This is a genomic window from Subtercola lobariae, assembly GCF_014640255.1.
GTDB lineage: Bacteria > Actinomycetota > Actinomycetes > Actinomycetales > Microbacteriaceae > Subtercola > Subtercola lobariae.
The window spans coordinates 115,344-172,375 of the sequence record NZ_BMGP01000003.1 but is presented as its reverse complement, the minus strand read 5'-3'; the positions used below and the strand labels follow the sequence as shown (position 1 = coordinate 172,375).

General features: G+C 64.4%; 52 protein-coding genes, 3 tRNA genes, 1 other RNA gene and 2 pseudogenes (2 of these 58 cut by a window edge). 24 read left to right on the top strand and 34 right to left on the bottom strand.

The window, feature by feature from the left end; genetic code table 11:
- From dnaG to IEX24_RS08815, 5 genes are all read left to right on the top strand, one after another.
- A protein-coding gene (gene dnaG / locus IEX24_RS08835; protein ID WP_188677019.1) for a DNA primase crosses the window boundary here: on the top strand, positions 1-154 show its end. It extends 1,799 nt beyond the left edge of the window; 154 of the gene's 1,953 nt are visible here — the last part of the coding sequence; the start codon falls outside the window, past its left edge; the stop codon is at positions 152-154.
- 60 nt (positions 155-214) lie between these two features.
- Positions 215-1,024 carry an ATP-binding cassette domain-containing protein gene (locus IEX24_RS08830; RefSeq protein ID WP_188677016.1) on the top strand — a complete coding sequence of 270 codons (810 nt, stop codon included), beginning with the start codon at positions 215-217 and terminating at the stop codon, positions 1,022-1,024.
- On the top strand, positions 1,021-1,248 hold the full coding sequence (locus tag IEX24_RS08825; protein WP_188677013.1) for a hypothetical protein: 228 nt from the start codon (positions 1,021-1,023) through the stop codon (positions 1,246-1,248). Before IEX24_RS08830 ends, IEX24_RS08825 begins: the two co-directional genes overlap by 4 nt.
- A complete protein-coding gene (locus IEX24_RS08820) occupies positions 1,245-2,282 on the top strand; it encodes a D-isomer specific 2-hydroxyacid dehydrogenase family protein (RefSeq protein WP_229715190.1) in 1,038 nt (345 codons plus the stop codon). The genes IEX24_RS08825 and IEX24_RS08820 overlap by 4 nt, the downstream gene beginning before the upstream one ends.
- A gap of 61 nt (positions 2,283-2,343) precedes the next feature.
- Positions 2,344-2,416, top strand: a tRNA-Asn gene (locus IEX24_RS08815).
- Between the two features lie 170 nt (positions 2,417-2,586).
- On the opposite strand, the gene def is transcribed toward IEX24_RS08815, so the two are convergent.
- Positions 2,587-3,159 (bottom strand): peptide deformylase, encoded by a 573-nt coding sequence (gene def, locus IEX24_RS08810; protein ID WP_188677007.1) that lies wholly within the window; start codon positions 3,157-3,159, stop codon positions 2,587-2,589.
- A 60-nt stretch (positions 3,160-3,219) separates the two neighbouring features.
- Between def and IEX24_RS08805 the strand changes: the two genes are divergently transcribed.
- Together IEX24_RS08805 and IEX24_RS08800 are read left to right on the top strand one after the other, a co-directional pair.
- Entirely contained in the window at positions 3,220-4,137 is a 918-nt protein-coding gene (locus IEX24_RS08805) for a DMT family transporter (RefSeq protein ID WP_229715189.1), read from the top strand.
- Positions 4,138-4,147: 10 nt separating this feature from the next.
- A pseudogene (locus IEX24_RS08800) lies at positions 4,148-5,347 on the top strand (glycosyltransferase); the annotation flags it as partial.
- A 124-nt stretch (positions 5,348-5,471) separates the two neighbouring features.
- Here IEX24_RS08800 and IEX24_RS08795 read toward each other — a convergent pair.
- Positions 5,472-5,545 (bottom strand) — tRNA-Ile (locus tag IEX24_RS08795).
- Positions 5,546-5,802: 257 nt separating this feature from the next.
- On the opposite strand from IEX24_RS08795, the gene IEX24_RS08790 reads away from it, so the two are divergent.
- Positions 5,803-6,783 (top strand): alpha/beta fold hydrolase, encoded by a 981-nt coding sequence (locus IEX24_RS08790; RefSeq protein ID WP_188677004.1) that lies wholly within the window; start codon positions 5,803-5,805, stop codon positions 6,781-6,783.
- A 29-nt stretch (positions 6,784-6,812) separates the two neighbouring features.
- Here the strand turns inward: IEX24_RS08790 and IEX24_RS08785 are convergent, their stop codons facing one another.
- The gene (locus IEX24_RS08785) at positions 6,813-7,376 is read right to left on the bottom strand and encodes a septum formation family protein (RefSeq protein ID WP_188677001.1); all 564 of its coding nucleotides are present in this window, start codon (positions 7,374-7,376) and stop codon (positions 6,813-6,815) included.
- A gap of 61 nt (positions 7,377-7,437) precedes the next feature.
- Positions 7,438-7,992, bottom strand: coding sequence for a PadR family transcriptional regulator (locus IEX24_RS08780; RefSeq protein ID WP_188676999.1), 555 nt, complete (start codon positions 7,990-7,992; stop codon positions 7,438-7,440).
- Positions 7,993-8,179: 187 nt separating this feature from the next.
- On the opposite strand from IEX24_RS08780, the gene IEX24_RS08775 reads away from it, so the two are divergent.
- Positions 8,180-8,683, top strand: a complete 504-nt coding sequence (locus tag IEX24_RS08775; RefSeq protein ID WP_188676997.1) for a DUF3145 domain-containing protein — start codon at positions 8,180-8,182, stop codon at positions 8,681-8,683.
- Between the two features lie 222 nt (positions 8,684-8,905).
- Here the strand turns inward: IEX24_RS08775 and IEX24_RS08770 are convergent, their stop codons facing one another.
- From IEX24_RS08770 to aceE, 6 genes are all read right to left on the bottom strand, one after another.
- The gene (locus IEX24_RS08770; protein WP_188676994.1) at positions 8,906-10,141 is read right to left on the bottom strand and encodes a beta-ketoacyl-[acyl-carrier-protein] synthase family protein; all 1,236 of its coding nucleotides are present in this window, start codon (positions 10,139-10,141) and stop codon (positions 8,906-8,908) included.
- Between the two features lie 142 nt (positions 10,142-10,283).
- On the bottom strand, positions 10,284-10,532 hold the full coding sequence (locus IEX24_RS08765; protein ID WP_188676991.1) for an acyl carrier protein: 249 nt from the start codon (positions 10,530-10,532) through the stop codon (positions 10,284-10,286).
- Positions 10,533-10,618: 86 nt separating this feature from the next.
- Positions 10,619-11,620, bottom strand: a complete 1,002-nt coding sequence (locus tag IEX24_RS08760) for a beta-ketoacyl-ACP synthase III (protein ID WP_188676988.1) — start codon at positions 11,618-11,620, stop codon at positions 10,619-10,621.
- A gap of 86 nt (positions 11,621-11,706) precedes the next feature.
- On the bottom strand, positions 11,707-12,630 hold the full coding sequence (locus IEX24_RS08755) for an ACP S-malonyltransferase (protein ID WP_188676985.1): 924 nt from the start codon (positions 12,628-12,630) through the stop codon (positions 11,707-11,709).
- Between the two features lie 108 nt (positions 12,631-12,738).
- Positions 12,739-13,944 carry a PucR family transcriptional regulator gene (locus tag IEX24_RS08750; protein ID WP_188676982.1) on the bottom strand — a complete coding sequence of 402 codons (1,206 nt, stop codon included), beginning with the start codon at positions 13,942-13,944 and terminating at the stop codon, positions 12,739-12,741.
- Between the two features lie 14 nt (positions 13,945-13,958).
- On the bottom strand, positions 13,959-16,688 hold the full coding sequence (aceE, locus tag IEX24_RS08745) for a pyruvate dehydrogenase (acetyl-transferring), homodimeric type (protein WP_188678117.1): 2,730 nt from the start codon (positions 16,686-16,688) through the stop codon (positions 13,959-13,961).
- Positions 16,689-16,897: 209 nt separating this feature from the next.
- Here aceE and IEX24_RS08740 point away from each other — a divergent pair, with 209 nt between their 5' ends.
- A complete protein-coding gene (locus IEX24_RS08740) occupies positions 16,898-17,371 on the top strand; it encodes a peroxiredoxin (RefSeq protein WP_188676979.1) in 474 nt (157 codons plus the stop codon).
- Here IEX24_RS08740 and IEX24_RS08735 read toward each other — a convergent pair.
- Positions 17,329-17,856 carry a helix-turn-helix domain-containing protein gene (locus tag IEX24_RS08735; RefSeq protein ID WP_188676976.1) on the bottom strand — a complete coding sequence of 176 codons (528 nt, stop codon included), beginning with the start codon at positions 17,854-17,856 and terminating at the stop codon, positions 17,329-17,331. The two genes, IEX24_RS08740 and IEX24_RS08735, sit on opposite strands and share 43 nt — an antisense overlap.
- 140 nt (positions 17,857-17,996) lie before the next feature.
- Between IEX24_RS08735 and IEX24_RS08730 the strand changes: the two genes are divergently transcribed.
- Positions 17,997-19,169 carry a hypothetical protein gene (locus IEX24_RS08730; protein WP_188676973.1) on the top strand — a complete coding sequence of 391 codons (1,173 nt, stop codon included), beginning with the start codon at positions 17,997-17,999 and terminating at the stop codon, positions 19,167-19,169.
- 147 nt (positions 19,170-19,316) lie between these two features.
- Here IEX24_RS08730 and IEX24_RS08725 read toward each other — a convergent pair.
- The 4 genes and pseudogenes from IEX24_RS08725 to IEX24_RS08710 form a co-directional block, all read right to left on the bottom strand.
- Positions 19,317-19,389 (bottom strand) — tRNA-Val (locus IEX24_RS08725).
- A 212-nt stretch (positions 19,390-19,601) separates the two neighbouring features.
- On the bottom strand, positions 19,602-21,710 hold the full coding sequence (locus tag IEX24_RS08720; RefSeq protein ID WP_188676970.1) for a KAP family P-loop NTPase fold protein: 2,109 nt from the start codon (positions 21,708-21,710) through the stop codon (positions 19,602-19,604).
- Between the two features lie 139 nt (positions 21,711-21,849).
- A pseudogene (locus tag IEX24_RS08715) lies at positions 21,850-23,095 on the bottom strand (IS256 family transposase).
- Positions 23,096-23,266: 171 nt separating this feature from the next.
- Positions 23,267-23,683 carry a hypothetical protein gene (locus tag IEX24_RS08710; protein ID WP_188676967.1) on the bottom strand — a complete coding sequence of 139 codons (417 nt, stop codon included), beginning with the start codon at positions 23,681-23,683 and terminating at the stop codon, positions 23,267-23,269.
- A 120-nt stretch (positions 23,684-23,803) separates the two neighbouring features.
- Here IEX24_RS08710 and IEX24_RS08705 point away from each other — a divergent pair, with 120 nt between their 5' ends.
- Both IEX24_RS08705 and IEX24_RS08700 read left to right on the top strand, forming a co-directional pair.
- Complete coding sequence (locus IEX24_RS08705) at positions 23,804-24,541, top strand: hypothetical protein (protein ID WP_188676964.1); 738 nt, start codon at positions 23,804-23,806, stop codon at positions 24,539-24,541.
- A gap of 3 nt (positions 24,542-24,544) precedes the next feature.
- Complete coding sequence (locus IEX24_RS08700; RefSeq protein ID WP_203585908.1) at positions 24,545-25,402, top strand: Fic family protein; 858 nt, start codon at positions 24,545-24,547, stop codon at positions 25,400-25,402.
- A 4-nt stretch (positions 25,403-25,406) separates the two neighbouring features.
- Here IEX24_RS08700 and IEX24_RS08695 read toward each other — a convergent pair whose 3' ends face one another.
- From IEX24_RS08695 to IEX24_RS08675, 5 genes are all read right to left on the bottom strand, one after another.
- Positions 25,407-26,228 carry a serine hydrolase domain-containing protein gene (locus IEX24_RS08695; protein WP_188676961.1) on the bottom strand — a complete coding sequence of 274 codons (822 nt, stop codon included), beginning with the start codon at positions 26,226-26,228 and terminating at the stop codon, positions 25,407-25,409.
- A 2-nt stretch (positions 26,229-26,230) separates the two neighbouring features.
- A complete protein-coding gene (locus tag IEX24_RS08690) occupies positions 26,231-26,548 on the bottom strand; it encodes a hypothetical protein (RefSeq protein ID WP_188676958.1) in 318 nt (105 codons plus the stop codon).
- Positions 26,549-26,609: 61 nt separating this feature from the next.
- Positions 26,610-28,001 (bottom strand): MFS transporter, encoded by a 1,392-nt coding sequence (locus tag IEX24_RS08685; protein ID WP_188676955.1) that lies wholly within the window; start codon positions 27,999-28,001, stop codon positions 26,610-26,612.
- Between the two features lie 26 nt (positions 28,002-28,027).
- Positions 28,028-30,994 (bottom strand): alpha-mannosidase, encoded by a 2,967-nt coding sequence (locus IEX24_RS08680; protein WP_188676953.1) that lies wholly within the window; start codon positions 30,992-30,994, stop codon positions 28,028-28,030.
- A gap of 122 nt (positions 30,995-31,116) precedes the next feature.
- Complete coding sequence (locus IEX24_RS08675; RefSeq protein ID WP_229715188.1) at positions 31,117-31,788, bottom strand: class I SAM-dependent methyltransferase; 672 nt, start codon at positions 31,786-31,788, stop codon at positions 31,117-31,119.
- Positions 31,789-31,871: 83 nt separating this feature from the next.
- On the opposite strand from IEX24_RS08675, the gene IEX24_RS08670 reads away from it, so the two are divergent.
- The 4 genes from IEX24_RS08670 to IEX24_RS08655 are packed head-to-tail and all read left to right on the top strand — an operon-like array spanning position 31,872 to position 34,911.
- Positions 31,872-32,051, top strand: coding sequence for an HIG1 domain-containing protein (locus IEX24_RS08670; protein WP_188676950.1), 180 nt, complete (start codon positions 31,872-31,874; stop codon positions 32,049-32,051).
- On the top strand, positions 32,044-33,267 hold the full coding sequence (locus IEX24_RS08665) for a class I SAM-dependent methyltransferase (RefSeq protein ID WP_188676948.1): 1,224 nt from the start codon (positions 32,044-32,046) through the stop codon (positions 33,265-33,267). Before IEX24_RS08670 ends, IEX24_RS08665 begins: the two co-directional genes overlap by 8 nt.
- A gap of 36 nt (positions 33,268-33,303) precedes the next feature.
- Positions 33,304-34,122 carry a Nif3-like dinuclear metal center hexameric protein gene (locus IEX24_RS08660; protein ID WP_188676943.1) on the top strand — a complete coding sequence of 273 codons (819 nt, stop codon included), beginning with the start codon at positions 33,304-33,306 and terminating at the stop codon, positions 34,120-34,122.
- A 54-nt stretch (positions 34,123-34,176) separates the two neighbouring features.
- The gene (locus IEX24_RS08655) at positions 34,177-34,911 is read left to right on the top strand and encodes a zinc ribbon domain-containing protein (RefSeq protein WP_188676926.1); all 735 of its coding nucleotides are present in this window, start codon (positions 34,177-34,179) and stop codon (positions 34,909-34,911) included.
- A gap of 148 nt (positions 34,912-35,059) precedes the next feature.
- Here IEX24_RS08655 and IEX24_RS08650 read toward each other — a convergent pair whose 3' ends face one another.
- The 8 genes from IEX24_RS08650 to IEX24_RS08615 are packed head-to-tail and all read right to left on the bottom strand — an operon-like array spanning position 35,060 to position 43,361.
- Entirely contained in the window at positions 35,060-35,743 is a 684-nt protein-coding gene (locus tag IEX24_RS08650; protein WP_188676922.1) for a response regulator, read from the bottom strand.
- Positions 35,743-38,481, bottom strand: a complete 2,739-nt coding sequence (locus tag IEX24_RS08645) for a DUF4118 domain-containing protein (protein WP_188676919.1) — start codon at positions 38,479-38,481, stop codon at positions 35,743-35,745. Before IEX24_RS08645 ends, IEX24_RS08650 begins: the two co-directional genes overlap by 1 nt.
- On the bottom strand, positions 38,478-38,669 hold the full coding sequence (locus IEX24_RS08640; protein WP_188676916.1) for a hypothetical protein: 192 nt from the start codon (positions 38,667-38,669) through the stop codon (positions 38,478-38,480). The genes IEX24_RS08645 and IEX24_RS08640 overlap by 4 nt, the downstream gene beginning before the upstream one ends.
- Before the next feature lie 5 nt (positions 38,670-38,674).
- Positions 38,675-39,289: a potassium-transporting ATPase subunit KdpC gene (gene kdpC / locus IEX24_RS08635; protein ID WP_188676914.1), complete on the bottom strand. Its 615-nt coding sequence runs from the start codon at positions 39,287-39,289 to the stop codon at positions 38,675-38,677.
- Between the two features lie 46 nt (positions 39,290-39,335).
- Positions 39,336-41,456: a potassium-transporting ATPase subunit KdpB gene (gene kdpB, locus IEX24_RS08630; protein ID WP_188676911.1), complete on the bottom strand. Its 2,121-nt coding sequence runs from the start codon at positions 41,454-41,456 to the stop codon at positions 39,336-39,338.
- On the bottom strand, positions 41,453-43,129 hold the full coding sequence (kdpA, locus tag IEX24_RS08625) for a potassium-transporting ATPase subunit KdpA (protein ID WP_188676908.1): 1,677 nt from the start codon (positions 43,127-43,129) through the stop codon (positions 41,453-41,455). Before kdpA ends, kdpB begins: the two co-directional genes overlap by 4 nt.
- Positions 43,129-43,218, bottom strand: a complete 90-nt coding sequence (gene kdpF / locus IEX24_RS08620; RefSeq protein WP_188676905.1) for a K(+)-transporting ATPase subunit F — start codon at positions 43,216-43,218, stop codon at positions 43,129-43,131. The genes kdpA and kdpF overlap by 1 nt, the downstream gene beginning before the upstream one ends.
- Positions 43,215-43,361, bottom strand: coding sequence for a hypothetical protein (locus tag IEX24_RS08615; protein ID WP_188676902.1), 147 nt, complete (start codon positions 43,359-43,361; stop codon positions 43,215-43,217). Before IEX24_RS08615 ends, kdpF begins: the two co-directional genes overlap by 4 nt.
- Positions 43,362-43,562: 201 nt before the next feature.
- Between IEX24_RS08615 and rnpB the strand changes: the two genes are divergently transcribed.
- Positions 43,563-43,964, top strand: an RNA gene (rnpB, locus tag IEX24_RS08610) — RNase P RNA component class A.
- 185 nt (positions 43,965-44,149) lie between these two features.
- Here the strand turns inward: rnpB and IEX24_RS08605 are convergent.
- From IEX24_RS08605 to map, 3 genes are all read right to left on the bottom strand, one after another.
- Positions 44,150-44,734 carry a YdeI/OmpD-associated family protein gene (locus IEX24_RS08605; protein ID WP_203585909.1) on the bottom strand — a complete coding sequence of 195 codons (585 nt, stop codon included), beginning with the start codon at positions 44,732-44,734 and terminating at the stop codon, positions 44,150-44,152.
- A gap of 8 nt (positions 44,735-44,742) precedes the next feature.
- Positions 44,743-45,549 (bottom strand): polyphosphate--glucose phosphotransferase, encoded by an 807-nt coding sequence (ppgK, locus tag IEX24_RS08600; RefSeq protein ID WP_188676899.1) that lies wholly within the window; start codon positions 45,547-45,549, stop codon positions 44,743-44,745.
- An 82-nt stretch (positions 45,550-45,631) separates the two neighbouring features.
- Positions 45,632-46,498 carry a type I methionyl aminopeptidase gene (gene map, locus IEX24_RS08595; protein WP_188676894.1) on the bottom strand — a complete coding sequence of 289 codons (867 nt, stop codon included), beginning with the start codon at positions 46,496-46,498 and terminating at the stop codon, positions 45,632-45,634.
- 68 nt (positions 46,499-46,566) lie between these two features.
- Here map and IEX24_RS08590 point away from each other — a divergent pair, with 68 nt between their 5' ends.
- Complete coding sequence (locus IEX24_RS08590) at positions 46,567-46,752, top strand: SPOR domain-containing protein (RefSeq protein WP_188676891.1); 186 nt, start codon at positions 46,567-46,569, stop codon at positions 46,750-46,752.
- Positions 46,753-46,945: 193 nt separating this feature from the next.
- Here IEX24_RS08590 and IEX24_RS08585 read toward each other — a convergent pair whose 3' ends face one another.
- From IEX24_RS08585 to IEX24_RS08575, 3 genes are all read right to left on the bottom strand, one after another.
- Positions 46,946-47,794 (bottom strand): SDR family NAD(P)-dependent oxidoreductase, encoded by an 849-nt coding sequence (locus tag IEX24_RS08585; RefSeq protein WP_188676889.1) that lies wholly within the window; start codon positions 47,792-47,794, stop codon positions 46,946-46,948.
- 8 nt (positions 47,795-47,802) lie between these two features.
- A complete protein-coding gene (gene panB, locus IEX24_RS08580) occupies positions 47,803-48,621 on the bottom strand; it encodes a 3-methyl-2-oxobutanoate hydroxymethyltransferase (protein WP_188676886.1) in 819 nt (272 codons plus the stop codon).
- A gap of 105 nt (positions 48,622-48,726) precedes the next feature.
- Entirely contained in the window at positions 48,727-50,610 is a 1,884-nt protein-coding gene (locus IEX24_RS08575; RefSeq protein ID WP_188676884.1) for an NAD+ synthase, read from the bottom strand.
- A gap of 55 nt (positions 50,611-50,665) precedes the next feature.
- On the opposite strand from IEX24_RS08575, the gene IEX24_RS08570 reads away from it, so the two are divergent.
- From IEX24_RS08570 to IEX24_RS08550, 5 genes are all read left to right on the top strand, one after another.
- Positions 50,666-52,003: a glutamine synthetase family protein gene (locus IEX24_RS08570; RefSeq protein WP_188676882.1), complete on the top strand. Its 1,338-nt coding sequence runs from the start codon at positions 50,666-50,668 to the stop codon at positions 52,001-52,003.
- Between the two features lie 91 nt (positions 52,004-52,094).
- Complete coding sequence (locus tag IEX24_RS08565) at positions 52,095-55,148, top strand: bifunctional [glutamine synthetase] adenylyltransferase/[glutamine synthetase]-adenylyl-L-tyrosine phosphorylase (protein WP_188676880.1); 3,054 nt, start codon at positions 52,095-52,097, stop codon at positions 55,146-55,148.
- A gap of 38 nt (positions 55,149-55,186) precedes the next feature.
- Positions 55,187-56,353, top strand: a complete 1,167-nt coding sequence (locus tag IEX24_RS08560; RefSeq protein ID WP_188676877.1) for a heavy metal-binding domain-containing protein — start codon at positions 55,187-55,189, stop codon at positions 56,351-56,353.
- A 221-nt stretch (positions 56,354-56,574) separates the two neighbouring features.
- Entirely contained in the window at positions 56,575-56,796 is a 222-nt protein-coding gene (locus tag IEX24_RS08555) for a hypothetical protein (RefSeq protein ID WP_188676874.1), read from the top strand.
- Positions 56,793-57,032: the 5' portion of a hypothetical protein gene (locus IEX24_RS08550; protein WP_188676871.1), read on the top strand. 135 nt of this gene lie beyond the right edge of the window; only the first 240 of its 375 coding nucleotides appear in the window; the start codon lies at positions 56,793-56,795; its stop codon lies off the right edge, out of view. Before IEX24_RS08555 ends, IEX24_RS08550 begins: the two co-directional genes overlap by 4 nt.

The window sequence follows — 57,032 nt, the reverse complement described above, 5'->3', positions numbered from 1 at the left end:
ATCGCTCATCGAGCGTCACCTCGTGCGCCGCAAAGAAGAAGTGCTCGGTCAGCTGCAACGCGCCGATCATGCCGCAGACCCCGATGCCTACCGAGCGTTGCAGCGTGAACTCATGCAGCTCGAGGCAGACCGCCGCGCCATTCATGTCGACTGACGTGCTGACACGATCGACGCATGGCCGGCGAAGCGAACGCTGCTTGTTAGGCTCGAAAGCATGAGTGACCCCGTGCTGTTGGCGTCAGACGTCACCATCGAATACCCAGCCCACAGCGTCAGCCCGGCGTACACCGCCGTTCGTGGTGTGAGCTTGCGAATCGAGCCGGGCGAAATTGTGGGGCTGGTCGGTTCGAGTGGCTCAGGCAAGTCGACGTTCGCCCGCGTGGCTGCGGCCCAGGCCAGCAGCGGGCCCCGTGAATCCACTGCCCGAATCGTGGGTGGTGGGCTGAGCGTACTCGGCTACGACCTGCGCAAGGGCGTGCGCGGCCGCAAACTCAATCGGCTGACCTTCGGGGTAGGTTACCTGCCGCAAGACAGCTCGAGTGCGCTCACTTCGAACATGACCATCGCTGAATCGGTAGCCGAGCCGCTGTTCTCGCGCGATAAGCGGTTCAGCGAGAAAGACGCCAGCCTGCGCGTCGCGACTTTGCTCGACGCGTTGCTGCTGGCCAACGGAACGGCAATGAAACTGCCCCACGAACTCTCGAGCGGCCAGCGGCAGCGCGTTGCCATCGCTCGGGCGCTGATTCTCGACCCCGTTTTTCTGGTGGCCGACGAGCCCACCGCGGGAGTCGACGTTTCGGTGCGCGGGCCAGTGATCGACGTCATTGCGAAGCTGCAGCGCGAGCGCGGCGCGACGGCCCTCATCGTCAGCCACGATCTCGACGTGCTGCGCCGCTCGGTCGACCGAATTGTCGTCTTGCACGAAGGGGTGGTCGTGGGGCTCGGCACCATCGATGAGGTGCTCGGCGACCCGCGGCACCCGTACGTGGCCGGGCTCGCGAAGGCCTACGGCAAGCGGGCGTGAGCGCCGCCGGTGAGTGGATGATCGTGGGTGGCTCGAGCGACACCAGCGGCACCATCGGAACGAGCAGCGCGAGCGACACCAGCGGCGCGTGCGGCACCAGCAGCGGCACCATCGGAACGAGTAGCAGCATCAGAGGCGCGACCAGCGCCACCAGAACCAGAAGCAGCGCGAGCAGCGCCAGCGACCGCACGCCATGGCCACCGACCGTCAGGGGCGCAGCGTGAGCACCTCTGACTACGATCGCCCGGTGAGCGCTGCCGCCTCTCAGCCCGCCCAGCACGAGGCCGTGCTGGCGAGCCCGGCCACACCACTCGCCGAGGCCGTGCGCCCCACACCCGGGCCCATCGCGGTGCTGCCCGTCGCGGGCGCCCTGTTCGTCGACGCCATCGAAGCAGCTGGTGGGCAGGTCGCTCCACTTTCTGACGCGACGCGCGGCCTGGTCTGGCTCGACTCGGGTTCGGCCGACGAACTCGGTCGTGTGCTCGAGAGCCACCCGGGCATCCAGTGGCTGCAACTGCCCTGGGCCGGGGTCGACTCGTTCTCCGAACTGCTCGCAACCCACAGCCGCCCGGGCCTGCTCGTCACCAGCGCGAAAGGCGCCTACGCGCAACCCGTGGCCGAACACGCCCTGACGCTGACCCTTGCCGTAATGCGGCACCTTGCCGAGCGCGCACGAGCCACCAGCTGGGCGACCACGTCGACTGGCGAGTCGCTCTACGGCCGCCACGTGGTGATTGTGGGCGCAGGAGGCATCGCCGTCGAACTTCTGCGCCTGCTCGCTCCGTTCGGCGTTCAGACGACCGTCGTGCGACGCCAGGCCACCCCCCTTGCGGGCGCGACACGCACGGTTACGACGGATGCTCTGCGAGCCGTACTGCCCACCGCCGACGTTATCGTGCTCGCCGCCGCCCTGACCTCGGGCACCGAAAATCTCTTCGGCGCCGCTGAATTCGCGCTACTGAAGCCCACCGCCTACCTCGTGAACATCGCCCGCGGTGGCCTCGTCGACACGGATGCGCTGGTCACGGCCCTGAACTCGGGAGCACTCGCGGGGGCGGGGCTCGACGTCACTGATCCGGAGCCACTGCCGGCCGGGCATCCGCTCTGGAGGGCGCAAAACGTCATCATCACGTCGCACTCCGCCGACACGCCCGAGATGACTGCGCCCCTGCTCGCGAAGCGGCTCCACGACAATGTGGCAGCATTGCTGGGAGACGGCGCATTCGTCGGCATCGTCGACCCGAAGGCCGGGTATTGACGGCCGCTCGATTTAGTCGCTTGGCATTTCGTGATAATGTAGCGAAGCTGTTTCAGCGTATTCCTCGATAGCTCAATTGGCAGAGCAGCCGGCTGTTAACCGGCAGGTTCTTGGTTCGAGTCCAAGTCGGGGAGCGAAAAGGTCGTCAGGGCTCCACCCCGGCGGCCTTTTTTGTATCTGCAGCGCCCGCGGCGCACGTCGCGCCTGTGGCACGCGCGGTGCCCGTGAGGCCGTTACGCCGATTCGAGCCCGGTACAACGGCCTCAAATTGGGCTAGTGGGCTCACCCGGGGGCATGAACGGGGCTACGCGCCGCCGTCGAAGGTGTCGACCCCGGGCATCCAACTCTTGCCTGGGCTGCCCCAGCTACGTTTGCGAGCGATTTTCGCGGCGGCCTTGGCGTACGGAAACTCGAGGCGGTCGATGTACAGGTACCCGTCGAGGTGGTCGTACTCGTGCTGAAAGATGCGCGCGAGCCAGCCGGTGGCTTCGATCTCGAACGGTTTGTTGTCGAGATCGACCGCCCGCAGCAACGCCGTACTCGAGCGAATCACCGGAAAGCGCTCCCCGGGAAACGACAGGCAGCCCTCGGCGTCAGACGTCTCGTCGGCGTCGGCGACCGGCGGCGGGCTGATCAGCAGCACCGGATTGATGGCGGTGCCGCTGTGCTTCACCTCGTCAGCGTCGGTGAACTCGAAGACGAAGATGCGTTTCGGCACGCCGACTTGTGGAGCGGCGAGGCCCACCCCTGGCGCCTCGTGCATGGTGTCGATCATGTCGGCGACGAGCGTTCGCAGCTCGGCGTCGAACTCAGACACAGGCAGAGCGGGGGAGTGAAGTACAGGATCGCCTGAAATGCGAATGGGAAGAACGGCCATTCGACAAGCCTATGGTGTGGCTCCCACCTGACTGCGAGCAAACCACGATACTGTCAACGGGTGTCCGCCGAACTCCAGATGCTCAGCGCAGAGTTGAGCCTGAATCCCGCGCAGTTTCTCGGCATTCCTGTTGCACTTCTCGGTGCGGTGTTTCTCTCCTTCGGGGCGCAACTCCAGCACAGCGGCGTCAAGAAGGTCGAGGCCCGCAGCACGCGCAAGGTGAGCGGCGGGCTCGACCTCGGTCAGTTCGGCGCGTTGTTCAGCCGGCCCTCGTGGGTGTTCGGCACGCTCATGCTCGGCGCGGCCATCGTGCTTCAGCTCGTAGCGCTCAGCCTGTCGCCGCTGATCGTGGTTCAACCCCTGGGCGCTGTCGCGCTGGTCATCACGGCGGTTCTCAATTCGAGGGTGTCGCACTCGAAGCTCAACCGGGCATCCGTGATCGCCATCATCATGTGCGTCGGCGGAGTGGGGCTCTTCGTCATCATCGCGGCCTTCAGCGCCGTCGATACGCCGGTGAGCGACCAGCAGCTCGAAACGATCGCCAGCATCATGGGCATCGTGTTAGTCGTGTTCGTCATTGCGTTCGTGCTCTTTCGAAAGCGCATGAAGGCGGTCGCTTACATCGTGGGCGCAGGCGTGCTCTACGGCTTCGTGGCGACCCTTGCGAAGGTGGTCATCAGCAGGCTTCAGCAGGGCGACATCGAGTGGCTCACCGTGGTCTGTCTGCTCGGGATGATCGCGGGCTCAGCCGCGGGCGCGTACCTCATTCAGGCGGCCTACACCCTGGGCCCACCCGATCTGGTGATCGCCGGCCTGACCGTCATCGACCCGATCGTGGCCGTCGGAATCGGCATCGTCGTGCTCGGTGAAGCTTCGCAAGCTCCGCCACTTGCGCTTGTCGGCTTTGTATTGACGGGAATCTTGGCGATACTTGGTGTGTTCGGTCTGGCCAAATACCATCCTCAGAGCGAGCACTAGGAGCCCACACTTGTCAGATACTTCCGGTAAATCGCCTGCGAGCACGTCGGCAGGCCCCGCGAAGCCCCTGAAGATCGTCATCGGTGCCGACACCTTCTCGCCCAACGTCAATGGCAGCGCGCGCTTTTCGCAGCGGCTCGCCTCTGGCATGGCTGCCCGGGGCCACGATGTGCATGTCGTCGCGCCCGCGGCGTCTCGCAAGCACGGCACGTGGGTCGAAGAGTACGACGGCCAAGACATCACGGTGCATCGCCTGCGCAGTTTTCGCTGGTACCCGCACGACTGGTTGCGCTGGTCAGAGCCGTGGTTCATCAACAAGAACAGCGACCGCATTCTCGCTGAGGTCGACCCCGACGTGGTGCACTTTCAGTCGCACATCATCGTGGGCCGGGGCCTCTCTATCGCCGCCCGCAAACGTGGCGGAGTGCGCATCATCGGCACGAACCACTTCATGCCTGAAAACCTGCTCGAATTCACCCTGCTGCCCAAGTCGTGGCAAGAGAAGGCCGTCGGCATGGCCTGGCGCGCAGCCAAGCGCACGTTCGGGCGAGCGGATGTTGTGACCACACCGACTCAGAGCGCCGCCGAATTTCTCGAGAAGTACACCGGCCTCGACGGTGTTCTGGCCATCTCGTGCGGTATCGACGCCTTGAACTACACTCCCGACTTCACGCCGCGCACCGAGAACCGCATTCTCTTCGTGGGCCGGGTCACCGGTGAAAAGCAGATCGATGTGCTGATCAAGGCCATCAGCCTGATGCCTGCCGACCTCGACGTGAAGCTCGACATCGTGGGCGGGGGAGACCTGCTGCAGAAGTTGGAGCACCAGGCGAAGGCCATCGGCGTCTCCGACCGCGTTCACTTCACCGGTTACGTGACAGAAGAAGAACTGCGTGCCTCCTACACCCGGGCCACTGTCTTCGCGATGCCGTCGATCGCTGAGCTTCAGAGCATCGCCACCATGGAGGCGATGGCCTCGGGCCTTCCGGTGGTCGCGGCGAACGCAATGGCGCTGCCGCACCTGGTCAAAGACGGCCAGAACGGGTTTCTCTTCGAGCCCGGCGATGCTCAGCAGCTCGCCGACAAGCTCGAATACCTGCTACGGCTGCCGCAAGACGAGCTCGACGCGTTCAAGCGCGCGTCGCTGAAATACATCGAAGCGCACGACCTGCAGCGCACCATCCGCACGTTCGAGCAGCTGTACCGTGGTGCTTCAGAGGTCGACGTTGCGGCGATCGACGCCGAACTCGCTGCCGAGGCGCTCGAGGCGCACGACGCTGCGGCCGTTTCTGGAGCGGTTGACGCCGACGGCGTGACACTTCTCGAACCTGAGGTGGGGCGTGCGGGACTTGAACCCGCGACCGACGGATTATGAGTCCGCTGCTCTAACCAGCTGAGCTAACGCCCCTGAGCGGCTCCGAGGGTGCTGTCACCGCACGTCAACGATACAGGCTCGGCTGCTTCAGTCGTGCATCGGCGAGTCGCAGCACTTCTCTTCAGATAATTTGTCGACGAAACATCATTAAGGAGTTGACTGGTTGCTTCACGGCAACTAACGTATCGGTGGCTGGTCTTCATAGATCGGTCGTGGGGATGGTTTGATCACTCGCTTTGGCGCGCCGAAAATCACGCGCCACGGCGGCCGTCTTCTACAAAAGGTGCCCAATGACGTATTCGACCCATGACATTCCCGTTTCCGGCGGCCTGCTGCGTGTTGGGGAGTGGCGGCCTGATGCCACTCGCGCTCACTCATCTGCCCTGCCGAACGATGAAGCGCCCATTGTCATCGCCCTGCACGGAATGACCGGGTCGCACCTCTCCTGGCAGTTTCTCGCTGCCGCCCTGCCCGAGGCGCGCATCATCGCACCCGACCTGCGTGGCAGGGGCCGCAGCGCGGAGTTGCCGGCGCCCTACGGAATCTCGCAGCACGTCGACGACCTCACGGCCGTGATGAGCGCCATGCAACTGCTGAAGCCTCTGGAGGGCCGTTCTCTCACGGTGATTGGCCACTCGTTGGGCGCCTTCGTCGGAGTCGAAGCGATACGCCAGTTGCCCGGTGTCTTCGGGCGCGCCCTTCTGGCCGATGGGGGATTACCGCTCACCGTGCCCCTGAACATCGATGACGATGACTTGGTCGAGGCCGTGCTCGGAGTCGCGGTTGCTCGCCGAACCGAGCTCACCTTCACCAGTCTCGCGATCTACCGCAAATTCTGGCGCCTGCACCCCGGTTTCGCGTCGGGCTGGAGCGACGAACTCGGGCTTGTCGCCGACTACGACCTGGCCGAGGTGGTTGCTGACGACGGCAGCGTGCACTATCGCCCGGTTTCGTCACGCGAGGCGATCGAGGTGGATGCGCGAGAACTCTACGGCAGCCACGCCATTCGGGGCGCGCTCTGCGACCTGCGTGACAAGCTCGCGCACGAGAACACCCTGGTGCCCGCCATCACGGTGCTCACCGCTCCGCGCGGCTTGCTCAACGAATCGCCGGGCGTGTACAGCGAGCGAGAACTCGCCGGGTGGAAGGCTGAGCTGCCGTTTCTGACGTTCACCGAGGTGCCCAATGTGAACCACTATTCGATGGTGCTGAGTGCGCGCGGCGCTACGGCGATCGCTAAGGAGTTTCGCACGTCGCTGGTGTGCGCCTGACCGAGGCGTCGAATCAGCAGACCACGGGCTCAGCGAGCAGCGCCAGCCAGCGTTCCCGTTGTCTTTCCGTTGGGCTCGCCCACGACGCAGCTCACCGTGCGGTCACCGCCCTGCCAGGAGTCGGCCGTGGGGGTGTATTCGGTGTAGTCGAGCGCGGAGCTGTCGTAGGCGATACCCACGAAACTCTGAAACTGTGCGCCACAGCCCGATTTGGCCTGATCGCTGACGGCTGAGTCGCCCGGGTAGGCGTCACCAGTGAGGTCGAAGTCATAGAACACTTCGAGGTCGTGCGGTGCCGCGCAATCGACGGTGGGAACGTCTGTGACGGTGCCCGCAGAGGTTCCGTTCACACAGTCGCCCACCGAGAGCGAGAAGACGTCTTGGCTGTGCTCGCTCGGGTCGACCGACGGGGTGGGGGAGCCGGTGGCTGACGAACTCGACCCGGCCGCGGTAGAGACCGAGTGCGGCCCGGGCCCCTGGCTCGCGCTCGGAAGAGCCGAGCATCCGGTGAGCGCTTCAGCACTCAACACCGCGAGGCCGAGCAGAGCCGCCACAAGAATCGGGCGAGCGATCAATCGAGTGAGCTCGGTCATATGAAAATCCATTCGACAAAAGATGATGGACTTTCATACTAGCTATAATGAGCTTAAATCACTAGTTGAGCACCAGGGTGGAAGCTGGTCGTCTGCCGCGGCGCGGTCTCGCCATCGTGTAGTCGAGCGGGGCAACCTCACGAGTCTCGAAGTGAGCGAGCCAGGCGAGCGCCGCCTCAGCCACCGCGCGGTTGGCGGCAGCACGCAGCTCTTCGGCTTGAGCTGCGCGGGTCACCCGGGCAGCGGCGGCATCGAGCCACAAGGCACGGTAACCCGAGACAAGGGCCGAAAGCTCGGCCGACGGCAGGCTAGAGGCGAGAAGCAGATGGTTCACCATGTCGCTCCACGCCGGGCCGGTTGTGGGGTCGACCGAGGTCAGCCAGTGTTCGGCTTCGGCACGGCCATCCGGTGTCAACTCGTACAGTGGAAGCCCATCAGAAGTCGCCGAACGAACCTGCACCAGCCCGGCCGTCTTCAGTCTGGCGAGAGTCGAATAAATCTGGCCCACGTTGATCTCGCCGGCCCGAGCGGTTCGGTTTTCGATCTCAGCATGCACCTGCAAACCGTAGCCAGAACCGAGCGTCAGAATCGCCAGAATGCTCGCACGCACAGACACAGTCGGGCCCTTCTCTCAAAGCACTACCGAGTATACAAAGCGAAGAGTTACAGCCTTGTGATTTAGCCGCCGCGCCGTCATACTTGAGAGGCCGGCGTGAGCCGCCAGATAACCGAATACAGCGCCGTGTGCGCGCATCCATTTTCAGGTCGTTGGGGAAGACGTACCTCACGAATGGAGAAAGCACATGGTCGCATCAGTCGCACGCGGAGTGGTTTACATCCACTCCGCCCCCCGCGCGCTCTGCCCCCACGTCGAGTGGGCCGCAGGTCGCGCTATTGGTCGTGCCGTGAACTTCGCCTGGATCGAGCAGCCCGTGCTGCGCGGCTCACAGCGCGCCGAGTTCTACTGGGAGGGCGCGGCAGGCACGGGGGCGGCCATCGCGTCTGCTCTGCGCGGCTGGGAGCACTTGCGCTACGAGGTGACCGAAGACCCTGCGCCCGGTCGTGACGGCGGGCGATGGATGCACACCCCAGACCTCGGCGTCTTCTTCGCTCAGACCGACAGCGCCGGCAACACCGTGATTCCCGAAGACCGCATTCGCGCGGCCATGGAAGAGGCGGGCACGAACGCCCTCGAACTGCACCGCGAACTTCGGCTCGCCCTCGGTCAGGCGTGGGACGACGAGCTCGAGCCCTTCCGCTACGCGAGCGACTTCGCCCCCGTGGTCTGGCTGCACTCCGTCGGCTGACCTCTCCTATTCCCCCGAAGTGAGTCCGCTGCGCCCATTTGAGGCCGGTAGAGCGGGCTCAAACGGTCGTACCGGGCTCACCAGACGCGCGCGTGGCCGATCCGGCACCGCACGGTACCGCGAAAGCGCGCGTGCGAGGCTCACGATGAGCCCGCTGCGCCCATTTGAGGCCGGTAGAGCGGGCTCAAACGGGCGTACCGGGCTCACGAGAGGCGCGCGTGGCTAGAGCGTCTTGAAGGCCGCTACCGCGTTGTGACCGCCGAAGCCGAAGGAGTTGCTGATGGCGAGCAAGTCGCCGTCGGGCAGGGTGCGCGGCGAGGTCACCACATCGAGGTGGATCTCGGGGTCTTGCGAGGTGAGGTTGATGGTGGGCGGCGCGAGCCGCTCGTGCAGCGCCTTGATGACGAAGACCGCCTCGATGGCTCCGGCACCACCCAAGAGGTGACCGGTGGAGGCCTTCGTGGCCGACACGGGAATGCCTTCGACGGCGTCGCCGAACACCCGCCGCAGCGCGTTGTACTCGGCGATGTCTCCTACGGGCGTCGAGGTGGCGTGCGCGTTGATGTGCGCCACGTCGCCAGGCGTGAACCCGGCGTTCGTGATGGCCGTGAGCATCGCCCGCGCTGCTGCCGAACCTTCGGGGTCTGGCGCAGTGATGTGGTAAGCGTCGCTCGTCACCGAACCACCGAGCAGCTCGGCGTAGATGCGAGCACCACGGGCAACGGCGTGCTCGTAGGTCTCGAGCACGACGGCGGCCGCACCCTCACCGAGCACAAAACCGTCTCGGGTGACGTCGTACGGGCGCGACGCGGTGGCGGGATCGTCGTTGCGCTTCGACAGCGCCTGCATGGCGGCGAACGAAGCGATGGGCAGCGGGTGGATGCACGCTTCAGACCCGCCGGCGATGATCACGTCAGCGAGCCCAGCCTGCAAGTGGTCGAACGCATTGGCGATCGATTCGGTGCTCGACGCGCACGCCGACACGTCGGTGCGGCTGAACGCACGAGCACCGATGTCCATGCTGATGGCGGCAGCTCCTCCGTTCGGCATGAGCATCGGAACGGTCATCGGCAGAACCCGACGCGGGCCGCGTTCTCGAAGCGTGTCCCACGCGTCGAGCAGAGTCCAGAGCCCACCGATACCGGTGGCCCAGTCCACTCCGAGGCGCTCGGGTTCGACACCCGGCGACCCTGCGTCGGCCCAGGCCTCTCGCGCAGCGATGAGCGCGAACTGGCTATTGGGGTCGAGACGCTTCGTCTCTTGCCGGGTCAGTATGTCGGCGGCGGGCACAACGGCCTGCCCCGCGAAAGTAATAGGTATCTGCCACTTCTCAACCCACTCGGCTTCGATCGACCGTGCGCCTGACGCGCCGGCGAGCAGCGCCTGCCAGCTCTCTTCGGCGGTACCCCCGATGGGCGAGGTAGCACCGATTCCGGTGACGACGATTCGTTTGGTCATGAGAAGTGCTTTCTGTGGATCAAATGAACTGCGCGCGCCGGATGCGAGGGCACCGTGAGGAGACCGGAGCAGACGGAGAACCGTGCCCCGGTCATCCGCACTGTTACTTGCGGCTGAGCAGTGTGTGGCTGAGCGGTAAGACTCAGGCCTGCGCGTTTGCGATGAAGGTGACTGCGTCGCCGACCGTCTTGAGGTTCTTGACCTCTTCGTCAGGAATCTTGACGTCGAACTTCTCTTCTGCGTTGACGACGATGGTCATCATCGAGATGGAGTCGATGTCGAGGTCGTCGGTGAACGACTTGTCTAGCTCGACCGTGTCGGCTGCAATACCTGTCTCGTCGTTGATGAGCTCGGCGAGGCCGGCAAGAACTTCTTCGGTAGACAATGCCATTGTTTTTTTCTCCTTGGGTGTCATTTGAGGCGACATTCAGTTTAGGTCAGGGTTTACGGGGTGTTGTGCACCCGCGCGGGTGTGAGCTAGGGCAGCACAATCACTTGGGCGCCGAAAACGAGGCCCGCGCCGAAGCCGATCTGCAGCGAGAACCCGCCCGAGGCTTCAGGATGCTCTTCGAGAAGTCGGTGCGTAGCGAGCGGTATCGACGCCGCAGACGTGTTGCCCGTGGTGGCGATATCGCGGCCGATCAGCACGCTCTCTGGCAGTTTCAGCACCTTCGCGAACTCGTCGACGATGCGCATGTTCGCCTGGTGCGGAATGAACGCGGTCAGATCTGCGGCGGTGATGCCGGCTTCGTCGAGCGCCTGCTGGGCGACCTTCGCCATCTCCCACACCGCCCAGCGGTACACCGTCTGGCCCTCTTGCGACAGGGTCGGCCATGCGTTCTCGCCGTCGCGCATGCCCACGGCGGTGCCGCTCATCTTGATGGTGCCCCACTTGGAGCCGTCTGAGCCGAGAATCGACTTCGAAATGCCGGCAAAGTCGCTGGGGCCGACGACCGCTGCACCAGCGCCGTCGCCGAGCAAGAACGAAATCGAGCGGTCGGTCGGGTCGACGAAGTCAGAGAGCTTTTCGGCACCGATCACGAGAACGTACTCGGCGACACCGGTGCGAATGAGCGAGTCTGCCTGTGCGATGCCGTAGGCATACCCGGCACAGGCCGCTTCGATGTCGTAGGCAGCCGCGGTGCCGGCGCCGAGGTTCTCGGCGACCAACGTCGAGATCGACGGGGTGACCACCGGGTTGCTGATGGTCGCGACGATGACCGCGCCGATCTGATCGGGGCTGATGCCGGCCTTGGTGATGGCTTCGGCGCCGGCGATGGTGGCGAGGTCGACCGCGGTGACCTCTTTCGGTGCCCTGCGACGTTCGATGATGCCGGTACGTTTGCGAATCCACTCGTCTGACGAGTCGATGGCCTCGATCAGCTCGTCGTTGCCCACCACGAGTTCACCGCGTGCCGCGCCGAGCGCGTAGATGCGGGTGAATTGCGGTCCGTGTGACTGCTGCAGAGTGGGGCTCATCGGGTTCCTAGCTGCGATCTGGGTGAAGTGCGTTGCGGGCGCGTGGCGGGGTGTTCGGGGTGCGGCGGGTCGAGGTGCGCGGGGGGTCAGGCTGCCGAGGTGGTCAAGAGTTCGATGGCGTTCGGCAGATCATCCGGAGTCTTCACTGCAACCGACGGAACGCCTTTCAGGCCGCGCTTCGCGAGACCCACCAATGCGCCTGCGGGAGCGACTTCGATGATACCCGTGACTCCGGCAGCCTGAAACGACTCCATGCAGCGATCCCAGCGCACGGGCGACGAAACTTGGCCGACCAGCAGCTGCACGAACTCGGCGCCGGTCGAAACGACGCCGCCGTCGCGGTTGGTCCAGATCGGCAGCGCCGGGTCACGCGGGGTGAGCGTTGCGGCGACCGAGGTGAGGTGTTCGACCGCAGGCTGCATGTATTTCGTGTGAAAAGCGCCCGCGACCTGCAGCGGAATCACTCGGGCGCCCCGAGGTGCGGCCTCTTTCAGCGCCTCGAGCGCCGGCAGTTCGCCGGCCACCACGATTTGGCCGCCACCGTTGAAGTTGGCGGGGTAGAGCCCCAGCGAGTCGAGCACGGCGAGCAGCTCGGCTTCGTCGCCGCCGACGGCCGCGCTCATGCCCGTGGGGGTGAGGGCAGCGGCTTCGGCCATTGCTGCGCCGCGCTCGGTGACGAACCTGATGGCGTCTGATTCGCTGAGAATAGTGGATGCCGCGGCGGCAGTGATCTCGCCCACCGAGTGCCCCGCAACCCCGCCCACCAGAGCATCTCGGCCGTCGGCGAGCAGCGCGCGCAGTGTCAGCAGCCCCGCAGCCACGATGAGCGGCTGGGCGATCTTCGTGTCGCGGATTGTCTCGGCGTCACTCGTCGTGCCGTGCGTCAGCAGATCGATACCCGAAGCGTCAGAAAGCGCAGCCAAGTGCTCGCGAAATTGCGGTTCGGCAACCCAAGGGTCGAGAAAGCCGGGGGTCTGTGAGCCCTGGCCCGGGCAAACGATCACGATCATTGGTTCAGTCTTTCAAGAGATGAGAAGAAATCGGTGTGGTTTTCTAACGAAGGTTCGCCCACATCGTTGTACGTGTCGCACACCGAATGCAGAATGGCAGGCTCCGCATCAGCGGCGCTTCGCACCCGGCTCCGGCTCGTTCATCGAGCCGAGAATCAGGGCTGATTGCAATATGAGCGCTTCACGCGCGCCCGTCGCATCCCAGCCGATGACCTGCGAAACACGCTTCAGGCGATACCTGACGGTGTTCGGGTGCACGAACAGCTCGCGCGCGGTGCCTTCGAGCGACCGGCCGTTGTCGAGATAGCACCACAGAGTGGTCATCAGCTCGGGGCTCTGGTCTTGCAGCGGGCGGTAGACCCGGTTGACGAGGGTCGAGCGGGCGAGCGGGTCGCCGGCGAGAGCGCGTTCGGGCAGCAGATCGTCGGCGTAGACGGGCCGAGGGGCGTTGCGCCACGACTTCGCGACGGCGAAACCTGCCAGCGCAGCCTTCGCGCTGCGTGATGCCTCGACGAGGCTCGGCACCTCGTGGCCCAGCACGAGGTGGCCCGGCCCGAAGCCCGGCTCGAGAGCTTTTGCGATCTCCATGAACGAGAGGGTCGGGGCGGCGGGAGTGGTCGGGGTGGGCTCTTCGGGCGATCCGACGGCAGGCTGCGACCGGCCGATGACGAGCACCAGCCTGCCACCCTGAACGCCGATCAGAACGTCGGCCTGCAAATGGCGGGCCGTGCGCCGAAGCTGGTCGACGTCGAGCATCCGGGGCGTCGTGCCGACGAGCACGCTGACCTCGCCGTGGCCGTGCCAGCCGAGGGCCGCGATGCGGCTCGGCAGCTCGTCGTCGTACTCTCCCGAGAGAATGGAGTCGACGACGAGAGCCTCGAGCCGGGCATCCCACAGCCCGCGTGCTTCTGCGGCACGGGCGTAGACGTCTGCCGAGGCGAACGCGATTTCACGCGAGTACAGCAGGATGGCCTCGCGCAGGTCTTGGTCGCCGTTCGCCACCCGCTGCTCGACCACCTCGACCACCACGCGGATGAGTTGCAGCGTCTGCTGAAGGCTCACCGAACGCAGCAGTTCGCGGGGAGCCGAGCCGAACACGTCAGAAGCGATCCAGGTGGTCGTGGTCGGGTCGTCGTACCAGGTGATGAACGACTTGATGCCGGCTTGGGCGACCAGACCCACGGCCGAGCGCCTCCCCGGCGGCATATCGCCGTACCAGGGAAGCGTCTCGTCGAGTCGCTTGATGGTCGCTGTCGAGAGTTCACCCGACACCGTTCGCAACCATGCGAGGGTCTGTTCTTTGGTTCTAGCCATGAGTGGGGAGGGGGTCAGCTCTCTCCGCCGGCCGAACCCGAGGTGCCGGAGGCGACATCGTGCAGGCGGTACTTGTCGATCGCCCAGGCGGGTGCGTTCTGGTCGACTTCACCGCGTGCGGCGAGCTGTTCGAGAACACGCACGACCACCGACGGGCCGTCGATCTTGAAGAACCGACGGGCGGCCGCACGGGTGTCGCTGAAGCCGAAGTCGTCAGCGCCGAGCGTGGCATAGTCGCCGGGCACGAACTGGCGAATCTGGTCGGCGACCGCGTGCATGTAGTCGCTGACACCGATGAAGGGGCCGCTCGAACCCGAGAGCTTGTTCGTCAGGTACGGAACCTGACGCTCTGCGTTCGGGTTCAAGAAGTTGTGCTCTTCGGCCTTCAGGCCGTCGCGGCGCAACTCTGTCCAACTCGTGACCGACCAGACATCGGCCGAGACACCCCAGTCGTTCGCCAGCAGCTCCTGAGCCTCGAGCGCCCACGGCACACCGACTCCAGAGGCGAGAATGTTCGCCTTGGGGCCGTCGGCCTGACCACCCTTGAGGTAGTGGATGCCCTTGATGATGCCCTCGGAATCGACGTTCTCCGGCTCGGCCGGCATGACCATCGGCTCGTTGTAGAGCGTGAGGTAGTACATGACGTTCGGTTCGGGGTGGGTGCCGCCGTACATCCGCTCGAGCCCGGAGCGCACGATGTGGCCGATTTCATAGCCGTAAGCAGGGTCGTACGACACCACAGCCGGGTTGCTGGAGGCCAGCAGGTGGGAGTGGCCATCCGCGTGCTGGAGGCCCTCGCCGGTGAGCGTGGTGCGGCCGGCTGTGGCGCCCATGATGAACCCTCGGGTCATCTGGTCGCCCGCTGCCCAGAGCGCGTCGCCGGTGCGCTGGAAGCCGAACATCGAGTAGAAGACGTAGACCGGAATGAGCGGCTCGCCCTGCGTCGAGTACGAGGTGCCCGCCGCGGTGAACGCTGCGACCGCGCCGGCTTCGTTGATGCCGACGTGGATGATCTGGCCCTGCGGGCTCTCTTTGTACGCCAACAGCAGGTCGCGGTCGACGCTGGTGTAGTGCTGACCGTTCGGGTTGTAGATCTTCGCGCTGGGGAAGAAGGCATCCATACCGAAGGTGCGCGCTTCGTCGGGGATGACCGGAACGACGCGGTTACCGAAGTCTTTCGACCGGGTCATCTCTTTCAAAAGGCGCACGAACGCCATGGTGCTGGCGATCTCCTGCGTGCCGGAGCCCTTCTTCATGATGGCGTAGGCCGAGTCGTCGGGCAGCGTGATGGCCGTGTGCTTCGTGCGGCGCTGCGGCACGTACCCACCGAGCGCGCGGCGGCGCTCGTGCATGTACTCGATGGCCTCGTCGCCCTCACCCGGGTGGTAATACGGGGGAGTCCAGTGATCGTTCGCCTCGAGCTGCGCGTCGGTGATGGGAATACGCATCTCGTCGCGGAACGTCTTGAGGTCGGGCAGCGACATCTTCTTCATCTGATGCGTGGCGTTGCGGCCGGCGAAGCCCTTGCCGAGGCCGTAGCCCTTGATGGTGTGCGCGAGGATGACCGTGGGCTGACCTTTGTGCTCACTCGCGGCCTTGAACGCGGCATACACCTTGCGGTAATCGTGGCCGCCGCGTTTCAGGCCCCAGATCTCGTCGTCGGTGTAGTGATCGACGAGCTTCAGCGCACGGGGGTCGCGGCCGAAGAAGTTCTCGCGAACGTAGGCGCCGTCTTCGGTCTTGTAGGTCTGAAAGTCACCGTCGGGGGTGGCGTTCATGAGGTTGAGCAGAGCGCCGTCTGTGTCGTTCTGCAGCAGGGCATCCCATTCGCGGCCCCAGATGACCTTGATGACATTCCAGCCCGCGCCACGGAAGAAGCTCTCGAGCTCTTGGATGATCTTGCCGTTGCCGCGCACCGGGCCGTCGAGGCGCTGCAGGTTGCAGTTGATGACGAAGTTGAGGTTGTCGAGGCCTTCGTTCGCGGCGACCTGGAGTTGACCGCGGCTTTCGACCTCATCCATCTCGCCGTCGCCGAGAAAAGCCCAGACCTGCTGGTCTGAGGCGTCTTTGATTCCGCGGTTGGTGAGGTACTTGTTGGCCTGCGCCTGGTAGATGGCGTTGATGGGGCCGATGCCCATGGAAACGGTGGGAAACTGCCAGAACTCGGGCATCAGACGGGGGTGCGGGTACGAGCTCAGGCCGCCGCCCGGGTGCGACTTCTCTTGCCGAAAACCGTCGAGCTGGTCGGCGCTCAGCCGGCCCTCGAGAAAGGCGCGGGCGTAGGTGCCGGGGGAGGCGTGGCCCTGAACAAAGATCTGGTCGCCACCGCCGGAGTGGTCTTGGCCGCGAAAGAAGTGGTTGAAGCCCACTTCGTAGAGGCTGGCGCTCGAGGCGTAGGTGGAGATGTGACCACCGACGGCGATGCCGGGGCGCTGCGCGCGGTGCACGAGCATGGCCGCGTTCCAGCGGATCCAGGCGCGGTAACGGCGCTCGATGTCTTCGTTGCCGGGAAACTCGGGCTCGTTCTCGGGGGCGATGGTGTTGATGTAGTCGGTGGTGGGAACCATTGGAACGCCCAAGTGCAGTTCTTTGCTGCGCTTGAGCAGGCTCAACATGATTTCTCGCGCACGCCCGTGGCCGCGTTCGGCCACCAGTGCGTCGAGAGACTCTGACCATTCGGCGGTTTCATCGGGGTCTGAATCGATGTTCGTGACCGAATACGGGTCTTGGTCGTTGACAGTCAACGTCAACCTCTCTCTTTTGGGTTGTAGAGATCATTCAACACAGGTGGCTCCGGGTAGCGGATTGCACACCAACTTCCAGCCTAGTGAATGTAAATCACCACTTATGACTTTCTGGTGCTGCGTGCGGGGGAGTTCTGCTCGTTCGGAGGAATAGACTGGTTGTTTGGGTCTGGCGGGCAAGGTACCTGCAGACCGAAAGGATCGCCACTATGGCACTCGAGAACGACACCTGGGCACCCGACTTCGAACTGTCGAACCAATACGGCGAGAAGATTCGCCTCAGTCAGTTTCGCGGCATCAAGCCCGTTGTACTCGTGTTCTACCCCCTCGCTTTCTCCGGGGTCTGCACCGGCGAACTCTGCACCCTCGAAGACAACATCGCCCTCTTCCGCGACAAGAGCGTCGAGCTCATCGGCATCTCGGTCGACTCGAAGTCGACACTGCGCGCCTGGAGCGAACTCAAGGGCTTCGACTTCAACCTGCTGGCCGACTTCTGGCCGCACGGCGACGTCGCCAAAGACTACGGCGTCTTTCTCGAGAACAAGGGCTTCTCGAACCGCGCCACGTTCGTGATCGACACAAAGGGCATCATCCGCGCTTCGTTCATCACCGCTCCCGGCGAGGCCCGCTCCATCGAGGCCTACCGCGCCGCGCTCGAAGAACTCGAGCCGCTCGCCGTCTGATCGCGAGCATCCATCTGCTCTCGAGCATCCGGCGGCATCGCTCGACTCGGCAGCTCTAAGCGTCGCGGGCGTCGGGCTAACGCATCTATCTTCAGCATCATGGTGGCCGACGGCGTGACAGTGCCGTTTTCGTACGTCGACAGGCGCGAACGTGACGTGCCGAGGTGCCGTGCGAATTCGACACGAGTCAAACCCGACTCGCGGATGCGCCGCTGAATGACCGTGGCCACCTGCTCGGCCAGCGTCTGCCGAGAGAGTCGCAGGTGGCTTCGCAGCACGGCCTTCGCGCCCTCGTCTTCAGCAAGCGGCAGGGCTTCTTCGAGTTCAGACGCGACCTTGCCGAACGGTTCGCGGTCGAGAGCAGAACGAATGCGCGCCCAGTCTCGAATGTTGCCCCGATCGATCGCGCTGAGTATGCCCTCTTCGCCCCACAACTCCACAGCATCGTCAGGAGTCACAGTGAGGTTGCGAAACTTCAGTTTCATTGCTCTTCTCCAGCACTCGTGTTAAATATCAACCTGAACTATCATCATCTCCGTTCACCGAGTTGGCCACAATTCGGGTTGCCCCTTGCGCTCGCTATGCTCAGTGCAACTCGTGAGCGCGCGGGAGGCGAGGGAGCGACATGTCGGTAGTTGTGTGGGTGTGTTTCGCCGCCGGAACGTTGTGCCTGCTCGCCACCTGGGCGAGCGTCATCGGATCGCTCATTGTGCCTCGAGCGCTGCACAGCACCCTCTCCGGCATCACCGCCGGGGCGACCTCCCTCTTGTTCGGCCTCGCGACCAAAGGCAAGCTGTCTTATGAGCGCCGTGATCGCATTCTCGCCTGGCAATCGCCCATGTCGTTGCTGGTGCGGCTGATCGTCTGGGTCGCTCTCTTCGACCTCGCGTTCACGCTCATGCTGATGCCGTTCGTCGACGGCGACATCTGGCGGGCGGCCAGCGAGGCCGGGTCGGCGATGTTCACCCTCGGCTACGCCGCCCCCACGAACCTCGGCAACACCATCCTCGTCTACGCCGCCGCCTACACCGGGCTTGTGGTCGTGGCGCTGCAGATCGGATACCTGCCAACGCTCTACGCCGCGTTCAACAAACGCGAAGAAGACGTGACGCTGCTGGTGTCGCGAGCGGGTTCGCCGTCGTGGGGCCCCGAGATTCTCGTTCGAACCAGGTTCGGCAGGGCCTCGCAAGACAGCACGAACGAACTCGCCGAGCTCTACCAGCACTGGGAGCGGTGGGCCGCCGCAGTCGCAGAATCGCACAGCGCCTACTTGACGCTCGTCTGGTTTCGCTCTCCCGCGCCCTACTCGAACTGGCTGATCTCCCTGCTGAGCGTGATGGATGCCGCTGCTCTACAACTTTCGCTCAGCCCCAGCACCGCGCCGAACACCAGAGCCCGTCTCGTTTTGCGCATGGGGTTCACCTGCCTCAACCAGGTGGCCCGCGCCGTGCGAATTCCGGTGGAAGAAGACGTCGACCCCGACGCCCCGCTCGAGATCACATTCGATGACTTTGAGGCCGCTGTCGAGCTTTTGAAGACTGTCGACTACCCCGTCGAGGTCACAGCCGAGCAGGCCTGGCCGCACTTTCGCGGCTGGCGCGCCAACTACGAGAAGGTCGCCTACGCGCTGGCCTACTCGATAGACGCGCCACCGGCGAAATGGAGCGGAACGCGCCGCTTCGAGTTCGAACCCATCGTGCCGTTTCGCCCGAAGAACCGCACCGCGTCAGGAGTGCGCCCCGACGACCCGCAGATGCTCGGTCGTCGAAGCCGTACCCCCGGCAACGCTGACCGTTGACACCGAGGCGCATTGGGTAGGAACAGAATCAGAATCAGCGCGACTAGCGAAGATGAACTCCATCATTGGGAACAAACACCGGTCAGATGTCGAGCGGGACATTGGCGGAGCATCTACCAGCGCCGTGCAATAAAGAGATCTAATCGGTGGGCCCTACCGGGATCGAACCGATGACATCCACGGTGTAAACGTGGCGCTCTACCAGCTGAGCTAAAGGCCCTTCACGCCCTGAGGCGCGTCACCACGATAGCAGGCGAATGGATGCTCGGCCGCCGTTATTGTCGTAGGGCATCCACTACTGAGGGGTTAGCCAAAATCGCTTAGGCGTTCCAACTGCTCAGTGTTCGTGGCTGTACACATTGCACGTGTCTTGAAAGAGCATCGTTCAAATTGCGCATTGCGTAATTTTGCTCACAGGTGGCGCATTCCAATTCACGCTGAATCCAGGCCAGGTACATGATCAGCGAGGATCTTCCTCACCGCCGCGTGCACTATTAGTCGACGATTTTCAACGGTGGGAGGAAGTCCGTCGAGGGTCCAGTTTTCAGGAAGTGATCCAGTCCATTCAGCTTCCTCGGAGCGCAATGTTTGGTCACGATCCTTCAAGAACTCCACGCCGAACACGGCTTGAATGTCCTCCGTGCTTAGGCTGTCAATCCGTTGCCCACCGCTACCTGTCCATACAGCGAGAGCAAGGCCGAGAGTATCGTCTGCTCGCCACTTCCCATCGTCTACCTGTCGTCTAGCTATTTCGATGAATTGATCGTGTCGGGAGTATCGAAAGAAATGGAAGCCGATTGCCTGAGCTTGAGATAACTCACCAGGCGTTGGAAATTCACCTAGCTGGTCACCTATTAGGTCGAGGATGTGGTTCTTGACGTCAAGAAGTGCGTTGTCCACCACGTCGTTGACACCGTCTCGGTGTCTCCGCACGATTTCGAACCACAAGCTGTTCTTGGCCAAAGGTAGTGACAGCGCCTCAGCTCGAATAAGGGCCACGTCGTCCTCTGAAGCCGACGATTCCAGCATCGAAATTATTCTGTAGATCGCAGTCGAAAGACCTGAACCCGCATAGATCGAAGCAAGGTCGTTAAACGGAGCATGGACCGATACGTACCGAATGATCGATGGAAGGCTTATGCCCGGCGAGGGAACAAGGAACCGAATTCGGTCGATCACGTCAAGAGGGGCCGATTCGAGCAGCTTTCCGAATGTTTGGAAATTCGTCTCGGTCGGGTCTAGCTGGCTAATTCCTCGGAGAGCAGCCGTAATCGCACCATCAGAAATGTCGCCGGGAGGCAAGGATAGCCAAAGGTATCGCTCAAAGAACCGCGAGTCGCCAATGCGCCGGTTTGCTGCCAGTGATTCTCGTGAGGGCCCGCCGGTCGGAACGCGACGGTATTTGAGCCCGGACTGCGGAAACAGAGCCGCGAGGAGGTCAATTACGCTTTGCAACTGCGTACGGTTTACGACAAGTTTTTCGACTGCGGTCTCAAACGCGCTCACTGCCCCCTCATCGGCGTCGGCGTAAGGTTCGGAGTTGCCTGTGAGCGCGTTCCGATATTCGAGAATGAGTTTCCAGACATCAGGGAAGGAGATACGGAGGAACGTTGATCCGCACCAATCACTGAAGTCGATCTCCTGAAACAATTCCGCGGGGAGGGCAAAAACTTCACCAAAATATTGGTCGAGCGCCCGCGGTGTCGACAGCAATGTGCGCATGATTTGGTCGAAGTTCCATTCAAATCGCGAGATCGACTCAACAGGCAACGGAACGCCCAGTGCTCTTGCTTCCTCGAGAATTCGCTCAAGTCCGAGAGCGTTTATCTGGCTCGGGAGCATCGGTGGAATGCTGAACTTTTTGCTTACTATTTTTTCAAGATAGCTGCGAGCGCGGCCCGCGTTCGCCGCGGCAATAGGCGTTGATGCCAACAAGTGCAAAATAGTGTCCTCGTCGTACACCAGAAGGTAGTGAATTCCTCCGATGTCGCCCAGAAGACGAACGAGCTTGAATGTCATAAGTAGTTCGTCAGGTGTGAGCCGGTCTAGATCGTCCAGAACGACGAGAATTCTTTTCTCAGATCGTCGCAGAGCCTTACGAATACTGCTCTGAATCGATTGCGGATCCAAAGCATAAGTCAAAGCACCGGCAAGGCTCGAAGTCGCATCGGAAAGATCGATTGCGCCGAATTTTAGAGACGGGCCAATGATTTCTAAACCTTTAGCGACTCTGTTTCGAACCTTTCGCCGAGCGATTTCACCTAGGAGCAGTTGTGCAAATCCTGCAAATAATGAGTCTTCATCTGAATAAAGCCAAGGATTGAAGCTTCGAACACTGATCTGATTGTCGGCCACTTTCGTATTACTCTGAATAATCCGAGCTTTGATCTCCTGAAGCAGCCAGCTCTTTCCGGAGCCCCATGAGCCAACAAGTGCGCTCACCGTCGATTCGCTCCCATGGCGAACTCGTGATTCGAGAGCATCCGAGATGATTCTTGCTAATTCTGCTCTTTCGAGACGGTCTGCCGGGGTGGGTGACATGGTCAAAACCTACTGACCGACGCTAGAGGGAGCGCGGCCCCGCCCTACTGACCGACGGCCAGGCCGGTGGCCCATGCGTCGGTGACGTCCTCTTGAGTGGTGTGCTTTCGCTTTGCCGGTCGAGGTCAGTGATTGAAGTTTAGGCGGCGATGAGTTCGGGCAGGATGTTCACCTCCTCGGTGGGCTCGATTTGGTCGTTCATGGTCGTTAGCTCGAGCATCGACGATTCGGAGAAGTAGCGGCGGTCGCCGGCTTCCCATTCGTCGTGTTGCTCGATCGAGACTGCGCCGGCGAGCCTGAGGAGTGCGGCGGGGTTGGGGAAGACACCGACGACGTCGGTGCGGCGTTTGATTTCCTTGTTGACCCGTTCCAGCGGATTCGTCGACCAGATCTGCCGCCAGTGTCGTTGCGGGAAACCGGCAAACGCAAGCAGGTCGGGCCTCGCGTCGTCGAGCATCGATGCGACCTTCGGGTGGGATCTTGCCAGCATGGTGGTGACCTCGGTGAACTGCTTCTCGATATGAGCCCGGTCAGGTTGAGCGAAGACGGTGCGGATGATCGAGGCGACCATGTCCTGGGAACCTTTGGGCACGACGGATAGGACATTGCGCATGAAGTGGACCCGGCACCGCTGCCAGCTCGCGCCTTGGAACACGGTCCCGATAGCTTTCTTCAGACCCGAGTGCGCATCGGACATGACCAGCTTCACTCCGTCAAGCCCGCGCACTTTCAGTGAGCGGAGGAATGCGGTCCAGAACCCTTCGTTCTCGGTGTCTCCAACATCGAAGCCGAGCACTTCACGGCGCCCATCGGCGGCGACCCCGACCGCGACGACGATGGCTTGGGAGACGATCCGATGGTTGACGCGGGCTTTGCAGTAGGTCGCGTCGAGGAACACGTACGGGTAGTCGAGGGTCGACAAAGCCCGATCACGGAACTGCGCCACTTCGGCGTCTAGGCCTGCACAGATCCGCGATACCTCCGATTTCGAGATCCCGGTATCGGCACCGAGCGCTTTGACGAGGTCGTCGACTTTCCGGGTCGAGACGCCGTGCAAATACGCTTCCATCACCACGGCGAACAATGCCTGGTCGATCCGGCGGCGGCGTTTCCAACAGAGCAGGGAAGAACGTCCCGGCCCGCAGCTTCGGGATCCGCAGGTCGAGCTCCCCGGCCGTTGTAGTCAGAGTCCTTTGCCTAGTGCCGTTGCGATGAGTGACGCGCTCATCGGTGCGCGCAAACGGTGCGGCGCCGATGAATGCCGTAGCTTCCGCGTCGATCAGCTCCTGGTACAGGGTCTCGGTCGCGACCCGGATCCGATCGGTGACGTCGGTGAGTTTGAGTTGAGCAAGAAGATCGAGCAGGGCAGACTGGTCCATGGCCATCGTGTGTTTGTGTCTTTCTGTGAGTGACTTTGATCGGTACTCACTGACCATCACACGGTGGCTCTTCACGTCGCGGGCGCAACGCTCAAGAACCCGAAACCACACCACTCACGGGGACGTCACCCATGCGTCAACTCAACGTCTGAGTCACCCCCAGAGCGTGGGTGCTGTTCAGGCGGGCGGCAGCTGCGCTTGCCGGTACCGTGCTTGGCCGACGAGCCCCTGCAGGTACGCGACGCGCTGAAGCACGTCTGCACGCTGCTGCGCGTTGTAGACGGGAACCTGTTCGGTGAACGACTGGTTTCCGGCCTGAATGAACACGGCGACGTAGCCGGTGACCCTGGTTTCTTTCGCGAGAAGAAAGAGCAGGCTGAGCAGGGCAACCCAGATGAAAAGGATGGTCATGACGATCGCCCACGCGGGGGTGTGTGTTGTGGTGGCCGTCTGGTCGTGTGAGGTGACGTTGATGTCTGCTAGCGGCCAGGTGCCCACCGGGGTGACCACCCAATAGTCGGTGGCGTTGACGTTTCCGAACCCGATGAGAAATTCTGGCTGAGCGGGAATCGGTGAGATCGGCTGAATCGTCATGCTCGGAGGATATCTCATCAGATGAATTCGAGCGCAGCGCAGTGACGCGGCGGAACGTCTCTGTCCGTCTGTCCGTTTTATCGGACTTGTTGCTATACTGTTCGTTTGAAAGGACGGGCTATGGATATTAGTAGCGTCAGAGCACTTCTGCAGAATCCCGGTGTGCCCGCGGCGGATCTCGCGCGCCGTGCCAATGTCTCCCGCAACACCGAATGGACCCTGCGAAAAGACCCATCTCGCGCGAATCTCGCAACGCTGCGGGAACTCGCTCTCGCTTGTGGTCAAGACCTCGTCATTCAGACGACGCCTGCGAGCGACCCACTCGCCGCCGCGGCCGCACGGTCGATTTTGGGTGATCTCGACGAAAGTGAAGACGATCTCGCTCCATGGGTCGATAGGCTCATTCGCTATGCGCAGGGGAGCGATCCGCTCACCATTGCGATGGAGGCAGGCCGTGTTTCGACTCCGCACGCGCGTCGCGGAGCGCTGCTCTTCGACGGTCGGAATGATGCTGAGCGGCTCACCTCCGCGGGAGTCGCGTCGGAGTCTGAGTGGGCACTCTCTGGCTCGGCAGCTCTGGAATCACTGAGTCTCGAACCTATCGACCCCGATCTGCCGGCGATTATCTGGACCTCAGATCCGGAGCGCATCGGCCACCTCCTCGGAGAAACCCATCGTGCCGTTCGGGTGACCTCCGCGGCGAAGGTCATCGTCGCACCTCTTCACCCAACAGTGCTCGTCGGGGTGACAATGGTCGACGGCACCCCACTGGTGACCCCCGTTCAAGCGGTGATCGACAGCTTCGGTACCGGCGGCCCACTCGCCGACGCCGCCCTCAGCATCACGAAAGGCTGGTGAACGATGAGCGAAAAACCTATCTGGGGCATCGGATCTGATCAGTACCGAAAACCACCCGAACGGCCGATCACCACTCGTCGCTCGCAATCCGAAAGCCAGGCCGGATCCCCGACGGCGAACGACCAGGCCCGGTTCACCGGAATCACCTGGGATCTGACCGGAATCGATCTCGACGTCATCGGCGGTACGGGCGACAGCGAACGCGCGAGGCATCGGTTTCGTTCTCGACTCCCCGACATGATCTGGGATGCGGCGCGCCTCGAGGGCAACACTTTCACCCTCCCCGAGGTACGCACCCTTCTCGAAGGCGTCACCGTCGCAGGGAAGCGCCTTGATGAAGAACGCCAGATTCTCGCGCTGAACGAAGGATTCAACGACGTTGACGCGCTTGTTGGCGCCGGTCAATTCTCCCTGAACAAGGCTGTCTCAGACCGCATCCACGCCCACGTCGCCGCGTTCGAAGCCATCGAGGCCGGTCACTTCCGGGGTGAAGGCCAGGTGCAAGGCGGAGGATCCGTTCGGCTTTCAACCGGGGGCGTCGTCGACGGCCGAGAGCATGGCAGCGACGGCTCCGTGCTGAAGGCGTATTACGACGATCTCCTCGACTTCACCCACGGCATTTCTGACGCTCGTCTGCGTGCGTTGGTATACGCGGCATCGGCGATCAGGCACCAGTTCTACTTCGACGGCAACAAGCGAACCGCCAAACTGATGGCGTCTGGTGAGCTGATGGCAAACGGGTTCGACGCGATCTCGATTCCCTACACCCGCTTATATGAACAGAATCGAGCGTTAGATCATCTGTTCAGCACCGACGACGCAACGCCGTTGATGAGGTTGATGGCCGACTGCGCCCGCTGACGCGCTATTTCGTGGGGGGCGCGTCAGCGCCCGCGAGCTGCGCGCCGATCTGCCGGAAGAGGGTGTCGGCCGAGTTCGGGTAGGAGCCATCGGCCTTGAAGGCGCCCGGCGCGTGGGTGACCGCCACCGCGATGGCGAGTTGCTGGGAGGGCAAGTAGGCCGCAGTTGCGCTGTAACCGCTGAGTTGCGGGTTCTGCAGAATCCACTGGCCCGAACGCACCGCGCCGAGACCGTAGTTGTAGGCGTTCGACTGAGTGAAGCACGTGCCCGCACAGACCGGTAGCTTCTGGCCGAAGCCGAGCAGGTTGGGGTCGGTCATCGCGTGAAAGCTCGAAGCGCTCAGTAGACTGCCGGTGCCGACGGCCACGGCGGTGGTTGTCATGTCGTGGGTGTTCGTGGTCTGCGCTGCCCCCATGGGCGTACCCCAGGCGGGGTTCCAGTACGTGCTCTCTTCGTAGAACGGGCTACTGGCGGGCACGCCCAGGGCCGCGCGGCGCTCTGAGCTGAAGGCGTGCAGCACCGGCTCCGGAATGTACGCCGAGTCGTAGCCGGCCGTCTGGGTCAGACCCATCGGCGTGAGCACCTTGTCTTGCAGCAGGGTCTCGAGGGGCTGGCCACCGATCTTCGCCAGAATGTCGCCCAGAATCATGAAGTTCGTGTGCGAGTAGCTCCAGTTGGTGCCGGGCGCGAACTCCATCGGCCGCTCGAATGCGTAGCCGATGCGTTCGGCGTAGGTGAATTCGTGAAACGGGTTGGCGTTGTAGGCCGCATTCCAGTTGACGTCGGTTTCGTAGTCGGGGTACCCGCTGGTCTGGTTGGCCAGCATTTTCAGGGTGACCTGGTCACCCCGGTCATCGAATCGCCGAACGCCTGCTCGGTGACGACGTCGTTGCCTCGGGTCACCCGAACGATCACTGACGCGAGGTTCTGGCTGGTCATGGCGCTCTGCACCACGCTTGCCACCGCGCTCGCCTGGGCCGAATAGTCGGGCGGGGCTGCGGCGACCGGCCGATCGCTGTTCACCGCCCAACCGACGACAGCAGACACCACCAGCACGAGGGCGATCGCCGCAGCGATCACGATGGTGATTCGAGAGTCAGACCGTGCCGATCTGATGCGAGCGTTCATCGGGTTGATCGCTTTCACGTTCGTCGGCGCACCTCACTGCGCGCCGTAACGCGATTGTAGCCGCGCCGAGCATGGCGATCTATTGCAGTTCTGCATCGGCGAGTGGATGCCCGGCGCCACTCAACCGGTAGAACAAGAACGGCACGGCTGACACCAGGCAGCTGATCGCGGGCACGATGGTGATTGACAGAAAAATCGTGTTCTGGATCGCCGGAGTCACGGTCACACCGTCTTGATAGCCGGCGATCACCACGAACAGGCCGAACACGAGAACGGCTAAGGCGTTCATGATCTTCGACACGAAGGTCAGCGACGCGAACGAGATTCCATCGTTTCGCACCCCGGTTCGCGCCTCTGCGTCATCGACGGCGTCGGCGATCATCGTCGCCTGAACGACGCCGAACACGCCAAGGGTGAGCCCGGTGAGAAAGATGAACACCGAGAGGGCGATGAGGCTCTGATACCCCACCAGATACATCGCGACGTAGAACACCGTGCCCGCCACAGAGCTGCCGACCATCAGCCTCCGGGCCGACATCAGCCGAAGTAGTCGCGGCGTCAAGAACGACGCAATGACCAGGCCCAGGATGATCGCCGCCCCGATGAACGTGAAGTACCCTGCGTTTCCGTACGCGATCACCACGAACACCGCTCCGCCGGCTTGCACGATGAACCGCCCGAAGCCCAGCACCGAGCCGATGAGCACCATCAGCAGGGGAGTGTTGTGAAAGAGCTCGCGAAACAGTTGCTTGAATTTCAACCGAGGCTTGGCGATCTCTTGCGGCCGTTCACGGCCGAAGAAGAACGCGAAGAGGTAGAGCCCCATGCCGACGATCGCGACCGCGAAGACTGCTCGCGACCATCCACTCGCCGTGGTCTGTTCGGCTGCCCCCGCGGGCGCGAAACTCAGCAGCTGCGCAAGCCACGGCATGCCGAGGGTGGCCAGCCCCAGCGAAATGGCACCGAACGCGCGCACCCGCGAGATGACCCGGTTGCGCGCGATGGGGTCGCTGAAGGCCGAGCCGATCAGGCCCCAGAGCGGCACGTCGCACACGGTGTAGGCGAAGCCCCAGAGCACGTAGACGATGCCGAAATAGACGAGCTGTGCGGGTTCGTCGATGGCGGGCACGCTGAACAGCAGGCCGGTGAGCAGGGCGACAGGCGCTGCCGAGAACAGGATGAACGGGCGCATCTTGCCCCAGCGCGTGCGGGTCATATCGATGATGCTGCCCATCACCGGGTCGCTGATGGCGTCGAAGATCTTGGCGACCGCGATGATGGTCGTCACCACAGCGATTCCGACCGCGGAGATGTGCGCGTATTGCAGCAGGTAGACGAGCAAGAAGGTGGTGACGGTGGTGAGAATGGCGTTCTGCCCGAACGCCGCCGTCACGATGGCCCGGCTCTGCGTGCGAGCCGAGGGAATTCGTGCCGACGGGGTGGGCGCAGACGGCGCTGTCTGCGTGGTCATGATCAGCCTTCCTGGGGGGTCATGTGTCAGGGCTCCAGAAGTATCGTCTTGATCTCGAACGGGGTGAATTCGAGCCTGCCGAGGTCGGTCGGCCCGGTGATTCGTTCGATCAGGTCTGTTTCGCTCGCGTGCGAATGCTTGAGAGTAGTTCGGAGCGCGGCCGTCGTCGGTTCGCCCAGACTCTCGTAGAGGCGCACGATCACGCCGCGCTGGTTCTCTGCGGGTTTGAGCGTTTCGATGACGATTCCGGGGTGGTCGACGGAGGCGACGCTGTCGAACTCGACCCCGGGGGCGATGAGGAGGGGATTGTTGAGACGGTATGCGTCGCCGATGACGTCGGCGAGGGCATCCGGAGCGAACGGACGAAACGCATACGTGAACGAGTGCGACCCCTGGTCGGCGCTCTTGTCGGGAAAGGTGGGGGAGCGCAACAGGTTCAGGCTGATCAGGCCGCTCTTAGCGCGGTGCCCGTACTTGCCGTCGTTGAGCAGCGCGAACCCGCCGCGGTCGTTGGAGGTAGCGATCCACTTGTGTGCGCAGACCTCGAACTGCGCCGTCGAGGGGGCGTCGAGCTCTGTTGTTGCGCGCTCGATGTGCCCGAACTGAATCTCGCACTTCGCCACCGCACCGTAGTGCTCGGGCCAGAAGTCGGCTCGCAGCATGTGGTGCTTTTCGTGCCAATCGATATGCGTCTCGAAGCGTACGAGTTCGCTGCCCGCCTCGAGCACGATGCGCTGTTCGACCTCACCGTGCTTCCAGCTGAAGGTCTGGCTCCGGATGATCTGGGGGCCGTCAATGGTGGTCGAGACGTGACTCGGGGTGAGCGTTCGGGGTGTTCGCGTGGTGTACTTCTGGCCAATATCCCAGGCATCGAACGGCCACTGGTAGGGGTCGCGGTGCAGGGTGAGGCGGTTGAGGCCGTTCTTGGAGTGCTCGACGCCGGCGGCGTCACGGCACGAGGCGATGGAGCCGTCGGGGGCGAAGCGGAGACTCAGGATGCCGTTGGTCATCGTGGTGGGAGTGAAGGCGAATTCGGGGTACGGCAAGGCCTCAGCGAGCGGCGTGAGCGCGGCCGCCGCGTAGGGGCCGACCTCTGCGGTGTACCAGCGGTGCTCGACCTTCGTGTACTCGCGGCGGGGCATCGAGGTGAGATTGATGGCCGAGAGGGGGGCGCGAGCATCCACTCGCCCTGCAGCGGGTAAGCGTTCGATGAGGCTCGCGCTGTAGGAGTCGGCGGCTTCTGCGACGCGAAGGTACGCCTCATTCGCTTCCCGATTCACTCGGGCGATGGAGGAGCCGGGGAGAATGTCGTGGAAATTGTTGAGCAGCAGAGCACGCCAGTGCGGCTCGAGAACGGTGGTGCTGTCGTCGCCGACGATGGCGGCAAGCGCCTCGGCTTCGTGCAGCTTGCGGCCCGTGATGCGGTCGCGTTTCTTGATCTCGGCCTGGGTCGTGTAGGTGCCCTGATGCGTCTCGAGATAGAGCTCGCCGGTGTGGGTGTGCGGCAGCTCGTCGACCTTCTGCTCGAGGCCCCGAAAAAAGTCACCTGCGGTGCGGTATTCGACTCGCGGCAGCCCGCGCAGGTCGTGTTCACGCCCGGTGACCTCGAGGTGAACCTCGTTCGGGCCGCCTCCGCCGTCACCCGAGCCGTAGACCAGCAACGCCGTGTTGATGGCTTTCTCCGGGTATTGCGCGAGCCCTCGCAGCAGGCCGTCGGCGGCACCGCGGCTGTTGTAGTCACCCTCGGGCGGCATGTGCACGAGCACGCTCGAGCCGTCGATGCCCTTCCAGACAAAGCTGCGGTGCGGAAAGACCGTCACTTTGTTCCAAGCGAGCTTGATGGTCTGAAACCAGTCCATTCCGCTCTTCGAGATGATCTGTGGCAGGTTGCCGCTATAGCCGAAGGTGTCGGGCAGCCAGCAGAGCCGCAAATCGTCGTCACCCAGCCCGAACTCCTCTTTCAGAAACCGACGCCCCACGAGCGATTGACGAATGAGAGCTTCGCCGCCCGCGAGGTTCGTGTCGGTCTCCACCCAGAACGACCCCTGCAGCTCGATGCGGCCGGCTGCGACGGCCTGTTTCACGCGATCGTAGAGCGCGGGCTGCTCTTCCTTCATCCAGAGCAACTGCTGCGGCTGGCTGGTGCCGTAGAGGTACCCGTCGTGATCTTCGATGGTGTTCACCGCGCGGGCATAGGTGCGCGCGGCCTTTCGGTGCGTCTCCCGCAGCGGCCAGAGCCACGCCATGTCGAGGTGCCCGTGGCCGATGGCGCTGTACACGAAGTCGCTCTCAGACCGGGCAGCGAGAGGGCCGGCGAGGGCGATTCTGGCGCCGCGCACGTCTCGGGCGGCGAACCGTTCGTACGAGGTTTTCAGCGCCTGACGCAGCTCGGTCTCGAGTCGCGTGTCTTCAGTCGCCCGGGCCAGCACCAGCAGGGTGAGGTAGTCGTAGTAGAGCGCGAAGGCTTCGTCGTCTCGGGTCGCAATGTGAGCGCCGTGATAGACGCCGCGGCCGATGGCGTAGAGCAAGAATCCGTTGTAACTGACGTCGGCGAAGAGCTCGACCCGGCCGTGCTCGTCGGACTCCACGTGGTGCAACGGTCGGTAGCGGGCGCCGGCGTGCGGCAGGTCGCCCTGTAAGAACACCGTGCTGACGGAGTCGATGACCTGACCTGCTGCGTCGTGAACGAGTGCCTCGCCACGAATGCCGAGCATCACCACGGTGCTGCGGTCGCCGAGCACCGATGCGGGAATGCTGCCGGTCAGCCGAATCCAGGCGCAGTCGTGCGTGTGACCCCACGAGGTGCCGGGCCGAGCCGCGGTGAACGCGCTGCGGTCGAGGTCGGCGAACGGTATCGGTTCGGGCGAGCGGATGATCTCCGCCTCGAGAGGCGCGACAACGCGGTAGATGCGGCTGCGCATGGCGCGCAGCTTTCGGTACTCGGCAGGTTCTTGAGCTGCGATGCCGAACAGCCACGTCACGAGGTTCGCCATGACCGCTCGCCCTCCCTCAAGGTTCGCTGCCGGCGCCGCCGCTGTGCGGGCCGTGCGCCGCGGGCTCATGGCTCGCGGAGGGCCAGCTTACAACGCGGCCGTTGCCGCGGGGCGGGCAGCACTCACCGCGATTCGCCTGCTTGAGATCGCGGGCGGGTCGCCCGCACCACGATGTCGCGGAGGTGGCCCGATTCGGTGTGGGCCGCCACTTGAGCGCGCTCGCGCGACTCGGCCGCTTCGACGTGGAGGTCTTCCCCGTCGATGGCGGCGAGAACGTCGTCAATGGTGAACATCAGCGCTGCGCGGTGGGATTGATGGGCATCCACCTCGCGTGAAACGTCGTGGCCGACGATGAGCAGGGTGCCGCCCGGCGCGACCGCTGCGGCCAGCGCCGCGAAGAGCGTACTGCGACTCGGGTCGGGCAGGTGCATGAATTGCGCCGAAACGAGGTCGAAGCTCTGCGCGGGTGGCGCCCACGCGGTGAGGTCGTGCTGTTGCCACTGGATGCGCGCTGCCGCCGCCAGATCGAGCGACTCCGCCCTGGTGCGAGCCTTCTCGAGCGCATTCGTCGAGATGTCGACGCCGGTGATGTTCCAGCCGAGCGTGGCGAGCCAGAACGCATCGCCGCCCTCGCCGCTGCCGATGTCGAGGGCTGTGCCCGGGGTGAGCTCGGCGGCTTCGGTCACGAGCACGGGGTTCGGGTCGCCGCTCCAGGCCAGCCCGGGTGCGGCGTACCGCTCTTCCCAGTAGTCTCGGCCGAAGGGGTTCTGCTCAGACATTCGTCGGGCCTCCATCACACGATTGTAGGCAGGCGTGGCCGAGTAGATTGAACGCGAACGGTTCGCACGCACCCGTTCGAGAAGACGAGGGAGGCCCGGTGAGTCAGCTTCTTGCGGTGAGGATGGCCGAGCATCCTGAGCTCGCTCTCACCGGTCTCAACCCGCTGATTCCCATCGGGTTCGGTGTTGTCGTTCTCATTCTGGGGCTCGGCGCGTACTGGCTTTCGAGGCGACGGCCGCGGTCGCACTACCGCAGAAACAAACCACCAGATGAGTGAGTTCTCGTATCGCCTGCTGAGACGGTGGCCCGATGTCGAGGCGCCGAATCTCTTCGCGAGTGATGCCAGCGATCGGCTCATTCTCGATGAGGCTTTTGCCACGCTGGCCGGTGTGCATGACGGCCGCGACGTGGTTGTGATCGGCGACCGCTACGGCGCACTGACGCTGGGGGTGTCGTTCGAGCACGGATTGTCGGGCATCCGGGTGCATCAAGATGCGCTGAGCGGTGAGCTGGCCCTCGCCGCCAATGCGGAAGAATTCGAGCTGAGTTCGTGCTTCGAGAGTCGCGCCCTCGACGAGTCGTTGCTGGCGGGGGCACGCGTCGTGCTGCTTCAGCTGCCTCGCTCGCTGGCCGAGCTCGACGAAATCGCCGACGCTGTTGCACGGTACGCCGCCGACGACGTGGTGGTCTTCGCCGGCGGCCGCATCAAACACCTTTCGCTTGCCATGAACGACGTGCTCGGTCACTACTTCGGTACGCTCGACGTCAGTCTCGCGAGGCAGAAGTCGAGAGTGCTCGTTGCGCGCGGCAGCCGTCGGCCAGTGGATGCGCGCCCGTACCCCAAGCTCGTCGTCAACCCCGAGCTCGGCCTCACTATCGCTGCCCACGGCGGAGCCTTCTCGGGCACGACCCTCGACATCGGCACACGTTTTCTGCTCACGTTCTTCGACCAGATCGACCCCGCCGCCCGAACCGCCATCGACCTCGGCTGCGGAACGGGCGTGCTCGCGGCGGTGTTGGCGACGCAGCGGCCAGAGTTGAGCGTCATCGCCACCGATCAGTCGGCCGCGGCGGTTGAATCGGCTGCCGCGACCGTGCTGGCGAACGGCCTCGGGGGTCGGGTGAGCGTAGTTCGAGACACCGGGCTCGCTCAGCAGCCCGACGACAGCGCAGATGTCATCGTGTGCAACCCGCCCTTTCACGTGGGCAGCTCGGTGCACACCGGTGTCGCACTCGCGATGCTGCGTGACACGGGCCGCGTGCTGCGCGGCGGCGGGCAACTGTTCACCGTTTTCAATTCGCATCTGGCGTACCAGCCCGAGCTGCGGAGGCTGGTGGGGCCGACGAAGGTTCTGGGCCAGAACACGAAGTTCACGGTGACGGTGTCGACCAAGAAGGTGCTGGCCAAGGGCGGAGCTCCGACGAACACGGTGCCGGCCACCACGACGCCGGCCATGACGGTTCCGGCCACGACGACGCCCGAGGGCACCTGAGACCCACGCGCCCGCGCACGCCGTAGGCTGAGAGCTGTGTCAGTTACGGTTCGCGAAGTCAACGCTGTGATCGAAGGGCTCTGGCCCATCGAAAATGCTGAGCCGTGGGATTCGCCCGGGCTACTGAGCGGGTCGCCTGGGGCCGAGGTTTCGAGCATCCACCTCGCCGTCGACGCCGTCGCCGAAACGGTCGACGAGGCCGTTGAGCTCGGCGCCGGGCTGCTGCTTGTGCACCACCCGCTGCTGCTTCGCGGCGTGACGACTGTCGCTGAGACCACCTACAAGGGTTCGATGCTCGCTCGGCTCATTCGCGCCAACTGCGCGCTGGTCGCCGCACACACGAACGCCGACATCGTCGACAACGGAGTGTCGAGTGTCATCGCGCGGCGACTGGGGCTCGTGAACGAGGTTCCGCTCGTCGAAGGCGCTGTGCCCGGTACCGGCCTCGGGCGCGCGGGCGATTTGGCCGAGCGCGTCACACTAGGGCGCCTGGCACTGATTCTGGCCGAGCTGCTGCCGGCCACGGCCACGGGCATCCGCGTCGCCGGAGCGTACGACACTCTCATCTCGCGCGTCGCCCTATGCGGCGGGGCCGGCGACTCGCTGATCGGCAACCCGCTCGTTCAAGCCGCCGACGTGTACATCACCTCAGATCTGCGCCACCACCCTGCGTCAGAAGCACGTGAGCAGGCGGCCATCGGCGGCGGCCCCGCCCTCATCGACGTTTCGCACTGGGCCAGCGAGTGGCTCTGGCTCGACGTAGCCGCAACGCAGCTGCGGGATGCCCTGCCCGGCGTCACCGTGACCGTAAGCGATGTGCGCACCGACCCCTGGGATTTCGTCGTCACCCAGTAAGTGCGCGCGAGCACTACTCTGAACTCCAACCGTTTTACTGAAGGAAACCCGCACATGAAAGCACCCGTTTCAGAACAGAGGTCGCTGCTCGAACTTCAGGCTGCCGACACTCGGCTCGCGCAACTGAACCACAAGGCGAAGAATCTGCCGCAGCAGAAACGGCTCGACGAACTTGCAGGTCAGATCGGCGCCGTTTCGCACCGACTGGCCGCGGTGAACGGCGAACTCGAAGATGCTCAGCTCGAGATCTCGCGGGTCGAATCTGACGTCGAAGTTGTCGCGACGCGAATGAAACGAGACCGCTCCCGGCTTGAGACCAGTTCGTCGACTAAAGACATTCAGGGTCTCGAGCACGAGATCGCCTCGCTCGAGAAGCGGCAATCAGACCTCGAAGACATCGAGCTGGCCGTGATGGAGCGCATCGACGACATCAACGCCCGGCTCGCACTCGTGACCGAAGAAATCGGTATCTTCACCGCCGAGCGTGACGCCCTGCAGACCGACCGTGATGCGGCCCTCGCCGAGATCACACATGAGCGTGCGGGCGTGCAGGTCTCGCGCGATCTGATCGCGGGCGGCATCGGCGACGAACTTCTGGCGCTCTACAACCGGCAGCGCGAGCGCTACGGCATCGGCGCGGCGCTCTTGACCCGCGGAATCTCGATGGGCAGCAACGTGAAGCTGCACGAGTCAGACCTGGCGAAGATTCGCCTCGCCGCGCCCGACGACGTGGTGCTCGACCCCGACAGCAGCTGCATCCTCGTTCGCACGGAGGAGTCGGGCCTCTAAGGCGCGATCGCCCGCCGACTTCGGCGCGGCGACCTGAACGGACCGGCCCGCGAGGCGTGCGTGGCAGTTAGGGCGGAGTTGGTGGCGCATCCCCGCGTATTGCGGCCATATCGCGTCTCCTCCGACGTAACTCCTGCATCGGCAGCGGCTAAGCGCTGGTGCCGGGGGTGAAACGGTAGCCGAGGCCCGGTTCGGTGATGAGGTACCGGGGGCGCGACGGGTCTGGTTCGAGTTTCTTGCGCAGCTGTGCCAAGTAAAGCCGGAGGTAACCGTCTTCGGTGGTGTAAGCCGAACCCCACACCGTGCTGAGCAGTTGCTGTTTCGTCACGAGCCGGCGCGGGTTGCGCACCAGCACCTCGAGCAGCTTCCACTCTGTCGGCGTCAGCTTCACGACGGTGTCGCCGCTGCGCACGTCGTGGGCCGCCAGGTCGACCGTGATGTCGCCGAACGTCACAACCGGTTCGTCGACCCCTGCCACGTTTCGCCTGGTCAGGGCCCGGATGCGCGCCAGCAGTTCATCGATGGCGAACGGCTTCGTGACGTAGTCGTCGGCCCCCGCATCGAGTGCGTCGACCTTGTCTGCCGAATCACTGCGCCCACTCACCACGAGAATCGGAACGGTGCTCCAACCGCGCAGGCCCTCGATCACTGCGATACCGCTGAGCCCCGGTAACCCGAGATCGAGCACCACGAGTTCGGCTGGATGCTCGGCAGCCTGTTTCAGGGCATCCTCACCCGTGGCGGCCAGCACCACCTCGTAGCCGCGCGCGTTCAGGTTGATGCGCAGGGCACGCCGAATCTGCGCGTCATCATCGACGATGAGCACCCGCATCAGGAGTCGCCCTCTGCAGAGCTCTGGTGGCCGCGGGGCAGCGTGATCACCATGGTCAGCCCTCCGCCCGGGGTGTCTTCGGCTTCGAGCGTACCGTTCATCGCCTCGACGAAGCCTCTCGACAGAGCGAGCCCGAGCCCGACTCCGGTGGTGTTGTCGGTGTCGCCTAAGCGCTGAAACGGCTGAAAGGCATCGGTCAGCCGTTCGGGCGGTATGCCAGGCCCGCGGTCGATGATTCGCAACTGAACGGTGTCACCGAAGGCGCTGGCCCCGACGATCGGTTGAGTACCCGCGGGCGAGTAGCGCAGAGCATTCGACAGCAGATTCACGATCACTCGTTGCAGAAGAGCGGGATCGCAGACCACCGGAGGCAGTGCCGGCGATACGTCGATCACGACGGCCCCGGGCGCGACGTGCAGTTCGTCGAGCGCGAGCGGCACCACCTCGTCGAGACCGACCTCTGAGCGCGAGACCGCGAGTACTCCGGCCTGGAGACGGCTGACGTCGAGCAGATTGTTCACCAGCTCGGCCAGGGTGACCAGCGATTCTTCTGCCGTGCGAAGCAGCTCACAGCGATCGACGTCGCTCCAGTCGACCTCGCTGCTGGCGAGGCTCGAGACGGCAGCCGTGGCCGACGAAAGCGGCGTTCGCAGGTCGTGCCCGACCGCGGCCAGCAACGCCGTGCGCATGCGGTCGGCTTGTTCGAGCGGCCGCATGCTCTCGGCTTCTGCAGCGAGGCGCCGCTGCACGAGCGCCGACTCGATCTGCGAGAGAAACGCGGCGAGAATGCGCCGGTCAGACGCCTGCAGTGGCCGCCCGACCACAACCAACTGAGCCGATTCAGACAACGGGTACGCGGTGCGCTGGGTGTCGGCGTGCGTGGCATCGCCAGGCCGCTCAGCGGATTTCTCGGGCGCTTTCGCCGCACTGGCCTGCGCCTGCGCGTGCGCCAGACCGTCGGGTAACTCACTGCCATGCGCCGCACCATTGGGGGCCGTACCATAGTGCACCCCATCGCCGGATGCAATCCAGACAGCCGTCTCGGCGGCCGTGACCAACGGCGTCACGCTGTCGGGCGCGATTCTGCCAATCGGCTCGGCGGCCAGCGGCTCCGCGGCCGCGTGCTCAGCCGCCTCGTACAGCACCTCGCCGCCCGACTCGAGAGTGACCCGTTCGAGCGAGAAGACCTCGCGCAAGCGATCGATGAGGGCCTGCAGGGCATCCTGACCCCGCAGCACGCTGCCGGCGACCGTGGCGAGCGTTTCGGCCTCGGCGGCACTGCGCCTGGCCGCGCGTGACCGACGGGCCGAGGAGTCGACAACCACGCTGACCAGCACGGCCACCACCAAGAAGACGAGTAGAGCCAAAAAGTGCCGCGGGTCGGCGATGGTCACCGTGTACAGCGGCGACACGAAGAAGTAGTCGAGCAGCAGGCCGGCGGCGACGGCCGTGGGAACAGCAGGTCGCAAACCGCCCACCAGGGCCACGATCACAACGAGCAGTTGGTAGAGCAGCACCTCACTGGTGATGGAGTCGTCGGTGCGCAGCGCAGCCATCGCCCAGGTCAGTGCGCTGAGCCCGAGCACCGCGATGGCGCCGCCCGCCCACTGCCGGCGAAGCGTCAGAGCCCCGCCCAGGCGCGGCAGGGCGAGCGAACCGGCGGCTGCATGCGTCACGATATGCACGTCGATGTCACCAGACTCACGGATGACCGTGGCGCCGATTCCCGCCCCCGTCAACAATGCCGTGAGCCTCGACCGCCGGCTCACGCCCACCACCAGCTGCGTGGCGTTCACCCCGCGCGCGAAATCGACCAACGCTTGAGGGGTGTCGTCGCCCACCACGTGGTGGTAGTGCCCGCCGAGCTGCTCGACGAGGGTGCGCTGCTGGGCGAGGGCGCCGGGGTTCGCGGCCGCGAGACCGTCTGCACCACTGACGTGCACCGCGAGCAGCTCGCCTCCGCTCGATCGGGCCGCGATACGGGCTCCGCGGCGAATAAGGGTTTCGCCTTCTGCGCCGCCGGGCAGCGCCACCACCACTCGTTCGCGGGCCTCCCACTTCTGGCCGATGCCGTGCTCGGCGCGGTAGGCGGTGAGTGCGACATCCACTTCGTCGGCCAGCCACAGCAGCGCGAGCTCTCGCAGCGCGGTCAGATTGCCGAGTCTGAAGTAGTTCGACAGCGCCGCATCGATCGTGCCTGCCGGGTAGACGAAGCCGCCCGAGAGCCGGGCCCGCAGCGCCTCGGGGGCAAGGTCGACGAGCTCGATCTGGTCGGCCGAGCGCAGCACCGAGTCGGCAATGGTCTCGTTCTGTGCGATTCCCGTGATCTGCTCCACCACGTCGTGCAGGCTTTCGATGTGCTGGATGTTCACGGTCGACATCACATTGATGCCCGCATCGAGCAGCAGCGCCACGTCGGCGAAGCGCTTCGGAGTGAGCGAACCGGGTGCGTTGGTGTGCGCCAACTCGTCGATCAGTGCCCACTCCGGCTTACGGGCGATGAGGGCCGACACGTCGAATTCGTCGAGTGTCACCGCACGGTGTTCGACCCGCCTCCGGGGAAGCACCTCGAGGCCCTCGACGAGCGCTGCCGTGGCGGCTCGGCCGTGGGTCTCGACCACACCGATGACCACGTCGTGGCCTGCGGCGTGCATGCGTCGGCCCTCTTCGAGCATGGTGAAGGTCTTGCCCACGCCGGGCGCGGCGCCGAGGTAGACGTGCAGCAGACCTCTGGTCACGAGGGTGAGCTCGTTCGTCGTGCGTCGCCGCGGGCATCCACGCGCACCGGCACGCCCGCTAACACCACGCCCACCAGCACGGCCGCGCCCACCAACACCGCGCCCACAAGCACCGCCACGCCCGCCAACACCGCGCCCACCAACACCACGCCCGCCAGCACGGCCGCGCCCACCAAAACCGCCGCCACCTGCATCACGGCCCGGCCGAAAGCGCCGCGAGAGCGAGGTTGAGCTGAAGAACGTTCACGGTCGGGTCACCGATGAACCCCGCGTCGCGACCCGCCACAAACGACTCGACGAGCTTCGACACTTCTGCCTCCGAGAGGTTTCGGGCCGCAGCGACCCGGGCGACCTGCTCACGAGCGTACTCCGGGCTGATGTCGGCATCGAGGCCAGAGCCCGAGGCCGTCAGCGCGTCGGGCGGAATGGATGCCGGGTCGACGCCGTCGCTCGCCGCGATGGCGGCCTTGCGATCGGTGATCTGCTGCAGCAGCTTGTCGCTGTTCGGGCCGAGATTCGACCCGCTCGACGCGCTGCCGTCGTAACCGTCGCCCGCTGCCGAGGGCCGGGATTGAAACCACTGCGGCAGCGCCACGCCGTTCGCATCGGTGAAGCTCTGGCCGATGAGGCTCGACCCGACAACGCTGCCGCCCTCAGAGATGAGCGAGCCGTTCGCCTGGCCTGGGGCGGCCAGCTGCCCGATTGCTGTGATGGCGAGCGGATAGACGATGCCGAGCCCGAGGGTCATGATGGCGAACAGGCGAAGCCCGACCCAGACCTGGCGCAGAGTGGCGTTGCGTGTGCTCATGAGAGCTGTTCTTTCTGTGTGAAGGGTAGCGAGGGTGTGCGGGCGGTCATGACAGCCCCGGAATGAGGCTGATCAGCATGTCGATCAACTTGATTCCGATGAACGGCGCAATGATTCCGCCGAGCCCATAAATGAGCAGGTTGCGGTTCAGGATGCTCGCCGCCGAGGCAGCGCGATACTTCACTCCGCGCAACGCCAACGGAATCAGCGCAACAATCACCAGAGCGTTGAAGATGATCGCCGAGAGTATCGCCGACGCCGGAGACGAAAGCTGCATCACGTTGAGCACCGCCAGCGACGGAAAAGCGAGCGTGAACATGGCCGGAATGATGGCGAAGTACTTGGCCACATCGTTCGCGATCGAGAACGTCGTGAGCGACCCGCGCGTGATCAGCAGTTGCTTGCCGATTGACACGATGTCGATGAGCTTGGTGGGGTCGGAGTCGAGGTCGACCATGTTGCCCGCCTCCTTCGCCGCCGAGGTTCCGGTGTTCATCGCCACACCCACATCGGCTTGAGCCAGCGCGGGTGCGTCATTCGTGCCGTCACCGGTCATCGCCACCAGATTGCCGCCCTGCTGCTCCCGTTTGATGAGCTCCATCTTGTCTTCGGGGGTCGCCTCGGCGAGAAAGTCGTCGACGCCGGCTTCTGCGGCGATCGCCTTGGCGGTCAGCGGGTTGTCGCCCGTGATCATCACCGTGCGAATGCCCATTCGGCGAAGATCGGCGAATCGTGCGGCGAGGCCCTCTTTCACCACGTCTTTCAGGTAGATCACACCGAGCACCCGAGCCTCACCGTTCGCCGTCTTCTCGGCCACGACCAGCGGGGTGCCTCCCGCCTGAGAGATGTCGGTGACGATCTGGTCGAGTTCGGCCACGAGTGCCGCGGGCTGCAGATCGCTCTCAGCGACCCAGGCCGCAACCATCGACCCGGCACCCTTACGAACTTGACTGCCGTTTTCGTAGTCGACGCCGCTCATGCGGGTCTGTGCGGTGAACGGAACTTCGATGCCGTCAGACGCGGCGGGAATCGGCAGCCCGAGTCTGCGAGTGAGGTCGAGCACCGACTTGCCCTCCGGCGTCGGGTCGCTGAGCGATGAGGCGCTGGCGGCGGCCGCCAGTCGTGAAACGGTTACGCCGCTGACCGGCCTGAACTCTGCGGCCTGGCGGTTTCCGTAGGTGATGGTTCCGGTCTTGTCGAGCAGCAGCGTCGTGACGTCGCCCGCCGCCTCGACCGCGCGACCTGACATGGCCAGCACGTTGTGCTGCACGAGCCTGTCCATTCCGGCGATGCCGATGGCCGAAAGGAGTGCGCCGATCGTGGTCGGAATCAAACACACCAGCAGCGCCACCAGCACGATCAGCGATTGGGCCGCATTCGAGTAGTCGGCGATCGGGTTGATCGTCAGCACCACCAGCAGAAACACGATGGTGAGGCTCGAGAGCAGAATGCTGAGCGCCAGCTCGTTCGGCGTCTTCTGCCGAGACGCGCCTTCGACCAGCTTGATCATGCGATCGACGAACGTGTCGCCAGGCTTCGACGTGATGGTCACCACGATGCGGTCGGAGAGCACACGTGTGCCTCCCGTGACGGCGCTTCGATCACCACCAGATTCCCGCACCACCGGAGCCGATTCGCCCGTGATCGCCGACTCGTCGACCGACGCGATGCCCCAGATGATGTCGCCATCACCCGGAATCAGCTCGCCCGCCGTTACCACGATCGTGTCACCGAGCGTGAGATCGGCCGAGGCGACCTGAGTCACCACGGCCCGCTCGCCCGCCGGGTCACCGGCCAGGTCGTAGTCGATGCGATTCGCGAGCGTGCTCGTGCGGGTGGCCCGCAGGCTGCTCGCCTGTGCCTTGCCCCGGCCCTCGGCCACCGATTCGGCCAGGTTCGCGAACAGCACGGTGATCCAGAGCCAGATGGCGATCGACCAGGCGAAGAGCAGTGAGGTCGGTGAGGCCGAAGCGCCTGCGCCGGTTCCGGATGCGCCATCGGCCGCGAAGAACGGCTGGGCAACAGCGAGTGCTGTCGTGAAGGCCGCCCCGATCTCGACGATGAACATCACGGGGTTTTTGTACATCAGGCGTGGGTCGAGCTTGCGCACGGCGCCGGGAAGGGCATCCACCAATTGGCGTGGGCCGAACGGGTTTGCGGTAGTCATTTCAGACCTTCTGCTAGGGGGCCTAGCGCTAGAACGGGAAAGTACGTGAGAGCGGAGACGAGCAGCAGCGTGCCGATGGTCAGCACGACGAACTGCACGCGGTGGGTCGGCAGCGTGCCGGCGGTGGCCGGAACTTTGCCCTGCGCGGCCAGCGAGCCGGCCAGAGCGAGCACGAGCACCATCGGGATGTAGCGGCCCAGCAGCATCACGGCGCCGAGCGCGGTGTTGAACCACGGCGTGTTCGCGGTGAGCCCGGCGAACGCCGAGCCGTTGTTGTTGGCAGCCGAGGTGAAGGCGTAGAGAACTTCAGAGAAGCCGTGCAGGCCGGTATTGGCCATCGAGGTGCCCACCACCGAGTCGCGCACCGCCGGAATGGCGAAACTGAGGCTCGTACCGATCAGCACCAGGGCCGGCGTGGCCAGAATGTAGAGGCTTGCCAGCTTGATCTCGCGGGTGCCGATCTTCTTGCCGAGATACTCGGGAGTGCGGCCCACCATGAGACCCGCCACGAAAACGGCGATGATCGCAATGACCAGAATGCCGTAGAGGCCTGATCCGGTGCCGCCCGGAGCTACCTCGCCGAGCATCATGTTCACCATGGCGAGCCCGCCACCGAGACCAGTGAAACTGTCGTGCATCCCGTTCACAGCGCCGGTCGACGTGAGGGTCGTCGACGAGGCGAAGAGCGACGAGAGCACCGTGCCGAATCGGGTTTCGATGCCTTCCATGGCCCCGCCGGCGGCCGCGGTTGCTGTGCCTGAGAGCGATGATTGCGCCGCGACCATGAGCGCCGACGACGCGACCCAGATGGTTGCCATGGCGCCCACGATGGCGTAGCCCTGCCGATTGTCACCGACCATTCTGCCGAAGGTGCGGGGCAGTGAGAACGGAATCACGAGCATCAAGAAGATCTGAAACAGGCTGACCCACGCGGTGGGGTCTTCGAACGGATGCGCGGAGTTCGCGTTGAAGAACCCGCCGCCGTTCGTGCCCAGCATCTTGATCGCCTCTTGCGAGGCCACCGGGCCGCCGGGCAGCGTCTGCGTGCCGCCGGTGATCGTGGTGATGGCCTGAAAGCCGTTGAAGTTCTGAATGACGCCGCCGACGATCAGCACGATGGCTGTCACGAACGCGAGCGGCAGCAGAATGCGCACGACGCCGCGGGTCAGGTCGACCCAGAAGTTGCCGAGGGTGGTGGAGTGCTTGCGAGCGAACCCGCGAACCAGCGCGATGGCGACGGCGATGCCGATGGCGGCCGACACGAAGTTCTGCACGGTGAGGCCGATCAGCTGCACCGAGTAACCGAGCGTCACCTCGGGGGAGTACGACTGCCAGTTCGTGTTCGTGACGAACGAGATGGCCGTGTTGAACGAGAGCGACTGCTCTACGGGCGGCAGGCCGAGCGCGTAGGGCAAGAACTCCTGCAGGCGCTGAATGCCGTAGAGAAACACCACTCCGATCACCGAGAAGATCAGCACGCTGCGCAGGTAGCGCTGCCAGGTCTGATCGGAGTCGGGGTCGACGCCGATAACCTTGTAGAGGCCCCGTTCGACCTTCCAGTTCTTCGTGGTGGTGTAGGTGTGCGCCATGTAGTCGCCGAGCGGGCGATACGCGAGGGCGAGCGCGATGATGAGGGCGCCCAGCTGGGCGACCGTGAGCCAGACGGTACCCATCAGAACCGCTCGGGCTTGAAGAGGGCATAGAGGCAGTAGACAACGGCAGCGACCCCGAGAACGACGCCCAGAATGGTGAAGACGATCACAGCTTCGCCACCCCTCGGGCGATCAGCGCGACGAGGCCGAACAAGACCACGACGCCAACAAGATAGGCGATATCCAGCACGAGAAACTCCCAGGCAGCAAAACTCGGCGCCGGGTTGTACCGGCGGTGTGACGATGGCCACACAGCAATGCCACACCCGTCGGGCAGCCGGATGCCCGTTCCTAACGACTTCCTAACGCCGCCGCCGCGAATCCTTACGCCCGCGGCACTTCGGTCGGAGCTGAGCGCGCATACCCGCAATACGTCGACATAGCGGCTCAGCTCCGACCGAACTCCCGAGCACGCTCGGGGCGTGGCGCGCGGCGGGTAGACTGGGGTCGCGAATGGGTCGGCAAGACGGTCGCGTTGGCCAGGGCATCCGCAGGTCTCGTGCGTGCGGGTGTGGTGGTCACCGAGGAACGTCCGGGCTCCGCAGAGCAGGGCGGTGGGTAACACCCACCCGGGGCAACCCGAGAGATCAGTGCCACAGAGAACAGACCGCCGCACGTGCCTTCGGGCGCCGCGGTAAGGGTGAAACGGTGGTGTAAGAGACCACCAGCCGCCATGGTGACATGGCCGGCTCGGTAAACCTCGCCCGGAGCAAGGTCAGACAGAAGACAATACGGCTGCTCGTCGTGTCTTCGGGTAGACCGCTAGAGGCGTGCGGCAACGTACGTCGTAGATAGATGGCCGTTCATGGGAGCTTTGCCCCCAAGACAGAACCCGGCGTAGCAGCCGGCCCATTCGCCCCGCCCTGCTCCCGCCCTCACGTGCCGGTGCCCCGCTCCGCTGCCTCGGGTGGCGGATGCCCGAGCTAGGGCTTCTGGGCTCCACCGTGCCCCGCCCCGCCCCGCCGTGCCCGTGCCCCGCCCCGCCGTGCCCGCGTCCCGCCCTGCCGTGCCCCGCCCTGCGTAGGGTGACGGATGCCCGGGCTAGGGCTTCTGGGGGTAGATGGTCTCGTGGCGGGCGAGCATCGCCACGTACTCGGCTATCTTGCGGGCGCGGGTTTCGGGGCGCTTCACGTTGCCGATGCGAAACAGAATCGCGTAGCGATTGGTGCCCGAGAGCTGCTCGAAGAAGGCCGTGGCCGTGGGGTTCGGGGCCAGAGCAATGAGCAGATCATCCGGAACCTCAATGGTCTTCGAACCGGCGTAAGCGGCCTGCCACCGGCCGTTCGCCTTGGCCCGCTCGATCTCGGCGAGGCCTGCGGGCTGCATGCGGTCTGCAGCGATGAGTGCCTCGGCCTTGTCGACGTTGATCTTCGACCAGATGCTCTGCGGGCGGCGCGGGCCGAAGTTCTGCAGAAAGTGGTGATCGTCGAGGGCGCCCTTCTGGCCGTCGATCCAGCCGTAGCAGAGCGCCTCGTCGAGAGCTTCGGCGTAGCTCACGCTCGGGTGCGCGCCGCCCTTCTTGGCGATCGCCAGGCGCACGCCCTCAGATTCGTCGTGGTGCGCAGCGAGCCAGGCCGCCCACGTCACCGCCGAGGCGCAGTAGAGAATCTCGCGAACGACCGCCACGTCAGAACCTACTTCGGTGTCGGCTCGCCGACCAGCTGGTTCACGTTGACGAGCACCTTCGGCTGCACCGCGAGCGATGCCGCGCCCAGGATGCCCGCGTTGTTGCGCAGCGTGGCCGGCACCAAGGGCGTGCGAATCGAGATCTTCGGCAAGAACTCTTCGTAGCTCTTCGAGACGCCACCGCCCACGATGAACAGATCGGGCCAGAGCAGGTTCTCGAGCTCGGAGTAGTAGGTCTGCAGGCGTGCGGCCCAGTGCGTCCAGCTCAGCTCGTCGCGCTCTTTCGCCGCGTATGACGCCTTCTTTTCGTAGTCGCCACCCTCGATCTGAATGTGACCGAGCTCGGCGTTCGGAATCAGCACACCGTTGTAGATGATGGCTGTGCCGATGCCCGTGCCGAGCGTCGTCATGATGATGAGCCCGTTCTTGCCCTTCGCCGCCCCGAACCTCACCTCGGCGTAGCCGGCGGCATCCGCATCGTTGACGAAGGTGATGTCGCGCTTGAGGTTGTCTTCGAAGAGCTTCTCGGCCTCGAGCCCGATCCACTTCTTCGAAACGTTTGCAGCCGACATGGTGCGACCCTGCTGCACGACTGCGGGAAAGTCGATGCCGATGGGGGCGTCTTTCGGGGCATCCTTCAGCTGAATCAGCAGCTGTTCGACGGTGTCGATGACATCTTTGGGCTTGCCGCCCTCGGGAGTGGCGATCTTGATGCGGTCGCTCAACAGCTCGCCCGTTTCGGTGTTGACGATGGCGCCTTTGATACCGGTGCCCCCAATATCGATACCGATGGCGATGGTGGGAGTGTCTGACATCGTGGTTTCTCCGATTTCCCGCCTCAGCCGTGAGGCGCAGGGATTCGAGTCTATTGTGGCAGGCCCGGGGGCGGCACGCGCGCTACGGAACGGTGAGAACTTCGGCGCCGCGCTCGGTGACCACGAGGGTGTGCTCGAATTGCGCCGTGATCGACTTGTCGCGGGTCAGTACGGTCCAGTCGTCGGGCCAGAGCTCCCAGTCTTGTGAGCCGAGAGTGAGCATCGGTTCGATCGTGAACACCATTCCCACCTCGATCACGTCGTCGAAACGCGGCGCAGAGTCGTAGTGCGGAATGATCAGGCCCGAGTGAAACGTCTCGCCCACGCCATGGCCGGTGTAGTCACGAACCACCCCGTAACCGAACCGCTTTGCATACGACTCGATGGTGCGGCCGATGACGTTTACCTGGCGCCCCGGAGCAACCGCCTTGATGCCGCGGTTCATCGCCTCTTTCGTGCGTTCGACCAGCAGCCGCACTTCTTCGCTCGGCTCGCCGGCGAAGAACGTGGCGTTCGTATCGCCGTGCACGCCGTTCAGGTACGCCGTGATGTCGACGTTGACGATGTCTCCGTCGTCAAGAACGGTGTTGTCGGGTATGCCGTGGCAGATCACCTCGTTGACACTGGTACAGAGCGATTTCGGAAAGCCGCGATACCCGAGGGTGGAGGGGTAGGCACCGTGCTGGATGAGAAAATCGTGGCCCAGAGCATCCAACTCGTCTGTGGTCACCCCAGGCGCCACATGCTCACCGACCCAAGCGAGAGCCTCGGCGGCGATGCGCGACGACTCGCGAATGTCGGCGATGCGTTCGGGGGAGTAGACGTCGGTCTTGCCCGGTTCGTCAGGCTCTTTCTTGCCCACGTATTCGGGCCTGAGGATGCTCGGCGGCACGGCCCGCAACGGTGAGACCCGACCCGGGGTGAGGTGGCCGGCTGAATCCTTTGGCATAAGATCAATCGTAGTTGAGGCCCCGGCGGTGAGTGCCGGCCTGGCCGCCGAGCGCTTTGGAGAAACACATGTCGGGCGACCCGTCGAAGCAGTACTGGTACAACATCAACACCGGTGCGGTGGAGTTCGGTTACGTGTCACCGGCTCCCGACCGGGTCGGGCCGTTCGAGACCAAGGTCGAGGCCGAGCACGCTCTCGAAACTCTGCGCGCGAACAGCGCCAAGTGGGCCGAAGAAGACGCCGCGAACGACTGACCGCCGCTTCGTCAGGCGCCCGTGCCGCTTCCTCGGGCGCCGGTGCCGCTTCCTCAGGCGCCCGGGCCGCTTCCTCGGGCGCCGGTGTCGCCTCCTGAGCGGTCTGACGCCCCGCCCCGCCGCGCCAGGCCGCGCGTGAGCCCGTTACGCCGTTTTGAGCTAGGTATAGTGGCCTCGAAACGACGCAACAGGCTCACTTGGGGTCGCGGCCGGTGAAGTCGCTCATGGTCGTGTAGAGGTGAAAGACGTTGTCGGCCATCTTGTCCCAGATGGCGGTGGGCAGGAGCCCCTTCGTCACCTTCGCGATGTGCACGCTCTTCGGCAGCAGCAGTAACGGCTTGCCGGCGAGCATGGCCTTCCACACCCGGCCCACCACGTAGTCGGGCGTCATTATGGGCGTCATCACGGGCCCGCGTGCACCCTCGAACATACCGGTCGAGATGTAGCTCGGCGCCACCGTGGTGACTTTCACGTGCGTGTGCCCTTGCTGCGTGAGTTCGAGCCGCACCGAGTCGCTCCAGCCGATGATGGCCCACTTGGATGCCGCGTACACACTCATTCGCGGGTTCGAGATCATGCCCGCGGCGGAGGCGATGTTCACGATTCGGGCGGGGCGGCCGCCCTCGATCATGCCGGGAAGAAACTCGCGCGTCACGATCATCGGGCCGATGGCGTTGATCTTCATCGTCTCGATGGTGTCTGCGGCAGTATCGTGCTCCCAGAAGTACTTGCCGCGCACGATTCCTGCGTTGTTGAAGAGCACGTCAGGGTTGCCGATCTCGCTGCGCACCCGCTCGGCGGCTGCGGCGATGATGTCGGGGTCGCTGACGTCGATCGTGTCGCTGTGCACGCGCGTGCGGCCGCCGACAGCTGCGCTTTCGGCATTCAGCCGCGCCTTGATCGTCGCGAGTTTGTCGGAGTTGCGATCCCAGAGAATCACATCGCTCGCGCTCTCGGCTACCGCCCGCTCCGCGTAGAGCAGCCCCATTCCGCTGGCAGCGCCGGTGATCAGTATGCGCGCACCCGCGACGGTTCGTGCCACGCCTGGCCCTAGCCTTCGAATTCGTGCTCGGGGGCAGGGTAGGCGCCAGAGGCGACGTCGGCCCGAAACTCGTTGACGGCCTCGGTAAGCACCTGGGTGAGGTTCGCGTACTGCTTGACGAAGCGCGGTACGCGGCCTTGCGAGAAGCCGGCAAAGTCGGTCCAGACGAGCAATTGGCCGTCGACGTGCGGGCCAGCCCCCACGCTGATGGTGGGAATACGCAGCTCGCTGGTGATGCGCTTGGCAACAGAACTCGGCACCATCTCGAGCACGACGGCGAACGCACCCGCATCCTCGACCGCGTGCGCGTCTGCCACGAGCGCCTCGGCACCTTCGCCGCGACCCTGAATGATATGGCCCCCGAGCCCGTGCTCGCTCTGCGGGGTGAAGCCGATGTGCGCCATCACCGGAATGCCCGCGTCGACAATGCGCCGAATCTGCGCGGCGCTGCGCACGCCACCTTCGAGCTTCACGGCGTGCACGTTCGCTTCTTTCATGAAGCGCACGGCGGTGTGCAGCGCGTCGTCGGGCCCGCCTTCATATGAACCGAACGGCATATCTCCGACCACGAGGGCTCGGGATGCCGCACCGGCCACAGCACGAGCGAGTGGTATCAGCTGATCGACCGTGACCGCCAACGTGGTCTCGTTACCGAACACGTTGTTGCCGGCCGAATCGCCCACCAGCAGAAAGTCGATGTCGGCGGCGTCGAAGATGGCGGCCGAGAGCTGGTCGTAGCTCGTCAGCCCCACAATGGGTATGCCATTCTCTTTCGCGTTCTGAAAATGCCGCGTGCGAACGCGCTTGCGAGGGGACTGCTCCGTCATGCCCCCAGTCTACCCGTCTGAGATCGCGAGCACTTCGGACGAGATGAGCCGCATCGGCGGTCGCTCTCGTCCGCAGCTGCCGCTACTGATGCCGAGACGGCAGCGTTAGGAGACGTCGGTGGGGCGGTAGGTGATGGGCAGGCGGCGGTCGCGGCCGAAGGCGGTGCGCGAGATCTTGGTGCCGATGGCGCTCTGGCGGCGCTTCCACTCCGAGTGGTCGACGAGCGAGATGATGCGGTCGACCGTGGGCGCGTCGAACCCGTGCTCGATCAGTTCGGTGCGACCGAGACCGCCGTTGATGTATTGCTCCAGCAGCGCGTCGAGCACGTCGTATTCGGGCAGTGAGTCTTGGTCGGTCTGATCGGGGCGCAGCTCGGCCGACGGCGGCTTCGAGATGGAGTTCTCGGGGATGGGCGGCGTCTCGCCTCGCCGCTCGGCGAAGGTGTTGCGCCAGCGAGCCAGCTCCCACACCAGCATCTTCGGCACGTCTTTGAGTGGAGCGAAACCCCCCACCGAGTCACCGTAAATGGTCGAATAGCCCACCGCGAGCTCGCTCTTGTTGCCCGTGGTCAGTACGAGGTGCCCCTTCTGGTTCGACAGCCCCATCAAGATGATGCCCCGGATGCGCGCCTGCAGGTTCTCGGCTGCGACCCCGTCGAGCTGCAGCTGACTCTCGATGGGCGCCACCAGCTCGGCTATCGCCTGCGTCTCGTAGTGCAGCCCGATGCGTTCGGCGAGGTCATCGGCGTCAGAGCGGGAATGATCTGACGACCACTGACTGGGCATCGACACCCCATAGACCTTCGACGCCCCGATGGCGTCGGCCGCCATCGACGCGACCACCGACGAGTCGATACCGCCCGAGAGGCCCAGGATGACCGAGCCGAATCCGTTCTTGCGCACGTAGTCGCCGAGCCCCAGCACGAGCGCGCCCCAGATCTGCTCGAGTTCGTCGGGTACCACCGCGATGTCGGCCGTGAGAGGCGTGAGCGCGCCGGTACGGCCACCATCGCCCGCCGACTCCGCCGCATCGCCCGCATCGCCTACGTCGCTCGCATGGCCCGCGTTGTCCGCGTCCCCCGCATCACGCGGGGTACCGCTATCGCCGACGACCACGGCCGTGCCGCCATCGCCGTGTCCCGAGGCCGGCGCCGCCAGCTCCACGAGCGCCACGTTCTCAGGCAGTTCGTGTTCGGTCGCCCCCTCGAGGTCGAGATCGACCACCAGCAGATGCGGCTGAAACTGCGGCGCCCGAGCCACGATGCGGCCATGGCGATCGACCACGACGCTGTCGCCGTCGAAGAGCAGATCATCCTGACCGCCCACGATGTTCACGTAGGCCACACACGTATCGTTCTCGACGGCGCGGCGCGTTACCAGCGGCAGCCGCACCTCGTTCTTGTCGCGCTCATACGGCGAGGCGTTGATCACCAGCAGCAGACCCGCATCGGCCGACGCCACCCGGTTCACCGGCCCGCCGTCTTGCCACAGATCTTCGCAGATGATCAGCGCAACGTCGACCCCGTGCATCCGTAGCACCAGCAACTCGTCGCCCGGAATGAAGATGCGGTATTCGTCGAATACCGAGTAGTTCGGCAGGTGATGCTTGGCGTAGCGGGCAACGATCGCCCCGCCCTGAATCACGCTCGCCACGTTCTGCGCGATGGCCGTGGGCGCATTGCTGGTGGTGAACCGCCGCGGTTCGAACGGGCCGTCAGGATGCCCGAGCACCACCACCACGTCACCGAGCCCCGCCTCGCCGAGTTCTGCAGCCAACTCCGCCGCACGCCTGCGGCACGCCGCGAGAAACGACGGCCGACCGGCCAGATCTTCGATGGGGTACCCCGAAAGTGCCATCTCGCCGAACGCCACGAGGTCTGCGCCAGCATCCCGCGCCCGCCGCACGGCGTCGATGATTGCGACCGAATTACCTTCGAGGTCGCCGACAATGGGGTTGGTTTGGGCCAGCGCTAAGCGAAGTCTCGGCATAGCCACTAGCCTAATAGCGGCAGCACCACCCGCCAGAAAGAGGTTCTGATTGTCGATGGATAAGCAGCGTGATTTCGTTCTTCGCACCATTGAAGAACGCGGAGTCAAGTTCGTCAGGCTCTGGTTCACCGATGTGATCGGCACTCTGAAGTCGGTGGCCATCGCTCCAGCCGAGGTCGAGGGGGCATTCGCCGAAGGCCTGGGGTTCGACGGCTCGGCCATTGAAGGGCTGACCCGGTCGTTCGAGGCCGATGTGCTCGCGCATCCAGACCCCACCACTTTTCAGATCTTGCCTTGGCGTGGCGAGATCGACCCCACCGCACGCATGTTCTGCGACATCACCACGCCCGACGGCCAGCCCGCCGTGGCCGACCCGCGCAATGTGCTGAAGCGCACCCTCGCCAAGGCCGGCGACCGTGGCTTCTCGTTCTACACGCACCCCGAGGTGGAGTTCTACCTCCTGAAGTCGTCGCAGTACGGCCCCGAGGGCCCCGAGCCCGTCGACAAAGCGGGGTACTTCGACAACGTTCCCGGTGGCACCGCGCACGACTTTCGCCGCCGGTCGGTGCGGATGCTCGAAGACCTCGGCATCTCGGTCGAGTTCAGTCACCACGAGGCGGGCCCCGGGCAGAATGAGATCGACCTGCGGTACGCCGATGCGCTGACCACCGCCGACAACATCATGACCTTCCGCACGGTGATCAAAGAGGTCGCCATCGAGCAGGGCGTCTACGCCACGTTCATGCCGAAGCCGCTCTCGGGCCAGCCCGGATCGGGAATGCACACGCATCTCTCGCTCTTCGAGGGTGACGCGAACGCGTTCTACGAGGCCGGCGCCGAATACCAGCTGTCGAAGATCGGCCGCCAGTTCATTGCCGGGCTGCTAAAGCATGCGCCGGAGATCACCGCGGTGACGAACCAGTTCGTCAACTCGTACAAGCGGCTCTGGGGCGGCGACGAGGCTCCGAGCTTCGTCTGCTGGGGTCACAACAACCGGTCGGCGCTCGTTCGCGTGCCGCTCTACAAGCCCAACAAGGGGCAGAGCTCGCGCATCGAGTACCGTGCCATCGACTCGGCGGCGAACCCGTACCTCGCCTACTCCCTGCTGCTCGCCGCAGGGCTGAAAGGCATCGAAGAAGGGTACGAGCTGCCGCCCGAGGCCGAAGACAACGTTTGGGCCCTCAGTGATTCCGAGCGCAAAGCACTCGGCTACAGCGCGCTGCCGGCGAGCCTCGACCAGGCCATCTCTGAGATGGAGAACTCCGAACTCGTCGCCGAGACCTTGGGCGAGCACGTGTTCGAATACGTTCTGCTGAACAAGCGCCAGGAGTGGGCCGCGTATCGCGACCAGGTGACGCCGTTCGAGCTGAAGAGCAACCTGGAGATGCTGTAGGGCTCTGTGCCTGGCGCCTCGCGAACGAACCTGCCGCACCACACGCACCCGCCTACACAGCCGACGTTCACCGCAGGAGACATCACCGCAGATGACCCGGGAGCAAACCACCCTCACCGAACTCGCGCGCGTCGGGTTCTCTGAGCTCACTCGCGCGCAAGCCGACCTCGAGACAGCCTCTTCGCTTGGGCAGGTCGGCCTGCCCGAGCTTCTCGACTCGCTGCGCCTGACCGCCGACCCCGACCAGGCGCTGATGTACCTCGTGCGTCTGCTGCGCCTGCCCGCCACTCCGGTGGTGGAGCTTCTCGCCGACGAACCGAGCCGCACCAGACTGCTGCGCGTAGTGGGTATGTCGAGCGGATTCGGCGACTATTTTCTCCGGCACCCCGAAGAGCTGACCGCGCTGCACACCCGCATCAAGACGCTTCCCACGGTCGACGAGCTTCGGGATGACCTGCTCAACTCGGTGGGCAGCGTCGACGGTTTCGCGACCATCGAGGGCGAAGGCGCCTGGACTCTGCTTCGGGTGAGATACCGCCGAATCCTCGCCCAGATCACGGCGTTCGACCTCGAACAGCGTGACCCGGTGGCCGGCATCGATGCTGTGGCCGATACGCTCGCCGATCTGGCGACGGCTGCCCTCGACGCGTCGTTGGCCTGTGCTCGGGCGCGGGCATCCACTCGCGGGCAGAGTCGGTGGCTGTTTTCGCGGCAGGAGGTCGCCGCGACCCGGCTGGCCATCATCGGCATGGGCAAAGCGGGGGCGCAGGAGCTGAACTACGTCAGCGACGTCGATGTGATCTTCGTGGGTGAAGGGTCTGAGCCAAGAGAGTCGGGGCTGGGTGAGTCTGGGCCGGGGGAGTCGGGGCCGGGAACGGGCTCGCCGGGCGTGTCGACGCCTCGGGCCCTCGACATCGCCACCGCGCTGGCCATGCTCACCATGCACGGCATCACCGAACTGGCTATGGAGCCGCCGCTCTGGGAGGTCGACCCGAACCTCAGGCCAGAGGGCAAGGCAGGCGCTCTCGTTCGATCGCTCGAATCGCACCTCGCTTATTACGACCGCTGGGCGAAGAACTGGGAGTTTCAGGCGCTGCTGAAGGCAAGGCCGCTGGCCGGCGACCTCGAACTGGGCGAGCGCTACGTCGAGGCCGTGCGTCCGCTGGTCTGGAGCAGTGCTTCGCGCGAGGGTTTCGTGGAGTCGGTGCAGCTCATGCGGCACCGGGTGACCGACCATATTCCGGCTGACGAGGTCGATTACCAGCTGAAGCTCGGTCCTGGCGGCCTGCGTGACGTGGAGTTCACCGTGCAGCTGCTGCAGCTCGTGCACGGGCAGAACGACCCGATGGTGCGGCAGGCGGCGACGCTTCAGGCGCTTCGCGCGCTGGCCAATCAGGGCTACATCGGCCGGGTTGAAGCGGCCGAGTTCTCACGCGACTACCGAGTGCTGCGGCTGATGGAGCATCGGCTGCAGCTGCGGAAGCTGCAACGCACACACCTCGTGCCGCGGAGCGAGTTCGAGCAGCGCGTCTTGGCCAGGGCGACCGAGCTGGCCCCGAGTGCACCAGCGTTGCTCGAGCTGTGGGGTGCCATCAAGGTGCGCGTGCGGTCGCTGCACGAGCGGCTGTTCTACCGTCCGCTGCTCGCGGCGGTGGCCGCGCTCGGGTCTGACGAGCTGAGCCTGACCAGCGAGCAGGCCGTGGCCCGGCTCGCGGCCATCGGGTTTCAAGACCCGAAGGGCGCACTGGGGCACATTGCGGCGATGACCGCTGGAGTGTCACGGCGGGCCGCCATCCAGCGTCATTTGCTGCCCGTGATGCTGCAGTGGTTCGCGAACGGCGCCGACCCCGACTTCGGGCTGCTCGCATTTCGGCGGCTGAGCGACTCGCTCGGTGAGACCTACTGGTATCTGCGCATGCTGCGTGATTCGTCGGGCGCAGCCTCGCGGCTGACCCAGGTGCTCTCGGGGTCGAGATTCGCGGCCGAACTGCTCGAGCGCATTCCCGAATCGGCTGCTTGGCTTGAAAACGACCACGACTTGAGGCCACGCTCCTTCGAAACGCTGTGGGTCGAGACCACCGCCATCATCGGTCGGCACGACACTCCGGATGCCGCCGCGGCCGCGCTTCGAACCGCCCGCCGGCGCGAAGTTCTGCGGCTCGCCCTCGCCTCGATTCTCGGCCTCATCGACGTACAAGAACTAGCACGAGCGCTCACCGACATCACGACCGTGTTCTTGCGGGGCACGCTCGGCGTGATTCGGCAATCGGCCGCGCTGACCAACGGCGACGGAATCGAATTCGCCGTCATCGGAATGGGTCGGTACGGTGGCCGCGAGATTGGTTTCGGCTCAGACACCGACGTGATGTACGTGTATCGCGCGCTCACGGTGAGCCAAGAGACCGCCCAGTCGGTTGCCCGGTTTATCGTGAACGAGCTCGTTCGGCTCACCGAAGACCGGCGGTTGCCGCTCGAGCTCGACATCGATCTGCGGCCCGAGGGCAAAAACGGCATCGTGGTGCGCTCGCTCGACTCGTACCGCGCCTACTACGAGCGCTGGTCGCTCACCTGGGAGGCGCAGGCGCTGTTGCGTGCCTCGGGAGTTGCCGGCGATCAGGCGCTGATCGACGACTTCGAGGCTCTCGCCGATGAGGTGCGGTACCCCCGCGCCATCGCTGAGCAGGCCGTGCGCGAAGTGAAGCGCCTGAAGGCGCGGGTCGAGAATGAGCGGCTGCCGCAGGGAGCAGACCCCGCGCGGCACCTCAAGCTGGGGCGTGGGTCGCTCAGCGACGTCGAGTGGTACGTGCAACTGTTGCAGCTCGAGCATGGGGCCGAGCATCCTGAGTTTCAGACGACGTCGACACTGGATGCCCTGGCCGCCGAAGTGGCCGCCGGATACATCGACGCGGCCGACGCCGCACGGTTGCGCGAGGCGTGGATCTTCGCATCACGGGCGCGCTCGTGCATGACGCTGTGGACGAATCGCACCACCGACGTGCTGCCGCTCGACCGGCGCCAGCTCGAAGGCGTGGCGCGGTTGCTCGAGTACCCGCCGGGGTCGGCCTCGGCGCTCGAAGAAGACTACCTCGCGGTCACCCGCCGGGCGCGGGCCATTTTCGAGCGCGATTTCTACGGTGACCTTTAACTGAGCTATACTCGCGGTTTGATTCGGAAGAGGTTTTCATGAGTGATGCAGCCGGTGCACGGCAATCGGTTCTGAGCGGGCTGAGCGGCAACGAGATGTACTGCATCGACCTGCTCGGGTACCACCCGGGCAATCTGCTGGTGGGTAACAGCGTGTTCTCGCGCGGGTTTCTCGGGTCGCTCAGCTCGGGTTTTCGGGGAATGATCGGCGGCGAGATCACGGCCATCACCGAGATGATCACGCAGGGGCGGCACCTCTCGATGCAGAGGCTCATCGGCGAGATGCAGCAGCACTCGGGCCACGGCGCCACCAGCGTCACCACCGAACTCATCTTTCACGCCCAGAACATTGAGTTCTTGTCGGTGGCGTCAACGCTGCACCAGAAGGTAGGCGTGCCGGCGACCGCGTTCACCTCTGCGAGCGACGGCCAAGAGCTCTTCTGCCAAGTGGATGCCGGCTACCAACCCGTCTCGTTCGTGATGGGTAACGTCGCCTACTCCATCGGCGTCGGCCGCGGCATCACGGGCGCGTTCAAGCAGATGGCGCGGGGCGAAGTGCGGCAGTACAGCGACCTGTTCGCGCAGACCCGTAACCTGGCGCTGCAGCGCATCGTCGACGAGGCTCGGTCGGTGGGGGCGAACGCTGTCGTGGGCATCACCACGAACATCCTGCCGTTCGGCGGAACCGCGGTGCAAGAGATGCTGATGGTGGGCACGGCCTCCCAACACGATATTTCTGACCCGTCGTTGGCGGCAATGGGTGTGGTGACGAGCGACCTGACCGCCGAAGAGATGTGGAGCCTCGCACGCATCGGGTACGCGCCCATGAAGCTCGTGATGGGCACCTCGGTGTACTCGCTCGGCTTCGTCGGCGGAATCACCTCGGCCTTCAAGAACTTCGTCAAGGGCGAGATCAACGAACTGACCCAGCTCATCTACGGCGCCCGCGAGGAGTCGCTCGGCAAGGTGCGCGACCAGGCCACCGCCGTCGGCGCCGACGACGTCATCGGCATCAAGACCTACGTCTACGATCTTGGCGGCAGGCTCATCGAATTCCTGGCCATCGGCACTGCGGTGCGCCGCACGACGGCCGCCCACACCCGCTCAGAGCAGCTGCCGCCGCAGGCCATCGTGCGCGACCGCGACACCTTCTTCAACACCGCAGAGCGCGCCTACGGCGTCACCCTCACCGAGCAGCAGCAGTAGCCCTGTCGCCCTGAGGGGGCAACTGTGGTCACTGACGGGCCAATGTGCATCGTGCGGTACGAATGGGATGGGCGCTGATTCTCCACAACAAACCCATCGCTGAAGTTGTGAACAGAATCTCGGGATTTCGCTAACCGACCCTGTGCTACAGGCGACGCTTGGCGGATGCAGATTCCCATATCCCGACGACGTTCAGAATGTCTATTCCTGTCTAGACAGACGTGTCTATTGCGCCCTGGACTGCTAATATGAGGCGCAGGCAAATCGATCGAGCGATTGTTGAGATTGCTCGGCAAGCGGGCCTGACGGCAATTCTGATGCACGGCGCAAACCACGACAAGTGGTACGTCAACGGCGTGATGGTTGCTGTACCGCGCCACCGAGAGATCGGCGGCCGGCTTGCTCAAACGATCATCCAGCAAGTCAAGGAGGCAACACGATGACGAGGTATCACGCCAGGGCGGTTCGCGACGGCAAATTCTGGTTCATCACCGTTGACGCTGTGCGGGGCGCGACCCAGGCTCGTACGATTGCTGAAATAGAGCCCATGGTTCGCGATTACATCGCGATCGTTGAAAGCGTACCGGCGTCGGGCGTAGACGTCGTCGTCGATGTCGAGTTGCCGAAGAATGCCCGAGTGCATCTCGAAGCGATGAACCGACTCCGCGTCGAAGCTGCC

Coding starts and splice junctions, on each gene's coding strand:
- IEX24_RS08830 (WP_188677016.1), top strand. CDS start 215: ATGAGTGACCCCGTGCTGTTGGCGTCAGACGTCACCATCGAATACCCA.
- def (WP_188677007.1), bottom strand. CDS start 3,159: ATGGCCGTTCTTCCCATTCGCATTTCAGGCGATCCTGTACTTCACTCC.
- IEX24_RS08790 (WP_188677004.1), top strand. CDS start 5,803: ATGACGTATTCGACCCATGACATTCCCGTTTCCGGCGGCCTGCTGCGT.
- IEX24_RS08785 (WP_188677001.1), bottom strand. CDS start 7,376: ATGACCGAGCTCACTCGATTGATCGCTCGCCCGATTCTTGTGGCGGCT.
- IEX24_RS08775 (WP_188676997.1), top strand. CDS start 8,180: ATGGTCGCATCAGTCGCACGCGGAGTGGTTTACATCCACTCCGCCCCC.
- IEX24_RS08770 (WP_188676994.1), bottom strand. CDS start 10,141: ATGACCAAACGAATCGTCGTCACCGGAATCGGTGCTACCTCGCCCATC.
- IEX24_RS08765 (WP_188676991.1), bottom strand. CDS start 10,532: ATGGCATTGTCTACCGAAGAAGTTCTTGCCGGCCTCGCCGAGCTCATC.
- IEX24_RS08760 (WP_188676988.1), bottom strand. CDS start 11,620: ATGAGCCCCACTCTGCAGCAGTCACACGGACCGCAATTCACCCGCATC.
- IEX24_RS08755 (WP_188676985.1), bottom strand. CDS start 12,630: ATGATCGTGATCGTTTGCCCGGGCCAGGGCTCACAGACCCCCGGCTTT.
- IEX24_RS08750 (WP_188676982.1), bottom strand. CDS start 13,944: ATGGCTAGAACCAAAGAACAGACCCTCGCATGGTTGCGAACGGTGTCG.
- IEX24_RS08740 (WP_188676979.1), top strand. CDS start 16,898: ATGGCACTCGAGAACGACACCTGGGCACCCGACTTCGAACTGTCGAAC.
- IEX24_RS08735 (WP_188676976.1), bottom strand. CDS start 17,856: ATGAAACTGAAGTTTCGCAACCTCACTGTGACTCCTGACGATGCTGTG.
- IEX24_RS08730 (WP_188676973.1), top strand. CDS start 17,997: ATGTCGGTAGTTGTGTGGGTGTGTTTCGCCGCCGGAACGTTGTGCCTG.
- IEX24_RS08720 (WP_188676970.1), bottom strand. CDS start 21,710: ATGTCACCCACCCCGGCAGACCGTCTCGAAAGAGCAGAATTAGCAAGA.
- IEX24_RS08710 (WP_188676967.1), bottom strand. CDS start 23,683: ATGACGATTCAGCCGATCTCACCGATTCCCGCTCAGCCAGAATTTCTC.
- IEX24_RS08705 (WP_188676964.1), top strand. CDS start 23,804: ATGGATATTAGTAGCGTCAGAGCACTTCTGCAGAATCCCGGTGTGCCC.
- IEX24_RS08700 (WP_203585908.1), top strand. CDS start 24,545: ATGAGCGAAAAACCTATCTGGGGCATCGGATCTGATCAGTACCGAAAA.
- IEX24_RS08695 (WP_188676961.1), bottom strand. CDS start 26,228: ATGCTGGCCAACCAGACCAGCGGGTACCCCGACTACGAAACCGACGTC.
- IEX24_RS08685 (WP_188676955.1), bottom strand. CDS start 28,001: ATGACCACGCAGACAGCGCCGTCTGCGCCCACCCCGTCGGCACGAATT.
- IEX24_RS08680 (WP_188676953.1), bottom strand. CDS start 30,994: ATGGCGAACCTCGTGACGTGGCTGTTCGGCATCGCAGCTCAAGAACCT.
- IEX24_RS08675 (WP_229715188.1), bottom strand. CDS start 31,788: ATGGAGGCCCGACGAATGTCTGAGCAGAACCCCTTCGGCCGAGACTAC.
- IEX24_RS08665 (WP_188676948.1), top strand. CDS start 32,044: ATGAGTGAGTTCTCGTATCGCCTGCTGAGACGGTGGCCCGATGTCGAG.
- IEX24_RS08655 (WP_188676926.1), top strand. CDS start 34,177: ATGAAAGCACCCGTTTCAGAACAGAGGTCGCTGCTCGAACTTCAGGCT.
- IEX24_RS08650 (WP_188676922.1), bottom strand. CDS start 35,743: ATGCGGGTGCTCATCGTCGATGATGACGCGCAGATTCGGCGTGCCCTG.
- kdpC (WP_188676914.1), bottom strand. CDS start 39,289: ATGAGCACACGCAACGCCACTCTGCGCCAGGTCTGGGTCGGGCTTCGC.
- kdpB (WP_188676911.1), bottom strand. CDS start 41,456: ATGACTACCGCAAACCCGTTCGGCCCACGCCAATTGGTGGATGCCCTT.
- kdpA (WP_188676908.1), bottom strand. CDS start 43,129: ATGGGTACCGTCTGGCTCACGGTCGCCCAGCTGGGCGCCCTCATCATC.
- ppgK (WP_188676899.1), bottom strand. CDS start 45,549: ATGTCAGACACTCCCACCATCGCCATCGGTATCGATATTGGGGGCACC.
- map (WP_188676894.1), bottom strand. CDS start 46,498: ATGCCAAAGGATTCAGCCGGCCACCTCACCCCGGGTCGGGTCTCACCG.
- IEX24_RS08590 (WP_188676891.1), top strand. CDS start 46,567: ATGTCGGGCGACCCGTCGAAGCAGTACTGGTACAACATCAACACCGGT.
- panB (WP_188676886.1), bottom strand. CDS start 48,621: ATGACGGAGCAGTCCCCTCGCAAGCGCGTTCGCACGCGGCATTTTCAG.
- IEX24_RS08575 (WP_188676884.1), bottom strand. CDS start 50,610: ATGCCGAGACTTCGCTTAGCGCTGGCCCAAACCAACCCCATTGTCGGC.
- IEX24_RS08570 (WP_188676882.1), top strand. CDS start 50,666: ATGGATAAGCAGCGTGATTTCGTTCTTCGCACCATTGAAGAACGCGGA.
- IEX24_RS08565 (WP_188676880.1), top strand. CDS start 52,095: ATGACCCGGGAGCAAACCACCCTCACCGAACTCGCGCGCGTCGGGTTC.
- IEX24_RS08560 (WP_188676877.1), top strand. CDS start 55,187: ATGAGTGATGCAGCCGGTGCACGGCAATCGGTTCTGAGCGGGCTGAGC.